Annotated in this window: 48 protein-coding genes (1 of these 48 cut by a window edge); 18 read left to right on the plus strand and 30 right to left on the minus strand. The window is 60.7% G+C overall.

What is annotated here, in order from left to right; genetic code table 11:
• Positions 1-67: 67 nt before the first annotated feature.
• From HXS65_RS13670 to HXS65_RS13680, 3 genes are all read right to left on the minus strand, one after another.
• On the minus strand, positions 68-1,588 hold the full coding sequence (locus HXS65_RS13670) for a tripartite tricarboxylate transporter permease (protein WP_255304521.1): 1,521 nt from the start codon (positions 1,586-1,588) through the stop codon (positions 68-70).
• The gene (locus HXS65_RS13675; RefSeq protein ID WP_084208377.1) at positions 1,588-2,058 is read right to left on the minus strand and encodes a tripartite tricarboxylate transporter TctB family protein; all 471 of its coding nucleotides are present in this window, start codon (positions 2,056-2,058) and stop codon (positions 1,588-1,590) included. Before HXS65_RS13675 ends, HXS65_RS13670 begins: the two co-directional genes overlap by 1 nt.
• Before the next feature lie 76 nt (positions 2,059-2,134).
• Entirely contained in the window at positions 2,135-3,100 is a 966-nt protein-coding gene (locus HXS65_RS13680; RefSeq protein ID WP_077377584.1) for a tripartite tricarboxylate transporter substrate binding protein, read from the minus strand.
• 647 nt (positions 3,101-3,747) lie between these two features.
• Here HXS65_RS13680 and HXS65_RS13685 point away from each other — a divergent pair.
• The 8 genes from HXS65_RS13685 (at position 3,748) to HXS65_RS13720 (ending at position 13,336) form a co-directional block, all read left to right on the plus strand.
• Positions 3,748-4,524, plus strand: a complete 777-nt coding sequence (locus HXS65_RS13685; RefSeq protein ID WP_054557138.1) for an SDR family NAD(P)-dependent oxidoreductase — start codon at positions 3,748-3,750, stop codon at positions 4,522-4,524.
• Positions 4,525-4,746: 222 nt separating this feature from the next.
• The gene (locus HXS65_RS13690; protein ID WP_176494165.1) at positions 4,747-6,342 is read left to right on the plus strand and encodes an aldehyde dehydrogenase (NADP(+)); all 1,596 of its coding nucleotides are present in this window, start codon (positions 4,747-4,749) and stop codon (positions 6,340-6,342) included.
• 144 nt (positions 6,343-6,486) lie between these two features.
• Positions 6,487-7,509, plus strand: coding sequence for a sugar kinase (locus HXS65_RS13695; RefSeq protein WP_176494166.1), 1,023 nt, complete (start codon positions 6,487-6,489; stop codon positions 7,507-7,509).
• A gap of 133 nt (positions 7,510-7,642) precedes the next feature.
• Positions 7,643-8,656 carry a D-glycerate dehydrogenase gene (locus tag HXS65_RS13700; RefSeq protein ID WP_176494167.1) on the plus strand — a complete coding sequence of 338 codons (1,014 nt, stop codon included), beginning with the start codon at positions 7,643-7,645 and terminating at the stop codon, positions 8,654-8,656.
• 195 nt (positions 8,657-8,851) lie between these two features.
• Complete coding sequence (locus tag HXS65_RS13705; protein WP_176494168.1) at positions 8,852-9,994, plus strand: LacI family DNA-binding transcriptional regulator; 1,143 nt, start codon at positions 8,852-8,854, stop codon at positions 9,992-9,994.
• A 200-nt stretch (positions 9,995-10,194) separates the two neighbouring features.
• The gene (locus HXS65_RS13710) at positions 10,195-11,259 is read left to right on the plus strand and encodes a TRAP transporter substrate-binding protein (protein WP_141391709.1); all 1,065 of its coding nucleotides are present in this window, start codon (positions 10,195-10,197) and stop codon (positions 11,257-11,259) included.
• Between the two features lie 155 nt (positions 11,260-11,414).
• Positions 11,415-12,032, plus strand: a complete 618-nt coding sequence (locus HXS65_RS13715; RefSeq protein ID WP_176494169.1) for a TRAP transporter small permease — start codon at positions 11,415-11,417, stop codon at positions 12,030-12,032.
• Positions 12,029-13,336, plus strand: coding sequence for a TRAP transporter large permease (locus tag HXS65_RS13720; RefSeq protein ID WP_176494170.1), 1,308 nt, complete (start codon positions 12,029-12,031; stop codon positions 13,334-13,336). Before HXS65_RS13715 ends, HXS65_RS13720 begins: the two co-directional genes overlap by 4 nt.
• Positions 13,337-13,442: 106 nt before the next feature.
• Here HXS65_RS13720 and uxuA read toward each other — a convergent pair whose 3' ends face one another.
• Complete coding sequence (gene uxuA, locus HXS65_RS13725; protein WP_176494171.1) at positions 13,443-14,618, minus strand: mannonate dehydratase; 1,176 nt, start codon at positions 14,616-14,618, stop codon at positions 13,443-13,445.
• A gap of 506 nt (positions 14,619-15,124) precedes the next feature.
• Here uxuA and HXS65_RS13730 point away from each other — a divergent pair.
• The 5 genes from HXS65_RS13730 (at position 15,125) to HXS65_RS13750 (ending at position 21,577) form a co-directional block, all read left to right on the plus strand.
• A complete protein-coding gene (locus HXS65_RS13730) occupies positions 15,125-15,871 on the plus strand; it encodes a ribonuclease activity regulator RraA (protein WP_176494172.1) in 747 nt (248 codons plus the stop codon).
• Positions 15,872-16,002: 131 nt separating this feature from the next.
• On the plus strand, positions 16,003-17,058 hold the full coding sequence (locus tag HXS65_RS13735) for a tripartite tricarboxylate transporter substrate binding protein (protein ID WP_255304522.1): 1,056 nt from the start codon (positions 16,003-16,005) through the stop codon (positions 17,056-17,058).
• Positions 17,059-17,171: 113 nt separating this feature from the next.
• Positions 17,172-17,717, plus strand: coding sequence for a tripartite tricarboxylate transporter TctB family protein (locus HXS65_RS13740; protein ID WP_176494173.1), 546 nt, complete (start codon positions 17,172-17,174; stop codon positions 17,715-17,717).
• A 3-nt stretch (positions 17,718-17,720) separates the two neighbouring features.
• Positions 17,721-19,265: a tripartite tricarboxylate transporter permease gene (locus HXS65_RS13745; RefSeq protein WP_136939210.1), complete on the plus strand. Its 1,545-nt coding sequence runs from the start codon at positions 17,721-17,723 to the stop codon at positions 19,263-19,265.
• Positions 19,266-19,621: 356 nt separating this feature from the next.
• Complete coding sequence (locus HXS65_RS13750) at positions 19,622-21,577, plus strand: TonB-dependent receptor domain-containing protein (RefSeq protein ID WP_176494174.1); 1,956 nt, start codon at positions 19,622-19,624, stop codon at positions 21,575-21,577.
• Positions 21,578-21,704: 127 nt separating this feature from the next.
• Here the strand turns inward: HXS65_RS13750 and HXS65_RS13755 are convergent, their stop codons facing one another.
• Both HXS65_RS13755 and HXS65_RS13760 read right to left on the minus strand, forming a co-directional pair.
• Entirely contained in the window at positions 21,705-22,454 is a 750-nt protein-coding gene (locus HXS65_RS13755; protein ID WP_176494175.1) for a siderophore-interacting protein, read from the minus strand.
• 1 nt (position 22,455) lies between these two features.
• On the minus strand, positions 22,456-22,932 hold the full coding sequence (locus tag HXS65_RS13760) for a MarR family winged helix-turn-helix transcriptional regulator (protein ID WP_084208366.1): 477 nt from the start codon (positions 22,930-22,932) through the stop codon (positions 22,456-22,458).
• A gap of 256 nt (positions 22,933-23,188) precedes the next feature.
• Between HXS65_RS13760 and HXS65_RS13765 the strand changes: the two genes are divergently transcribed.
• Entirely contained in the window at positions 23,189-23,866 is a 678-nt protein-coding gene (locus tag HXS65_RS13765; RefSeq protein ID WP_136939207.1) for an HAD family phosphatase, read from the plus strand.
• A gap of 531 nt (positions 23,867-24,397) precedes the next feature.
• On the opposite strand, the gene HXS65_RS13770 is transcribed toward HXS65_RS13765, so the two are convergent.
• From HXS65_RS13770 to HXS65_RS13795, 6 genes are all read right to left on the minus strand, one after another.
• The gene (locus HXS65_RS13770; RefSeq protein ID WP_176494176.1) at positions 24,398-24,733 is read right to left on the minus strand and encodes a hypothetical protein; all 336 of its coding nucleotides are present in this window, start codon (positions 24,731-24,733) and stop codon (positions 24,398-24,400) included.
• Between the two features lie 116 nt (positions 24,734-24,849).
• Positions 24,850-25,437, minus strand: a complete 588-nt coding sequence (locus HXS65_RS13775) for an ankyrin repeat domain-containing protein (RefSeq protein WP_167592990.1) — start codon at positions 25,435-25,437, stop codon at positions 24,850-24,852.
• An 89-nt stretch (positions 25,438-25,526) separates the two neighbouring features.
• Positions 25,527-27,077: a catalase gene (locus tag HXS65_RS13780; RefSeq protein WP_176494177.1), complete on the minus strand. Its 1,551-nt coding sequence runs from the start codon at positions 27,075-27,077 to the stop codon at positions 25,527-25,529.
• 533 nt (positions 27,078-27,610) lie between these two features.
• On the minus strand, positions 27,611-29,215 hold the full coding sequence (locus HXS65_RS13785; RefSeq protein WP_176494178.1) for a BCCT family transporter: 1,605 nt from the start codon (positions 29,213-29,215) through the stop codon (positions 27,611-27,613).
• 596 nt (positions 29,216-29,811) lie between these two features.
• Complete coding sequence (locus HXS65_RS13790; RefSeq protein ID WP_375782216.1) at positions 29,812-31,482, minus strand: GMC family oxidoreductase; 1,671 nt, start codon at positions 31,480-31,482, stop codon at positions 29,812-29,814.
• Positions 31,483-31,715: 233 nt separating this feature from the next.
• Complete coding sequence (locus HXS65_RS13795; RefSeq protein WP_176494180.1) at positions 31,716-33,233, minus strand: CoA-acylating methylmalonate-semialdehyde dehydrogenase; 1,518 nt, start codon at positions 33,231-33,233, stop codon at positions 31,716-31,718.
• A gap of 454 nt (positions 33,234-33,687) precedes the next feature.
• Here HXS65_RS13795 and HXS65_RS13800 point away from each other — a divergent pair, with 454 nt between their 5' ends.
• From HXS65_RS13800 to HXS65_RS13815, 4 genes are all read left to right on the plus strand, one after another.
• On the plus strand, positions 33,688-34,584 hold the full coding sequence (locus HXS65_RS13800) for a LysR family transcriptional regulator (protein WP_136939202.1): 897 nt from the start codon (positions 33,688-33,690) through the stop codon (positions 34,582-34,584).
• Positions 34,585-34,989: 405 nt separating this feature from the next.
• Complete coding sequence (locus tag HXS65_RS13805) at positions 34,990-35,853, plus strand: SDR family oxidoreductase (RefSeq protein WP_176494181.1); 864 nt, start codon at positions 34,990-34,992, stop codon at positions 35,851-35,853.
• A 346-nt stretch (positions 35,854-36,199) separates the two neighbouring features.
• Positions 36,200-36,568, plus strand: a complete 369-nt coding sequence (locus HXS65_RS13810; RefSeq protein WP_084208355.1) for a PH domain-containing protein — start codon at positions 36,200-36,202, stop codon at positions 36,566-36,568.
• A 51-nt stretch (positions 36,569-36,619) separates the two neighbouring features.
• A complete protein-coding gene (locus tag HXS65_RS13815) occupies positions 36,620-36,979 on the plus strand; it encodes a hypothetical protein (RefSeq protein WP_176494182.1) in 360 nt (119 codons plus the stop codon).
• Between the two features lie 400 nt (positions 36,980-37,379).
• Here the strand turns inward: HXS65_RS13815 and HXS65_RS13820 are convergent, their stop codons facing one another.
• The 18 genes from HXS65_RS13820 to HXS65_RS13905 form a co-directional block, all read right to left on the minus strand.
• Positions 37,380-38,048 carry a DUF938 domain-containing protein gene (locus tag HXS65_RS13820; RefSeq protein ID WP_176494183.1) on the minus strand — a complete coding sequence of 223 codons (669 nt, stop codon included), beginning with the start codon at positions 38,046-38,048 and terminating at the stop codon, positions 37,380-37,382.
• A 123-nt stretch (positions 38,049-38,171) separates the two neighbouring features.
• Entirely contained in the window at positions 38,172-39,197 is a 1,026-nt protein-coding gene (locus HXS65_RS13825) for a glycosyltransferase (protein ID WP_176494184.1), read from the minus strand.
• A gap of 198 nt (positions 39,198-39,395) precedes the next feature.
• Complete coding sequence (locus HXS65_RS13830; RefSeq protein ID WP_176494185.1) at positions 39,396-40,445, minus strand: glycosyltransferase; 1,050 nt, start codon at positions 40,443-40,445, stop codon at positions 39,396-39,398.
• Complete coding sequence (locus HXS65_RS13835; protein WP_176494186.1) at positions 40,445-41,497, minus strand: phytanoyl-CoA dioxygenase family protein; 1,053 nt, start codon at positions 41,495-41,497, stop codon at positions 40,445-40,447. The genes HXS65_RS13830 and HXS65_RS13835 overlap by 1 nt, the downstream gene beginning before the upstream one ends.
• A gap of 57 nt (positions 41,498-41,554) precedes the next feature.
• Positions 41,555-43,705 (minus strand): glycosyltransferase family 2 protein, encoded by a 2,151-nt coding sequence (locus tag HXS65_RS13840; RefSeq protein ID WP_176494187.1) that lies wholly within the window; start codon positions 43,703-43,705, stop codon positions 41,555-41,557.
• 333 nt (positions 43,706-44,038) lie between these two features.
• Positions 44,039-45,331 (minus strand): hypothetical protein, encoded by a 1,293-nt coding sequence (locus HXS65_RS13845; RefSeq protein WP_176494188.1) that lies wholly within the window; start codon positions 45,329-45,331, stop codon positions 44,039-44,041.
• 143 nt (positions 45,332-45,474) lie between these two features.
• On the minus strand, positions 45,475-46,566 hold the full coding sequence (locus HXS65_RS13850; RefSeq protein WP_176494189.1) for a glycosyltransferase family 2 protein: 1,092 nt from the start codon (positions 46,564-46,566) through the stop codon (positions 45,475-45,477).
• 51 nt (positions 46,567-46,617) lie between these two features.
• Positions 46,618-47,643, minus strand: a complete 1,026-nt coding sequence (locus HXS65_RS13855; RefSeq protein WP_176494190.1) for a DUF563 domain-containing protein — start codon at positions 47,641-47,643, stop codon at positions 46,618-46,620.
• A gap of 58 nt (positions 47,644-47,701) precedes the next feature.
• Positions 47,702-48,514, minus strand: a complete 813-nt coding sequence (locus tag HXS65_RS13860) for a polysaccharide pyruvyl transferase family protein (RefSeq protein ID WP_176494191.1) — start codon at positions 48,512-48,514, stop codon at positions 47,702-47,704.
• Between the two features lies 1 nt (position 48,515).
• Positions 48,516-49,499, minus strand: a complete 984-nt coding sequence (locus tag HXS65_RS13865) for a hypothetical protein (RefSeq protein WP_176494192.1) — start codon at positions 49,497-49,499, stop codon at positions 48,516-48,518.
• Positions 49,496-50,428: a hypothetical protein gene (locus HXS65_RS13870; RefSeq protein ID WP_176494193.1), complete on the minus strand. Its 933-nt coding sequence runs from the start codon at positions 50,426-50,428 to the stop codon at positions 49,496-49,498. The genes HXS65_RS13865 and HXS65_RS13870 overlap by 4 nt, the downstream gene beginning before the upstream one ends.
• On the minus strand, positions 50,428-52,353 hold the full coding sequence (locus HXS65_RS13875; protein WP_176494194.1) for a rhamnan synthesis F family protein: 1,926 nt from the start codon (positions 52,351-52,353) through the stop codon (positions 50,428-50,430). The genes HXS65_RS13870 and HXS65_RS13875 overlap by 1 nt, the downstream gene beginning before the upstream one ends.
• Before the next feature lie 12 nt (positions 52,354-52,365).
• Positions 52,366-53,409, minus strand: coding sequence for an HAD family hydrolase (locus tag HXS65_RS13880; protein ID WP_176494195.1), 1,044 nt, complete (start codon positions 53,407-53,409; stop codon positions 52,366-52,368).
• A gap of 63 nt (positions 53,410-53,472) precedes the next feature.
• Positions 53,473-54,021, minus strand: a complete 549-nt coding sequence (gene rfbC / locus HXS65_RS13885; RefSeq protein WP_176494196.1) for a dTDP-4-dehydrorhamnose 3,5-epimerase — start codon at positions 54,019-54,021, stop codon at positions 53,473-53,475.
• Between the two features lie 234 nt (positions 54,022-54,255).
• Complete coding sequence (gene rfbA / locus HXS65_RS13890; protein ID WP_176494197.1) at positions 54,256-55,146, minus strand: glucose-1-phosphate thymidylyltransferase RfbA; 891 nt, start codon at positions 55,144-55,146, stop codon at positions 54,256-54,258.
• 108 nt (positions 55,147-55,254) lie between these two features.
• Complete coding sequence (gene rfbD, locus HXS65_RS13895) at positions 55,255-56,148, minus strand: dTDP-4-dehydrorhamnose reductase (RefSeq protein WP_255304523.1); 894 nt, start codon at positions 56,146-56,148, stop codon at positions 55,255-55,257.
• Positions 56,149-56,150: 2 nt separating this feature from the next.
• A complete protein-coding gene (gene rfbB, locus HXS65_RS13900) occupies positions 56,151-57,230 on the minus strand; it encodes a dTDP-glucose 4,6-dehydratase (RefSeq protein ID WP_176494198.1) in 1,080 nt (359 codons plus the stop codon).
• 194 nt (positions 57,231-57,424) lie between these two features.
• On the minus strand, positions 57,425-57,671 hold the end of the coding sequence (locus HXS65_RS13905) for a mannose-1-phosphate guanylyltransferase/mannose-6-phosphate isomerase (RefSeq protein ID WP_176494199.1). Its footprint extends 1,187 nt past the window's final position; 247 of the gene's 1,434 nt are visible here — the last part of the coding sequence; its start codon lies off the right edge, out of view — the gene reads right to left on this strand; the stop codon is at positions 57,425-57,427.

Here is a 57,671-nt window from a genome sequence, read left to right on the forward strand (position 1 = left end):
GCTACGGGGCAGCCCCCTCAATGGGTGCTCCCCCGCAAGTCCCTCTCGATCCGACGCGTCATCTCACTCAGGCATCCTGAGGGAGTTCCGATGCCGGTGTCTGCGGTACTCGACGCCCTGCTTTCACCCCGTTGACGATGATCATGGTCCAGACCGCCACTGCGGCAATCGCCAGCACCATGGCGATGGGGCGATCCACGAAGGCCGTCAGATCCCCATTGGACTTGAGAATCGAGCGCATGAAGTTGCTCTCGACGATCGGCCCCAGAATCACCGCCAGAATCATCGGCCCGACCGGGAAGTCGTTCTCGGCCATGAAGAAGCCCACCAGGCCGATACCGAGCATGATCCAGATATCGAACATCGCATTGTTGGCTGCGAACGCCCCGACGATGCAGAACATCAGGATCAGCGGGAACAGGATACCGGTGGGAATCGACAGGATGTGTCGCGCCCCACGGATCGCCATGAAGCCCAGCGGCAACAGCAGCAGATTGGCCAGCACGAAGACCATGAAGATGGCATTGACCAACGGTGCCTGGTCGACGAAGACGTCAGGACCCGGCGTGATGCCCTTGGTCATCAGGACGCCGATGATGATCGCCGTGACCGTATCCCCCGGGATCCCGAAGACCAGTGCCGGAATATAGGCCCCGGACAACGAGGCATTGTTGGCGGAACTGGCCGAGACCAGGCCTTCTGGATGCCCCTTGCCGAACTTCTCCGGAGTCCTGGAGAGCTTGCGGCTCACGGCGTAGCTGATCCAGGACGCGATATCGGCACCGGCGCCCGGCAAGGCCCCGATCACGGTCCCCAGGGCACCGCCGCGAAGGACACCGCCCTTGTATTTCCAGAGCGCTGCGCCAACGCCTTCGAAGGGACGCTTGATGACGGGCGGCACCAGCGGCGCGGCATTGCGGGTTTCCGGCATGCGACGGATCAGCTCGGAAATCGCGAACAGTCCGATCAGCACCGGCAGAATGGAGATACCGGCCAGCAGGTCATAGTTGCCGAAGGTGAAACGCATCTGACCCGAGACGCTGTCCATGCCCACCATCGCGATGACCAGACCCGCCAGCATCGAGATCCCGCCCTTGAGCGGGTCACTGCCGGAGACGAGGATCGCGCAGGAAAGCCCCAGCAGCGCCAGCCAGAAATATTCGTCACTGGTGAACTGGATGGCGAACTCGGCAATGCGCGGCGCGAAGAAGGCCAGGATCAGCACCCCGATCACCCCACCGATCATCGAGCAGGTCACGTTCAGCCCCAGTGCCAGCCCGACCTTGCCCTGCTTGCCCATCGCATAGGCTTCCTCGGTATAGACCGCCGAGGCCGGTGTGCCGGGAATCCTCAATAACGCCCCGGGAATGTCGCCGGCCACGATGGCCATGGCAGTCGCGGACACGATGGCGGCGATGGCCGGCAGCGGCTCCATGAAGAAGGTGACCGGCACCAGCAGTGCCGTGGCCATGGTGGCCGTCAGGCCGGGGATGGCGCCCATGAAGAGCCCGAAGAGGGAGGCGGCCAGAATGATCAGCATCACTTCCCACGTAAACACCATCGTGGCGGCTTGCAGTAAGTCACTCATCAGTAGATCACCTTTTCCAGCAGGCCCAGCTCAAGCGGAACGTGCAGCAATTGGCCGAAGACTTCCCAGATCACTCCCGTGGCCACCAGCGCGATACCACCGGCAGGCAACCAGCGACGATGATGGAAGGCATAGAGCAGCAACGTGAGCAGCACGAAGGACACCACCGGGAAACCGATGACTGGCGTCAGGTAGATATAGGCCACGATGGAGGCGCAGATGGCCGCCAATGTCATGATGAAGGTGATCAGCGGCACAGGGTGCTGCCAGGCAAACCAGACTTCACGATTGCGCAGCCCACGGACGAGCAGGATGGCTCCGAACAGCATCAGCAGTGCGCCGATGACCGTGGGAAAGGTACCGGCCCCATATTCCTGGCGCGGCAGGTTCTTCAAGTCGAGGGAGGCATATATGACGGCAGCCCCGAAGGCTGCCGTCACCACACCCGTGACCTTGTCGTTGGTACGCATGTGCGGTTACTCATGAAGACTCAGGAAGAAACGGTCGAACACGCTGAATGGCAGACGCTCACGGCGACCCGCGCGTTCAGTTGGCCAGACCCAGCTTTTCGATGGTGGCAGCGTTCTTCTCATCCTGATCTTTCATGAAGGCACGGAAACCTTCGGCATCTTCCCAGACGGTGCCGTAACCGCGACCGGACATGAAGTCCTGGAACTGCTCGGACTTCCAGACCTTCTCGGTGGCTTCTGACAGGCGTGCGGTCACCTCTTCCGGCAGGCCCTTGGGCCCGACCAGGCCACGCCAGGAGCCCTGGATCCAGTCATCACCCGTGACTTCCTTGACGGACGGAATGTCTTCAAAGGAATCGACACGATCATTGGCCAGCACCGCCAGCGCCTTGACGCGTCCGGACTTGCGCATGGACTCGATTTCCGGAAGCGAGGAGAACACGATATCCACACCACCGGCTGCCAGCTCCTGCAGACCCGGCGCGGCGCCTTCACTGGGCACCAGTGTCACGTCATTCGGATTGATGCCCTGCTGATCCAGGAAGCCGGCGAAGGACAGATGATAGGCAGCCCCGGGCGCGGAGCCGGAGACGGTGTAATCGCTCGGATTGGCCTTCAGCGCCGACAGCGCATCATCCAGGGTCTTCCACTCGGAATCGGCGTTCACCGTGAAGGAGGCGTAATCCAGATTCAGCAGCGCGATGGGCGTGAAGTCCTCATAGGACAGCTGCGCGGTACCGATATGCTGGTAGGTGGCAATCTCTGCGGTGCCAAGCCCCAGGGTGTAACCGTCGGGGCGCGCCATCTTCATGGACATGTGACCTACCACCCCGGAACCGCCGGTCTTGTTGACCACATTGACAGGCTGACCGAGCTCTTCCTGAAGACCCGCCGCCAGCTGACGGCCGACCGCATCGCTGCCACCACCGGCAGACCATGGCACGATCAGCGTGATGGGCTTGTAGGGATAGTCGGCTGCCATCACCGCGGAAGCGGACAGGGTCAGCACGGAGGCGCAGAGGACTTGTGACAATTTACGCATGGCGAAGACTCTCTCGTTGTCTTGTTATGGAGGCGTTGCGTGGCTATGTCTGTTGCGGCATTGCAGCGTGGGACAGCGTCATGAAGGTTGGCGTTGGCTGCCCCAGGCACTGAGATCAGTGTCAGCGGGATGCACGAATTTTACAAGTTATGACAACTTGAACTTTAGACCAATCCAAAAATGAGCATCAGGGAGGGAGTGAGGGTTGGCTGTCGTGGGGGGCTGACGGGATCTACCTCTAGGATAGCCGAACCGGGCTAGCGAGACCCTTATCCAATGGCCGCAATCCACGGCGTATCCTGCGCATGGCTGACTACGATAAACCTGAATAACTTATTGATTTTACTTATTTATCTGTCAATTCACGACAAATCACCCTTTCCTTCATTCCAGGAAAGCTCGCCTGCCCTGTCCCGAAACTAGCCCGCGTCCTGCCAGGTGCCATTGGCGGGTGATCCAGAGATACCCAACGGCGAACTGCACTAAAGCACTACTCGCCAGTTGTCATTATTTGTTTGTCGATCGTGTCTGCCTGGGCTAAGGTGACTCGTGCCGAGAGGGAGCCAATGCTCGCCGCAACTTCCTCCACCTTTCATTCGCCATGCCGCCTCCAAGAGCGTACGGCTTTCCACCGTCAGGAATCCCACATGTTCACCGATCTCAAGCAGAAGAAAGTCCTCATCACCGGCTCCACCAAGGGTATTGGTCTGGCAGCCGCCGTGGCCTTCGCCCGTGAAGGGGCAGTGGTCGGCATCAACAGCCGCCAGCAGGATGACGCCGCTCGCGACGCCATCGCCCAGATGGAAGCCACCGGTGCTCGCTTTGAATATTTCGCGCGCGACCTGTCCACCAGCGAAGGCTGCGCTGCACTGGTAGAAGACTTCACCAAGGCCTTCGGCGGCATGGACGTGCTCGTCAACAACGCTGGTGGCCTGGGCGTGCGTGCCGGACTCGAGAGCCTGGATGATGCCGCCTTCGACCTGGTGATGGATCTGAACCTGCGCTCCGCGATCATGACGACCAAATATGCCATGCCGCATCTGAAGGCCTCCGCCAAGGATTCCGGCACCACCGCCAGCGTCATCAGCACCGGCTCCATCGCGGGCCGCGAGGGCGGTGGTCTCGGCGCCTCCCTGTACGGCGGCACCAAGGCCATGCTGCACAACCTGCACCGCAACTGGGTGAAGGAATTCACCAAGGACAACGTGCGCTTCAACATCGTGTCGCCGGGCACCATCGATACCGTCTTCCACGCCGACAAGAGCGAAGAGCTGCGTGCCAAGATCGCCGGCAGCATCGCCATGGGCCGCTTCGGCACCTCCGAGGAATGTGCACCGACCTTCCTGTTCCTCGCCTCCCACGCCACCAGTGGCTACATCACGGGCCAGGTGATCGACATCAATGGCGGCCAGATGTGCCCGTGAGGCATACCGCCCACGACGGCATCGCGCCCATGAGACGCGCCCCAGCAGCCTGAATGTCTCGCCCTCGGCCTCATGACATGTCGGCACGCAACAGTCCCGCCATGCACCGTCAGTCGAGACGAGCATTCCCTTGTCCCGCGTCGCGCCCCATGAGGGCGATGGAGGCGGGACATTCCGGACTGTGCCCACGAAAAGAACGCCCCACGAAAAGAGAGACGCCTTATGTCACCTTCCGATCAGACGACACTGCGCGGCCACCAGATCATCGGACAGCAGAGTCTGCTGGCCGACGGCAAGCCGGTACACGCCATCAATCCTGCCAACGGTGAGCGCCTGGCGCCGGGCTATCCGGCCGGTGGTGCCCGTGAGGTGGAGCTGGCCTGCCAGCTGGCACACGACGCCTTTGACAGCTTCCGGGAAACGGATGCTGAAACCCGCGCCGGCTTCCTCGAGACCATCGCCGAGGAAATCGAGGCCATCGGCGAGCAGATCACCGAGCGCGCCCTTCAGGAAACCGGCCTGCCGCGGGCTCGTCTGGAAGGGGAACGTGGCCGTACCTGCGGTCAGCTGCGCCTGTTCGCCGGCGTCGTGCGCGCCGGTGAGTGGCTGGATGTGCGCATCGACCCGGCCATGCCGGAACGCAGCCCGATGCCGCGCGCCGACCTGCGCCAGCGTCGCATCGGCCTCGGCCCTGTCGCCGTCTTCGGGGCCAGCAACTTCCCGCTGGCCTTCTCGGTGGCCGGTGGCGATACCGCCTCGGCACTGGCGGCTGGCTGCCCGGTCATCGTCAAGGCACACTCCGCTCACCCGGGGACGTCCGAGCTGGTCGGCGGCGCCATCCAGCGCGCCGTGACACGTTGCAACCTGCCGGAAGGCATCTTCTCGCTGCTCTACGGCAGCGGCAACACCCTGGGTCAGGCACTGGTCAATGACCCGCGCATTCAGGCCGTGGGCTTCACCGGGTCACGCAGTGGCGGTACCGCACTGCTCAAGACCGCCCAGGCACGTCCTCAGCCGATCCCGGTCTACGCCGAGATGAGCAGCATCAACCCGGTACTGCTGATGCCGGCCGCGCTGGAAGCCCGTGCCGAAGGGCTGGGACAGGCCTTCATCGCCTCGCTCAACATGGGTGCCGGCCAGTTCTGCACCAACCCGGGACTGGTGCTGGCCCTCGAAGGCGAAGCGCTGGAGCGCTTCCTCAAGACCGCCGCCGACAATGTCGCGGCCAGTGCCTGCCAGACGATGCTGACGCCGGGCATCCACGATGCCTACCGGGGTGGCGTGGAGAAGCTCTCCGCCCTGCCCCAGGTACAGGAAGTCGCGCGCGGCGCACTGGATGGCGACAACGCAAGTCCGTGTCAGACCGCGCTGTTCCGCACCACCGGCAGCGACTTCCTGAGTGAATCCGCATTGCAGGAAGAAGTCTTCGGTGCCAGCTCGCTGGTCATCGCCTGTCGCGATCTGGACGAGATGCGTGCGGTCTGCGAGCACCTGGAAGGCCAGCTGACCGCCACCCTGCACCTGGACGATGCCGACATCGACGCCGCCCGCACCCTGATGCCGGTGCTCGAGCGTCGCGCCGGTCGCATTCTCGCCAATGGCTGGCCGACGGGTGTCGAAGTCTGTCAGGCGATGGTCCACGGTGGCCCCTGGCCGGCAACCTCTGACAGCCGCACCACCTCGGTGGGCAGCGCGGCCATCGAACGCTTCCTGCGTCCGGTGTGCTATCAGGATCTGCCTGAGGCACTGCTGAGCCCGACCCTGCGTGACGGCACCCAGGGCCTGCCGCGTCTGGTGGACGGCAAGCGCCAGCTCTGAGTCATTGCCCAAGTGACGTGCAGTGAGTGACGTCTGACCGACAATGCGCAGTACGGCAATTTCCATGACGGCGCGGCTTCGCCAGCCGTGTCGTCATGCAGGACAAGCACAAGGAACGGCTCCAACTACACAGGACACGCCATGATGTCTGAGCAAGCCAACGCGTCATCGACGCCATCCTCATTCTCTTCTTCCTCGCCACTGGAAATCCTCGCCTTTGGCGAAGCCATGGCGCTGCTGGTCGCCGAAAGCGAGGGCGATCTTGCACAGGTCTCGCACTACGAGCGACGCATCGCCGGCGCCGATACCAACGTGGCCATCGGCCTCGCCCGGCTGGGATTTCATGTCGGCTGGCTGAGCCGCGTGGGCGACGACAGCCTCGGGCGCTATCTGCGCCAGACCCTGGAAGACAACGGGCTGGACTGTCGCCACCTGACCCGCGACGGCGATGCCCCTACCGGCCTGATGTTCAAGGCACGCGCCAGCCAGGGGGAAGATCCGCATGTCGAGTATTTCCGTCAGGGCAGCGCCGCCAGCCGCATGAATGCCAGTGACGCCGATGGCATCGACTTCAGCGCCCTGCGCCACCTGCATGCCACCGGCATTCCGCCGGCCATCTCCCCCAGCTGTCGTGAACTATCGTTCCATCTCTTCGAACAGGCCCGCCAGTCCGGTGCCAGCATTTCCTTTGATCCCAATCTGCGCCCTACCCTGTGGTCAAGCGAGCAGGAGATGCGCGACACCCTCAATCAGCTGGCAAGCCGCGCCGACTGGGTCTTGCCGGGGCTTGCAGAAGGCGAGCGACTGACCGGCCAGAAGACACCTGAGGCCATCGCCGGCCACTATCTCGAGCAAGGTGCCAAGGCCGTCATCATCAAGCTGGGCCCTGAGGGCAGCTATTACCGCGGGATGATCGGCGGCCAGGAAGCCGCCTTCAGCGTCCCGGGCCTGCGGGTCGACAAGGTCGTCGATACCGTGGGGGCGGGCGATGCCTTTGCGGTAGGTGTCGTCAGCGCACTGCTTGAAGGGCTCTCCCCGAAAGACGCCATGCATCGCGCCAATCTGCTCGGCAGCCGTGCCGTTCAGGTGCGGGGTGACATGGAGGGCCTGCCGGATCGCGCGACGCTCAAGACGCTCGAAGCGGGTGATGCCGTCAGCGTGTCCTGAGTTCGCGGCCAGTTTCCAATGACACCCAGTGGCGATACGCCCCTGACGGCAGCCTGCCGGCCAGTTCATCGCCCACGCTCTCAAGGAGGCAAGGATGCATGCACAGCACTACTCGGCCCGAGGTAGCAGCCATATGACAAGTGACGTAGACGAGTGCGTGACCCGCCGCAAGGTCGTGGTGCTCAAGGCGCTGGATGATGAGCAGATGGCCACCCTGCGCGAGCGGCATGACGTCGTGCTGCTGGAGGGGCATGACAGCGCCGAGGCGCTGGATGCGGCACTGCACGACGCCCTGCACGATGCCCATGGACTCATCTGCTCTGGACACAGGATCACGGAAGCGCTGCTGGATGCCGCCCCCGCACTGCGGGTGATCTGCACGGTCTCCGTGGGCTATGACAACTACCCGCTTGAGGCGATGGACGCGCGCGGCATCCTGCTGTGCAACACCCCGGACGTGCTGACCGAGACCACTGCCGATGTCGGCTTCCTGTTGATCATGGCCACGGCACGACGCGCGGTGGAGCTGGCCAACATGGTGCGCGACGGCCAATGGACACATGGCCTCACACCGCCTCACTTCGGTACGGACGTGCACGGCAAGACACTCGGCATGGTGGGCATGGGCCGTATCGGCGCGGCGATCGCGCGGCGCGGTGCACTCGGCTTCGGCATGCGGGTCCAGTACTCGAATGCTTCCCCCAAACCTGCGCTGGAGAGCGAACTGGGCGCGAGCCGTGTCGAGCTGGACACCTTGCTAAAGACCAGCGATTTCGTCTGCGTCACCGTCCCGCTCAGCGAGCAGACCGAGCGCCTGATCGGCAGGCGTGAGCTGGAACTGATGCCCGCCAGCGCCATCCTGATCAACATCGCCCGCGGGCGTGTCATCGATGAAGCGGCCTTGATCGAGTGTCTCGAGCGTGGCGGTATCCGCGGCGCCGGGCTGGATGTCTTCGAGCAGGAGCCGCTTCCGGCAAGTTCACCGCTGACGCGCCTGCCACAGGTCGTGGCACTGCCGCACATCGGCTCTGCCACCCATGAGACACGCCGCGCCATGGCGCAGCGTGCGCTGGACAACCTGCTGTTGGCACTGGCGGGGAAATCGCCGCTGAGTGCGGTCAATGAAGCCAACTGGACGCGCCGGTAGACCGGTGGCCGGCAGACCGGTGGCCGGCAGACCTGTGACGCCGCCCCTTCGACACATGGCTGCCAGACCAAAGTGCTGAGGGGAGCGCGGGCGAATTGCTCTATGCTCTGGACATGGATTTGGAACCATCCAAAAACGTCTCCACCCCGGCAATGAGTTCGGGATGACAACAAGAAAACGCCCAGGGAAGACGCCATGAAAGATCCCATCACGACACCGCCGGCCAAGGCAGATGCCACGGTGTCATCGCAGGCCCCGTCATCACAGGTCCCGTCATCGCAGGCCCCATCATCACAGAGCGCCTCGAGCAGCATCACGCTTCAAGATATCGCGGCACATGCCAAGGTCTCGCGCAGCACGGTCTCGCTGGTGCTGCGCGAAAGCCCGCTGGTGGCGAAACGCACCCGCGAGAAGGTCCAGGACTCCATCAAGACACTGGGCTACGTCTACAACCGTGGCGCCGCCGCCATGCGCGGCAGCCGCACCGCGACCTTGGGCGTGGTGGTCTATGACATCGCCAACCCCTTCTTCGGCTCCATGGTCGCGGGGATCGATGCCGCCCTGCATCAGGAAGGCTATGTGTCATTTCTCGCCAACAGCGAGGATTCCCCTGAGCGTCAGCAGCGCTTCATCGAGCGCATGCGTGAACATCGTGTCGATGGCCTGTTGCTGTGCCCCGCCGAACACTCAGACCCGAACCTGATCCATCAACTGGCCGACTGGGGCATGCCCTGCATCCAGGTGATGCGCTATCTGGACGCCCCGCCCTTCGATTACGCCGGCACCGATTTCCGGCGCGTGGCCGAGATGGCCGTCAATCACCTCGTCAGCCTGGGCCATCAGCGCATCGCCTTCATCGGCGGCGCGGACCACTCGGTCAGTCATGACCGCTGGCTGGGTTATCAGGCCGCGCTGGATCATCACGGCCTGAGCTATCGCCGCCTGGTGCGCGGCAATGGCGTGACCCGGCGCGTCGGCCATGAGCTGATCAAGACCCTGATGCAGGAAAGCCCTCGCCCGACGGCCGTGGTCTGCCACAACGACCTCGTGGCCTTCGGTGCCATGCTGGGCCTGCGCCAGATGGGGCTGGAACCCGGTCGCGACTGTGCCGTGATCGGCACCGATGATGTCGAGGAAGCCGAACTGGGCGACCCGCCCCTGACCAGTATCGCCACCCACCCCTACGCCATCGGGGAGCAGGCGGCGCGACTGGCATTGCGACGGATCGCCAATCCCGGCGGCGAGCGAGAAAGCGTCATCATGCCGCCGGAACTCAAGATACGCCGCTCCTGCGGGAGTCCTGACGACGCCATCGTCGAGACGCCTCGCCCGGACTGACGGCAACGCTTTCTCTGAACGGCGGGTCATGCCTGGAGAGCATCGACTGGCCGCGCAACCCCCGAGCATGGACCGGCCGTCTGGAGACTGCCGGTCTGGCAAGCCGCAAGACAGAAAGACTGCAAGACGGAAAGACGGAAAGACGGAAAGACGGAAAGACGCAAGGCACAACAACAAACAACGCCAAGGAAAACGCCATCATGCTGAATTGGATCAATCCAACTACGTCCACCCCTGCCATTTCCCAGCGCTCACCTGTGGGCGCCCGACTGTCCAGAGGGCTGAGCAAGGGGCTGGCCGTCGCGGCCACCACCGGCACCCTGCTGGGCGCCACGCTCGGCTTCTCGGCCAGTGCCCAGGCAATGGAGCTGCGCTTCGGCCACGCCGGCACCGAAGATACCGCCTACCAGCTCGGCGCCGAGCGCCTGCGCGACCTGCTCGCCGAGAAGACCGATGGCGACATCACCATGACCATCATGGGCAACTCGGTACTGGGCCATGAAACCGAGATGTTCGAGCAGCAGATGGCCGGCGCGCTGGACATGTCCATCGTCAGCCCCGGGCTGATCACCGACTTCTCGCCCACCGCCAACGTGTTCACCATCCCGTTCCTGTATCGCGATGTCGACCACTGGCAGAAGGTGCTGGATGGCGAGGTCGGGGAAGAAATTGCCCAGAAGATCAGTGACGAGACCGACGTGAAGGTGCTGGCCTATTTCGGTGGAGGCAAGCGCCACATCGTCAGCTCGCGCGAAGTCACCTCACTCGATGACCTTAAGGGCCTCAAGCTGCGCACCAATCCGACCAAGCCGTTGATCGTCGCCTGGCAGGCACTCGGGGTCGAACCGAGCGTGGTGGCCTGGAAGGAGATCTACACCGCCATCCAGCTGGGCGCGATCCACGGCCTGCTCAATGAGCCGGAATGGACACTGCGCATGCGCTTCCACGAAGTCGCCCCCAACATCGCGCTGTCCGAGCACGACATCACCGTGCGCCTGCTGACCATGTCCAAGATGTCCTGGGACAACCTGGATGAGCAGCAGCAGAAGACATTGATGGAATCCGCGCACGAAGCGGCGGCCTACGCCCGCAAGGTGCAGCTGGAACAGGACGCGGCAGCCCTCGCGGAGCTGGAGAAGCAGGGTGCCAAGCTGCATGAGATCGACCGTGAGCGCATGCAGGAGATCGTCGCCGAGCCGCTCAAGGAAGTGATCGCCGAGATGGGACTGCAGGACATCTACGACAAGGTACGCGCCGTCAGATAAGGCATGTCAGGCGGGGCGCCTCACCTGCAGCCAACTCTGGCCTCAGGACAGGCGCCCCGCCACCTTCCTCTGCCCCTGGCGCACGTCACCTCGCGTGTCATCACTCTCGTGTCGTCGCTCTCCTTCCCTCGCACTCTTCTTGAAAGGACAGTGCCATGCCTTCTGTGCTCGCAGGGCTCTCACGCCTGAATCGGACGCTCGAACGTCTGCTCTATCTCGTCTTGCTGGTACTGCTGGCAAGCTTCATCGTCTTCATCATCTATCAGATCGCCAGTCGCAACCTGGCCTTCCTGCCTCGCCTGTTCTGGACCGAGGAATTCAGCCGCTTCGCCTTCCAGTGGATGGTGATGCTGGGCACCGCCGTCGGGGTGCTGCATGCCGATCACTTCGTGCTCGAAGCCTTCCCTCGCGGCAGTCGCGCCGACCTCGTCACGCGCTGGATCCGTGATCTCGCCTGCCTGCTGCTGGGGGTGCTGTTCATCGTCCACGGCAAGGACTTCGCGCTGTCGGGCCTGCGCCGCAGTGCCATGGCCTCGGGGCTGTCGATGATCTACGTCTATTCGGTGTTCACCGTCAGTGGCGTCTTCATCGTGCTGTTCAGTCTGCAGCGACTCTTGCATGCCTGGCTCTTCGGCATGAAGGCCATGGAGGCGGCACTCAATACGCCCAGCGAGGCGGAAGAACTGGCGACGCCGGAGGAGACGCAGGCCGTCCTGTCCCCCGTCATCGCCGGCCATGCGCATGACGCCACTGATCGGAGAACACTGCCATGATGCCAATGGACTGGCTCTACCTGATGCCCTGGCTGCTGTTCGGCGTGCTGGGCATCCTGATCGTGATCGGCATTCCCATCGCCATGGCACTGGTGTTGACGACGACCACGCTGATCCTGCTGGACCCGCGTCTGACCTACTGGATCATGTTCCAGCGCATGTACAACGGCATGGATTCCTTCGTGCTGCTGGCCGTGCCGCTGTTCCTGCTCGCCGGCAACCTGATGAATGCCGCGAGGATCACCGACCGCCTGATCACGCTGTGCATGCGACTGGTCGGCCACTTCCGTGGTGCGCTGGCTCACGTCAATGTGCTGGTCAGCATGCTGTTCGCCGGGGTCTCCGGCTCCTCCACCGCTGACAGTGCCGGCGTGGGGACGGTACTGATACCGGCCATGAAGCGCGAAGGCTATCCGGTCAGCTTCGCCGTCGCGGTCACCGCCGCCTCCTCCGTGATGGGCACCATCATCCCGCCGTCGATCAACATGATCGTCTGGGGTGCGCTGACCAACACGTCGATCGCCGGCCTGTTTCTCGGCGGCATTCTGCCCGGCGTGATGATCGGCGTGGCTCAGCTGCTGCTCAATACCCGCTACGTGCGCCGCTACAACGTGCCGGTACGCAAGCGTGCCACCCTCAAGGAGCTGGCAAGCTCCGGCAAGGATGGTCTGCTGGCCTCGGGGATTCCGATCGTGATCATCGGCGGCATCACCCTGGGCATCGTGACGCCGACCGAAGCCGCGGTGATCGCGGTGGTCTACGCACTGGTGCTGGGCTTCGTGATCTATCGCGAGCTGGATCTCACCAAGCTGCTCAATGCCTCCACCGACACCGTCAGGCTGTGCTCGCTGTCGCTGTTCAGTCTGGTGGGCGCGGCCATCTTCGGGTATCTGATCAGCTTCTATCAGATTCCGCCGAAGCTGATGGCAGGCGTCAGCATCACGGACCCGACCGTGCTGCTCATCGTGATGACCATCGTGCTGCTGGTGATCGGCACCTTCATGGACGCCCTGCCCGCCATGGCGATCATGGCACCCATCTTCTACCCGCTGGCGATGGCGGCAGGCGTGCACCCCGTGCAGTTCGGTGTCATCGGCGTCATGGCGCTGGGCCTGGGGCTGATCACGCCGCCCTACGGCCTATGTCTGATGATTTCCGCCAAGATCGGCGGCATCCCCCTGCTCAAGGCCATGGCGACCACCATGCTGTACCTGGGCGTGATGCTGGCCGTGATCGTGTTGATGATCCTGTTCCCGGAATTCGTGCTTGCGATCCCGCGCCTGATCGCTCCCGATTTCGTCTAGCAGCCCCCTGGCCAGACAGACCTGTCTGTCTGGCCTCATGAACAAGAACGGCCACCCCGGTCTAGACACCGGGGTGGCCGTTCTTGTTTGAGTGGCGTACCCGCCGTCAGGCCAGTCTTTGGATCGCCATCTCGAGGCCACGGATTTCCGCCAGCCCTTTCATGCGCCCATACAGCGGGTACCCCGGGCGGGTCTCGCGGCGTGCATCGTCCAGGATGTGGTGGCCATGGTCCGGGCGCATCGGCAGGGGGGCTCCACCAGACGCCAGGCGGAGGCGCTCTTCTGCCACCAGCACACGGATGATCTCCACCATGTCCAGATCCCCCTCGAGATGCTGTGCTTCATGGAAGGAGCGCTTGTCCTCGCTGTCACGCCCGGTGGCTCTGAGATGAGCGAAGTGGATGTGAGAGGCAAAGCGGCGCGCCATGATGCTGAGATCAATATCCGGATTGGCACCGTAGGAGCCGGTACAGAATGTCAGGCCATTGGCCGGGCTGGGCACGACACCCAGCAGCCAGTCGGCATCCACCATGCTCGAGACCACGCGCGGCAGGCCAAACATCGGCCGCGGCGGATCATCGGGGTGAATGGCCAGGCGAATGCCGACCTCTTCCGCCACCGGCACGATAGCCTTGAGGAAGGTGGCCAGATGCTGGCGCAGGCGCGCGGCGTCAATTCCGTCATAGGCCGCCAGCGCGGCGCGGAATTCCGCCAGGCTGTAGCCCTCTTCTGCACCGGGCAGTCCTGCAATGATAGTGCGGATCAGCCTCTCGCGACTGGCATCATCCAGCGTCTCGAGATGCTGCCGCGCGGCCTGCTGCTCCTCGCTGGTGTATTCGCGCTCGGCGCCGGGGCGCTCCAGCAGATAGAGATCAAAGGCCGCGAAGGCATCCTGATCAAAGCGCAGGGCCGTTCCACCTTCCGGCAGCTGCCAAGCGAGATCGGTGCGCGTCCAGTCCAGTACCGGCATGAAGTTGTAGCACACCGTGGTGATGCCACACTCCGCCAGATGGCGCAACGACTGCTGGTAATTGGCGATATGGCGATCACTGCCGGGCGCTGCCTGCTTGATGCTCTCATGGACGGGAATGCTCTCGACCACCGACCACCTGAGACCGGCCGCCTCGATCTGCGCCTTGCGCTCGCGAATGGCGGCCAACGGCCAGACCTCGCCATTGGGTATCTCATGCAGCGCCGTGACGATACCTGTCGCGCCAGTCTGACGAATTTCCTCGAGCGTGATGGGATCCTCGGGACCGAACCAGCGCCATGTCGCTTCCATGTCATCTCCTTGACGGTCAAAAAAGGGGCGGACAACACCCACCGACAAAATATGACAACTTGTGTCAGGTGCTGCCATGCGACCTATGTCGCTGGCGATGACGAGCCGGCTCATGTTGCTTCCTGCCACCGTCACGGCTCCTCACCGGAAAGCCGTATCGTGGGACTGGGCGAGACCCCCTATCGGCCTGAGACCCACAAAATAAATCCATCAATATCAACATATTGAGTGACATGACGAGTAACGAGAGCAGAACGTGACGCTCGCGTGCCCCACGATGTCCTTCGCGTGCCATGCCGGACAGCCATGGTGATGAGTGCCATTTTCGCTTCCGACACTAGACTTATTGATCATCCAAAGTTGTCAATATTTGTTTGATCAGTCATCTCAAGCCCCCTATAGTGATCTCGGAAACCCCATCAGACGCACGTGTCGACTGATCACTCTGGCCAGGCACGTTGCCGAGAGCCGAGCCTCCTTACCCATAGACTGACGACGGACGCCATATGACTGCCATTACTTCTACCGAGCACGCCAGCTACGCCGAGCTCTCCTCCGTGACCCGCGAGCGTTTGATGCGCGCTTCCACCGCCTCTCTGCACACCCTGCTCTTCAAGCGTGGCCTGCGAAACACCTTCATCCAGAACGTGGTGCAGATGAACCGCAAGACGACCCACATGGTGGGCCAGGCCTTCACACTGCGGTATATCCCGGCACGCGAAGACATCGACACCGTCGCCGCCTTCCGCGACCCCAAGCACCCGCAGCGCCTGGCGGTGGAAACCGTCCCGTCCGGGCATGTCATGGTGTCTGACTGCCGTCAGGATGCCTCGGCCGCCAGTGCTGGCAGCATCCTGCTGACCCGCCTGGAGTATCGTCAGTGCGCCGGTTTCGTCTCCGACGCCGGCATCCGGGATTCCCGCGCCGCCGCCGAGATGAACCTGCCGATCTTCTGCGCCAAGCCCAGCGCCCCGACCAACCTGACCAAGCACCATGCGGTAGAGTTGCAGGTGCCGATCGGTTGCGGCGGCGTGCCGGTCTTCCCGGGCGACGTGCTGGTGGGCGACGCCGATGGCGTGATGGTCATCCCGCTTGAGCTGGCCGACGAGATCGCCGAAGAAGCCAGTCAGATGGAAGATTTCGAGGATTACGTGCTGGAGAAAGTCCGTAACGGCACGCCCGTGATCGGCCTGTATCCGCCGACGGACGAGGCCCGCGCAGAATTCGAACGCTACATGGCAGCCAAGCAGTAATCTGCATGTCGCCCATACCGTCTTGTCCACGGTAACCCCGGACGACAGGTCACGCCGGCCTGTCGTCCACCGCCCCTCCTGCATCAATGCGTATCGAGTGACCACAACCATAACAACACTGGAGTCGTGCCATGCTCTGTCAAGACAATCGCCAAGACACCCGTCAAGCCAACTCACGTCGTCTCACGCCGAGCGCTCGCTCAAGGACCCGCTCCTGTTCACTGTTGGCGTTGCTCGCCCCGATTGCCCTGTCCGGCATGGTCGCGGCCTCGCCCTTCGTCAGCACCGGTGTCCAGGCCGACTATCCGGTGCGTGACATCCGACTGATCGTGCCGTGGCCCGCCGGCGGCGGCGCCGATGCCATCAGCCGCAAGATCAGTAACCTGGCCGAGCAGGACCTGCCGAAATCGATCTACGTCGAGAACATCGGGGGTGCCATCACCGCCACCGGCCTGATGCAACTCAGCAAGGCCCGTCCGGATGGCCATACCGTCGGCGTGATGACCTATGACAGCATCATCACCCTGCCTCGCGGCAACCTGGTGCCCGGCTACTCGCTGGACCGCATGATTCCCTTCGCTCGCATCACCAAGGAAGCGGACGCCATCGTGGTATCCAAGCAATCCGGTTACGAGAATTATGAGCAGCTGATCGAGGCGGCACGCGCCAACCCCGGTACCGTGCGTATCGGTGTCGCCCCGCGAGGTTCCGGCCCCTACCTGGCAGTTCGCCGCCTGGAAGCCGCAGCCGGTGTCGAATTCAATGTCATCACCTATCCGGGCTCTTCCACCGCCGAAGCCGAGGCACTGCTGTCCGGCGAGATCGACGGTGCCATCTCGAGCCTGGGTGACTTCTCGGGCATTCTGGAATCCGGGGATGCCCAGGGCATCGTCGAATTCTCGTCAGAGCAGAACCCCGCCTATCCGGAAGTGCCGCCGATGAGTGAACTGGGTGGCAATCTGGAAACCGGCAGCTTCATCGTGCTGGCCGTGCCCAAGGGCACGCCGGATGAGGTAGTCAGCACGCTGGAAAATGCCTATCACACGGCCTACGAGACACCGGAATTCCAGAAGTGGATCACGGGCGTCGGCGTCACGCCCAGCTGGCTGGGCGGCGATGAGGTCAATGCCTGGATCGAGGATTACCAACAGAAGACCTTCACCGCCATGGATGAACTCGGCCTGTAGACGTGCCGGCAAGCGGCACCGCTGAGTGTCGATGCCACTCGACGTCTACCCGTCCTCCTTCACTTCCATCGTCAAGCGGCGTCCGGCAACGGGCGCCGTCAAGGAATTCTGTCATGTCCTCATCCGCTTCCCCTCCCCGACGCCACTGGTTGATCAGCGGGGCGACACCGCTGACGCTGGTCATGACGGCCGTCAGTACGCTCTATCTGATCAGCGCCTTCCAGATGGCGCCGCCATTGGACAATGGCCGTCTGACGGCCTCGTTCTTCCCTGCCCTCATCGGGTGCATCGCGCTCGTGCTCTGCGTGGCCCAGCTGGTCAGCCAGCACCGCGCCAGCCGCGGCGCTGCAGCGGATGACGGCAAGGAGTCTTCCACGACCGACGGCGACGCCAGCGCACCGCTGTTCTCACCGGCGCTGCGCCTGATGCTGGTGACCGCCCTCTATATCCTGGCGTTTTCGCACCTGGGATACCTGCTAGCGTCCGCACTCTATGTCTTCAGCGTGATGCTGCTGTTCTCGGGGCGTGAGAAATGGATCAGCAAGGCATTGATCGCCTGCGCCATCTCCGCACTGGGCTATCTGCTCTTCGAACAACTCTTCAATGTCCACCTGCCGACCTTCGAGCTGTCCGCTCTCGTCGCCACGAGTGGAGGATGACGCATGGAATTCATCGCTCAGGTATTTTCAAGCTTCGCCCTGCTGCTGGACCCGGTCATCCTGTTCTACGTGGTCGCCGGCTTCGTCATCGGCACCATCTTCTCGGCCATTCCTGGCCTGACCGCCACCCTGGCGCTCGCCCTGCTATTGCCGCTGACCTATAGCCTGGACGTGACTACCGCCCTGATGGCGTGTGCCAGCATCTACATGGCCGGCATGTGTGGCGGCAGCATCACCGCCACCACCATCAACATCCCCGGCGCGCCCTCCTCGATGATGACGGCACTGGAAGGCTATCCCATGCAACAGCGTGGCGAAGGTGCCCTGGCGCTGGGTCATGCCTCCTTCGGTTCGATGGTCGGCGGTAGTCTCGGCGCATTGCTGTTGATCGTGCTGGCACCGTTCATCGCCGAAGCCTCACTGCTGGTCAAGACCACCGGCAAGTGCGCGCTGATCGCCTTCGCGCTGATCGTGATCGTGGTCGCCCAGCGCGGCAACATCCGCAAGGCCGGCATCACCGCCTGCCTGGGGCTGATGCTGGCGACGATCGGGCTGGACGCCATGCAGCCACTGGCGCGCTTCACCTTCGGCATCAGTGAACTGACTGCCGGGATCGACCTGATGCCGGTCATCATCGGCACCTTCGCCATCAGCGAGCTGCTGATCCAGGTCGGCAATCGCAAGAAGGACGCCGCCATCCGCCAGCAGCTCAAGGCCAGCCAACAGCTCAAGCGTCGTGATTTCATTCCGCCGCTGAGCGCCATTCGCGAGATCGGCATCGGCTGCTATCTGAAGTCGACGCTGATCGGCTACATGGTCGGCACCCTGCCCGGCGCAGGCGGTTCGATGGGCGGCTTCCTCGCCTACGTGGAAACCGTGCGCACCTCGAAGAAGCCCGAGAGCTTCGGCAAGGGCAATCCTCAGGGCATCGCCGCCGCCGAAAGTGCCAACAATGCCGTCTGTGGTGGCGCTCTGGTGCCGATGCTGACCTTCGGGATTCCGGGCGATCCGGTCACGGCCATCGTGCTGGGCGTACTGGTGATCAACGGCATCCAGCCGGGGCCGCAACTGATGGCGTCACAATCCGGACTGATCGCGCCGATGCTGGCCTCGCTGCTGTTCAGCGCCCTGATCCTGATTCCCCTGACGCTCTATCTGATGGGTCCCTACTTCCTGCGCATCGTCACCATCCGCAAGGACGTGCTCTACGGTGCCATCGCATTGCTGGCCGTCGTCGGCAGTTTCGTGGCCACCTACTCCGTGTTCCAGATGATGATGACGCTGGTGCTGGGCATCGTCGCCTACCTGATGCGCAAGCATGATTATCCGGTGATCACGCTGCTGCTCGGCTTCATTCTCGGCCCGAATCTGGAAGAGTTCCTGCGCCGCGCGCTGACACTCTCCAATGGAAACCCGATGACCTTCCTCACCACTCCGGACAGCCTGTTCTTCGTCGTGCTGACAGTGGTCTTCGTCTACTTCCTCGGTATCCGCAAGCCGGTGCAGCTCAAGCAGGCGGCCCCCGAGAAGGCTGGTTCGACGAGCTGAACGCTCCTTCGCGCCTCGCACCTGCGAGGCGCTGAGTGATCCAAGCAAGAGTCGCCTGAAACGCTAGACGTCGGTGAAAGACAAGACAGCCCGCCATCCATGATGGCGGGCTTTTTATGCGTTATCCGTCATGTGATTGTCGAGAACCGCAGAAAGCCAAGCTCAGTTTCGAGAGCTGTCTTCATTGACTTTCTGCCGCTCACCTACCACAGCGCAATCCCCTCGCGCCTGACAGGCTCGTGACGACTCAGGAGAGGCGTCTGACGATAAATTGTGCAAGGATCTTGCAAATAGTTAGTGAGAACGATTAGCATTGCCAATCGTTAGATATAACTATTCAAAGCAAGGGAATCCACGTGCATCTCCGTCTCCATCCGCTTACCGCCGCCGTCCTTTCCGCCAGCGCATTGACTCTCGGCGCCACGAGCCATGCGCTCGCCGGCGACATGTCCACGCTTGTCGTCAGCGAAGACCGTCTTGAACAGAATGTCGTGATCAGCGCCGAAGAGATCGAAGAACGCCAGGCTCGTGACCTGGAAGACCTCTTCCGTGCCGAACCGGGGGTCAGTGTCGGTGGCGGCATCGCCATCGGCCAGAAGGTCTATGTTCGTGGACTGGAAGACACCAACCTGAACGTCACCATCGATGGCGCGCGTCAGGGTGGCTATCTCTTCCACCATACCGGCCGACTGACCATTGACCCTGCCCTGCTCAAGCAGGCGGAAGTCGATACCGGCCCTGCGACGGCGGATGATGGCCCGGGGGCGCTTGGCGGCAGCCTCCGCTTCGAGACCAAGGATGCGCAGGATCTGCTCAAGCCCGGTCAGGATATGGGGGCGCGCGTCTCCGTCGGTACCGAGAGCGCGGCGGACGCCACCTCCGGCACCACGGCGTTCTATGGACGTCTGGGGGAAAATCTCGGCCTGATGGGATATGTCAGTGGCCGCAACAGCGATGATTATGAGGTCGGCGGTGGCGGTGAGCAGGAACAGACCGCAGGCCAGCAGCGCGGCTACCTGCTCAAGATGTCTCTGCTTGACGTCAATGATCAGGACCTGCGCATCAGTGCCGAGCGCACGACCGATCACGGCACCTACTTCACACGCCCTCACATGCCGAGCTTCAGCAGCCAGCAGCCGACCTATCAGGAAATGGAGCGTGAGACCTTTACCGTCAATCACGCCTGGCACCCGGGCAATGACCTGATCGATACGAAGACCACCCTCTATCACACCACCCAGGAACTGGATCGTGTCGAAAGTGGCAGCACCAGCCGCTCCCGCGAATTCGGCGCGGATGTGCGCAACACCTTCCGTCTGAAGACGGGTGATGTGGCGCATGCCCTGACGACCGGCGTGGACTTCTATGATCAGGACACCCGTCGCTCCGATGACGCAGGCAGCTCTGGCCCCAACAACGAAGACACTTCACGCAACCTGGGAGTCTACGCCCAGAACCGCATGACACTGGGCCCGTGGGCTCTGTCCGTTGGCGCGCGCCTGGATGATTACGACAGCGATTACGGCGAGGCGGGTAGCGTCAGTGGCAGCGAGGTCTCCCCCAACGCGATTCTGAGTGTCGATGCCACTGACAACCTGACCCTGCATGCCGGTTACGGCGAGGCCATCCGGGGTGCCAAGGCGCGGGAAGTGATCCTGATCGGGGATGATGTCACCATCGCGGAAGGGCTTGAGCCGGAGAAGGCGCGTCAACGTGAAATCGGTCTGGATTGGCATCAGCGAGATGCCCTGATGGAGGGAGATCGTCTCGGCTTCGCGCTGACCGGCTTCCATACCGATATCGAGAACTACCAGGCCTATGATCGCGGCAGTGACCCGGCGGTGCTCTACAACCTGGATGGCGACGTCGAGAGTCGTGGCTATGAAGCCAGCCTGAACTGGGGAGTCGGTGGCTATGACACCCGCCTGGGCTACGCCAAGGTCGTCATGAAGAACAACGACGGCGACCCGCTGGGTGACGAGATGAACATCGGTGCCTCCACCGGCGACAAGTGGACCTGGGATCACCAGTACCGTCTTGCGCACCACGACATCACGCTGGGCTACACCCTCAATGCGGTGGAGCGCCTGGAGCGCGTGGCACAAGGCGATGAGGAAAAGCCGGGCTACGTGACGCACGACATCCGCGCCCAGTGGACACCGGCCGCCTGGCAGGATCTGACTCTGACCTTGGCGGTCAACAATCTGTTCGACAAGCGCTATAGCGATCACAGCAGCTACCTGCTCAGCAGTGGCGACAGCATGCTGGAGCCAGGTCGTGACATCCGGCTGGGTGCCAGCTACCGCTTCTGAGTCCGTCCGCTGTTTGCGGGTCAGTCAGCCGATGCTCGCGATGCGTTGACTGTCAGATTGCCCCACAGGCCTGCCTGTGGGGCTTTTTCGTGTCCGGACCACCTGCCTTGCACCTGACGCGCCGGTGTCAGTCCGCCTGCTCGGTCTCGGCGTCCTGTTGCTTGGCCAGCTTGTGACCATCTTCTGACTGACCGATCTTCCAGTAGCTCGAGACATAGAAGTGGGACTTGGGAATCTCGTAGGCCTGCTTGAGGTGAGCACGTAGCGCACGCATGCTGCCGAATTCACAGGCCGCCCAGACAGAGATCTGACCTTCCAGTCTCGGCAACAAGGCAACCTTCTCCAGCAGCGGCTGGCCTTCCGGGTCTGGCTGCGGGTTGATCAGCCAGTGCAGCTCGATTCCCGGCGGGTGCTCAAGCGTCTGGATGTCAGCCGCATCCGGCACTTCAATGATGGCGTGTCCTCGGGCATCCGCCGGCAGTTCGGCCAGATTGACACTGATCGCCGGCAACGCCGTCATGTCACCCGCCAGCAAGAAGCTGTCGGCCGCCATGTTGATCAACTTCCTGGGCCCCGGGCCGCCGATAGTGATGCTGTCACCCGGCCTGGCGCTGGCCGCCCAGACAGACGCCGGGCCTGCCTCTTCATGCAGCACGAAATCGACATCGATCTCGGTCGCGCGCTGATGACGAATGGTGTAGGTGCGCATCATCGGTCGCTCACCTTCCCCACGCGCGAAGACCAGCTTGATGTAGGCACTCTCCTGGCTTTCGGGAAGGGAGCCGATATTCTCGCCCCCCAGCGTCACGCGCAACATGTGTTCGGTGACACGCTGGGTACGAATCACCTCGAGGTCTCGCATCGCGGGCTTGGCCATCTCACGCACTCCTGTCGTCGTTGCCATTGGGCACATCAGCGCTGAAATCCCCGCATGCGGAGACGTTGTCCATCATGCGAGTCGCCGTGTTCAGAAAGGCCGCGATCTCCTCATCACCGAGATCACCGGCCATGCGCTGGGCCGTCTCCTGTTCCAGCACCTTGACTCGCTCCAGCATGTCACTCCCCGCTGCGGATACCTGCAGCAGCTGACTGCGCCGGTCCTGCGGGTTCTGGTGTCGTGACACCAGCCCGCGGGCCTCCAGCTCGTTCAGGACGCGAGTGACACGCCCCTTGTCCTGCCCGAGCAGCTGCCCGACCTTGTGGGCGGTGCATTCGGGAACCCGGACGATGCTCTTCAACATCCGGATGTGCAGGACAGGCAAGTCGATGCCGTGCTGCTGGATGCCATCGCGCAGCTGCTTGCGATAGACGTGCATCAGACGATGCAGCACTTCATGCAAAGCGGTCGTTGCCATGGTCTTCCATCAGTTGGTTGCTAAAGGGCAACTATATGGATAGTTGGTTGACACTGTCAACAAATATCCAAAGAAGACGTATTCTCATTGGCTCGCCCAACTCAGTCGCCCAACTCAGTCCCGCCTGGCAACTCCGCCACCCGGACGCATTTCATGCGCCATGAGAGGCGTGAATTCAACGACTTGTCCCATGGCCGCCACCCTCAGGAAACTGCTAATGTCGTGACTATCACTTCCGACACTCCACGAGGCATCAATGGCCGAACTCTGCCTGCTGTTTGACTCCGACGGGACTCTGGTAGACAGCGAAGTCCTGCTGGCAGAAGCGCTTGCCAGCACGCTACCCGGCTACGGCCTGCCCTTCACGGCCGCCCGGTATCTGGATCATTTCCGGGGCGTACGTTTTCGCAGCATCGTCGCGGAACTCGAGGCACATCATGGCGCGCTGGCCCCCGAGCGGCTGGATGAGATGGAGGCCCGCATGCGTGCCACCCTCGAGGACCTGATGACGGCTCGCCTCACGGCCATGCCCGGCATGCCTCAGGCACTGGCGGAGCTCTCCGGCTACCCATGCGGCGTGGTCACCAACGGGCCGGAACGCAAGGTACGCCTGGCGCTGGATACCACCGGGCTGGCGCGCTTCTTTGACGGCCATATCTTCAGTGCCTACACCCTGGGCGTCTGGAAACCGGACCCACGCCTCTATCGCCTCGCCGCCGAGCAGATGGGGTTCGCGCCGCAGCGCTGCGTGGTGATCGATGATGCCGCCGTCGGCGTGAAAGCCGGGCTGGATGCCGGGATGCATGTCATCCACTTCGCCCACCATGAGGACGGCCTCGGCACGCCCTCCGGGGCACTGAAGATGCGCAGTGCACGCGAGCTTCCGGCGCTGATCAGAGAGATCTCGCAGCGCGTGGCACGCCTCGACCCCTGATCGGCCAGGGCCGGATTCCTGAAGAGCTGATGCACCGCGAACCGGCGCGCAAGACAAGAAAGCCCGCACGGAGGCGGGCAAGGAATGCAAGAAAGCCCGCACGGAGGTGGGCAAGGAATGTCGGGACAGGACATTCAGGGCAGGGTCATCTTCCGGCAGGGTCAGCTTCAGACAAGGTCACCTTTGGGCAAAGACACGTCCTGCATGCTGCTGCATCAGGGGCGATAGCCCGAGTCAGTCACATGCATTTGCGCAAGGATGCCATCGCGGCGGGCAATGCTCGCACGCTTCTGACGACGCGGCCTTTCGGCCGGCGCTGAGCGCGGAGGCAGAGTTCCGCGTGTCGTCCTGGGGGCTTTCCCGGGACCTTCTGCGAGTCTCTCTCCAGGGCTTTCTTCAGAGCTTTCTTCAGGGCTTTCCAGAGATCTTTCGAGTCATCGAGCGCAAGGCAAGGACGGGCTTCGTCTTGAGTCAGCCATTGATGGTGTTGTTGCTGGTCGCCAGACGCTCAATCACTCGAAATGCGGGGCTTTACACGCTGTCGTTGAGCGCGTGCTCCACTCGAGTTGCAGAAACACTCTTGCCAGCATCATTGGCCTGATAGCGGGCTTTCATCATCCCACCGGCGGCCCCGCGCAGGCCTTGCAGCGGCTGCTCCAGCGCCTGCTGCACACGTCCTGCCGAGGTGCTCATGCCGGTAGCGGCAAAGACGGCCTGCCGCGTGGACGCCGCGTGGGCGTGACCCGCGATCAGAGGCTCGCTCAAGGCAGCACGTACCCGGGCATCGGAGACGCTATCTTCTGCGTGACTGAGAGTGCTGACCGCAGTGAGCATGGACAGGCAGACAAGGGGAACCAGACGTTTCATTCAGAGAGACTCCAAGTGGTGTCGAGTGAGCGCCCCAACGGGAGCGGCACTCGGGTAGAGGACGGCCGAGCCGTCCAATGGTGCTTCGGGCATGGCAGAGGCAACCTCTGCACGCCTTACAGGTTGAATTTCACCAGGGTGACGATGCGTGACAGGCCCTGAGCGGCGGCCAGAGATTCGGCGGTATTGCCTTGCTGATCCGCAATTCCGGGGTCGGCCCCGGCATCGAGCAGATGCCTGATGATGGTTTCCCGCCCGAACAGCGAGGCCATCATCAGCGCCGTCTGGCCACTGGCATTGCGATGATTCACATCACAGTCGGTATTGGCCAACAGCCAGTCTGCCGTCTCGACATGCCCACGGAAGGCCACGCCCATGAAGGCATTGCTGCCTCTTTCATCCACGGCACAGGCGTCCACCCCATACCCCTTGAGCAGGGCCAGAGTGCTGGTATGCCCGTAGTAGGCAGCCATGATGAACGGCGTATAGCCGTGGGATTCCGTGATCGACAGGTCTCCGCCCTGGTCGTGGTAGCGTTCGATGGCGGCGTTGTCGCCCTCACGCGCGGCATCCATGATGTCCATGCCCTCGTCCGCCTGCGCCGGGAGGGCGAGCAGACTCATGACGGCGACGCTGAGCGCGAGCATCAAGGTGACAAGGTTCGTGATGGATTGCCTGATGGGGGCTTTCACGGTCAAGGTCATGGGACTCTCTCCTCGAGGTTGGTCCAGAAATCGGTCGGGAAGATGGCAGGGAGGCATTGCCCCCCTGCCCTGTCACGCGACGCGTCAGATCACTTCTGCTGCGCGTCGATCAGCTCCTCGACATCGTCCATGTCCACGTGAGCGACCTTGGCCAGACGCTCGCCGTATTCGTGGTCGGCCTGATAGAAGTAGCTGACCATGATGTTGCGGATCTCGTCGTTCTTGACCTTGCCGAGATCGCCCGCCAGCGCTTCGATCAGGTAGGTCTGATCCTGCTCGGAGAAGGAGCGATACAGCTCACCCGCCTGCGCAAAGTTCTGCTGCTTTTCGATCGGCTGCTGCTGGGTCGTGCCATTGAGGGTGTAGCGCTTGTATTCGTAGGTCGCGTCATCCACCAGTCCACCGGCATTGCGGCTCGGCTGGTAGTTGATGGAGCCGGAGCGCGGCGTGGAGTAGCCAGCCCCATTCTGATTGTGGCTGTGCACGTCGACCTTGGGTGCGTTGACCGGAAGAAGCTGGTGATTGACCCCCAGGCGATAGCGCTGGGTATCGGCGTAGGCGAACAGACGCCCTTGCAGCATGCGGTCTTCCGACGGCTCGATACCCGGGATCATGTTGCTAGGTGCCAGCGCGGCCTGCTCGGTTTCCTGGAAGAAGTTGTCCGGGACACGATTCAACTCAAGCTCACCGACCTTGCGGGCAGGAATCAGATCCTCCGGCCAGATCTTGGTGGTATCCAGCGGATTGAAGTCGAAGTCATTGAGCTGGTCTGGCTCGATGGTCTGGACGTAGAGATCCCAGATCGGGAAATCCCCCTGATCCAGATGGGTGTAGAGGTCTTCCGTCAAGTGATTGAAGTTGGTGGACTGCACCTTGGCAGCCTCAGCGACGGACATTCCGTTGTTGCCCTGGCGGGATTTCCAGGTGAACTTCACGTACTTCCAGTCACCTTCGGCATTCACGAACTTGAAGGCATGCACGCCCGAGCCATCCATCTCACGCAGGCTGGTCGGAATCCCCAGCGGCGAGTAGACGTAGGTCAGCATGTTGGTGCTTTCCGGAATGTGACTGAAAAAGTCAAAGAAGCGGTTCGGGTCCTGCAGGTTGGTCCGCGGGTCCGGCTTCAGAGAATGCACCATGTCCGGGAACTTGATGGCATCACGAATGAAGAAGACCGGGAAGTTGTTGCCGACCAGGTCCCAATTGCCTTGATCGGAATAGAACTTGACCGCGAAGCCGCGCGGGTCACGCAGGGTTTCCGGCGAGTGCTTGCCGTGGATGACCGCGGAGAAGCGCACGAAGACCGGAGTGACCTTGCCGTCCGCCTGGAATGGCGCCGCGACGGTCAGGTCGCTCAGATCCTCAGTGGCACGAAACTCACCATAGGCACCGGTACCACGGGCATGGACCACGCGTTCCGGGATGCGCTCGCGATCAAAGTGCGCCAGCTTCTCGATCAGGTGGTGATCCTGCAGCAGTGTCGGTCCATTCGGGCCAGCGGTCAGAGAGTTCTGGTTGTTGCCGACCGGGGCACCGTTGGAGCGCGTCAGAGTCTCTTCTTCCTGCGCCATGCCATTGGCGGAGAGACCCAACGCCATGACGGCAGTCATGGTCTTGAGAGGGAAACGGAGGTTCAGCATCAGGCGACTTCCTCGTGGAATCAGGGTTTAGGCCACGAAGTATTAGCCAGCCAATTTCATAGCAATAATCAATAATTGCTACCACGCCCATAGAAAAAAGCGATCGGGTTGCTTCAAGCGCAACGAGACAGCTACAAGAAATCCCAGGAAATCGCCATATATTTCACTTTTCTTACCATATCAGCCATTGACTATATAGAAGCCAAATAACATCAACATCGAGAAACGTTCAGCTTTTCGCAACGCTGGGGAGCGACATGCCCACGCAGACTCCCCCCAATTGGACCAGAAAAGTCATCAGTCCGACCGGCAATGTCATGCCATGATCGGCCTTCGTTATGAGCCCCCTGAATCTCACTTGCTCTCTCACTTGCTCTCCCTCTTGCACTCGCACTCGCACTTTCAAAACCGTTTCAGCATGTGCATCAGTCTCGATTCAAGCAAAAAAACGGCTCCCCTTGGGAAGCCGTTCTCATGATCATCCAATGACAGCATTGCGACACTGCCAGATGCCTCATGACACGCTGATGATGTCAGCGGGTCTCGGTCTTCTTCGACTTGCGCTGGAAGGCTGGCATGTCATCGATCACCAGTACCGGATTCAGCTCTTCCTTGGGGAAGTCATTCTTGAGCCAGCGCAGCATGGAGAGCGCCAGAATCAGCATCACCGGAATCATCGGCAGCGCCACCACGATGGTCGAGGTCTGCACGGTCTGCAGGCCACCCAACTGGATCAGCGCAACGCCGACGGCCGCGATCAGGAAGGCCCAGATCAAGCGGAACGAGCGCTTGGGCTCCTGATACCCGGACAGCTTGCGTGAGGTCACCGAGGCCAGCACGTAGGCCGAGCTGTCCAGCGTGGTCGCCAGGAAGATGAAGCACAGCAGGATGAAGGCCACCGTGACCAGCTTGGCATACGGCAGGGTCTGCAGGATGCCTTCCACCGCCAGCGGGATACCGCCGCTATCCAGCAGCGCCTTGATGTCCAGCGCGCCACTGATCTGCAGGTCCAGCGCGTAACCGCCCCATACCGCGAAGAACACCCAGGTGCCCAGCGAGCCGAACACCAGCTCCGCGATGATCAGCTCACGGATGGTACGACCGCGCGAGATACGCGCCACGAACAACCCCACCATCGGCGCGTAGGCGATCCACCAGGCCCAATAGAAGACGGTCCAGTCCTTCCAGAAGGTGGAATCCCCCGCCGGGTCGGTCCACAGACTCATCGGGATGAAGTTGCCCAGGGTCTTGCCGAGGCTGTTGACGAAGCCTTCGACCATGAACTGCGAGTCACCGACGATGAAGGTGAAGGCCAGCAGGAAGATCGCCAGAATCACGTTGATGTCCGACAGAATCTTGATGCCCTTGGCCAGGCCGAACCAGACACTGGCCGAGAACATCGCCGTCCAGATGCACAGTACCGCGACTTCCAATCCGAAGTTGGCCTCAACGCCCAGGATGCCGCTGACCAGCTGCGAGACCAGCGGGACCGCCAGCCCCAGCGAGGTGCCGACGCCGCCGACGATCCCGAACACGACGATGGAATCCAGCAGCACGCCCCAGGCGCCATCCGCATGGCGGCCCAGCACGCCGCGCGAGGCGACGGACAGACGCACGCCATCACGCTTCTTGACGTACATGGAGTAGGCGATCGGCAGGCCCGGCAGGCAATAGAAGGCCCACGGCGTCAGCCCCCAGTGGAACTGACCGAAGGCCAGCGCCCACTCCGCGGCCTCACGACTCTTGGCCGCCACGTGATAGGCCGGCGAGGTGTAATAGTAGATCGGCTCGACCCACGCCCAGTTGACGATCGCGATGCCCATCCCGCAGGTGAAGATCATCGCCACCCAGCTGAAGTAGGAGAAATCGGGCGTGTCTTCTGCCCCACCCAGACGGACGTTGCCGTAGCGGCTGAAGGCCAGCCAGATGAGAAATCCGACGACGCTCAGACCGGCCACCAGATACAGCCAGCCGAACTTGCCGGTCGCGAAGGCGAAGGCGGCATTGATCAGCGCGGTGCTGGCATCCGGGAACAGGATGACGGGGCCGATGAAGGCCAGGATGACCAATACGGCGGGAATGAAGACACGGGGGTCCAGATGATCGCCATCACTGGCGGGGGGAACGGCTTCTTGCACGACTACCACCTTAGTGAGAAAGCCCGAGCAAGAGGGGCGAGACGTCGCTCTTGCTCGGGCAGTTCGCTGGGTTCAATAATTTTTCGTAATGAAAAGAGCGCGGTATTATACATTTTTTATTCCACGCGCATTATACTTTCCCGGCAACCGCGGGGAGCACGAATCGCGACACGGTATTTTCTCATGCATACATGAATTTCATTCATCAAGCTTGCGCTGCACACTCCCCCCTCCTGCCCTCTTCTCGCGCCTTCCTTGCACCCTCTTCGACAATATTTCCGCCAGACGCGAACAGGCCGCCGACACGTCAATGTCGGCGGCCTGTGGGTCTCAAACGCTCATGAACGGCGACTGTCACGCATAAGCCAGCACCTGACGCGGCAGTCTTTCCGCCCTTGCATCGCGAGGATCACGCCAGCCGATGCGCCACTCTCATGAGCAGAAACCTCGACGTTCACCTCGTGTCACAAGACGCCCAGCGCTTGAGCACTTCTCATGCACCTGGCTCGAGCTGACCCATGCAAGCTCAGAGTCAGACGAGTCGGCCTTGAGCGATCAGCAATGGCTGACGCATTGGGGACATGCAGGGTCTCGTATCAGTCTCCGCCGACAGCAGACTCCAGAATCCAGCCAGCGGCCTTCTCCGCGATCATCAGGGTCGGCGAGTTGGTATTGCCGCTGACGATGGTCGGCATGATGCCGGCATCCGCCACCCGCAACCCCTGGATACCGCGCACTCGCAGGCGGCTGTCGACCACCGCCATCGGGTCATCCGCGCGCCCCATGCGCGTGGTGCCCACCGGATGGAAGATGGTGGTGCCGATATCGCCGGCGAGCCTGGCGAGCTCGTCATCAGTCTGGTACTCGACCCCCGGCTTGATCTCCTCGGGCTGGTAGCGCGCAAAGGCCGGCTGGGAGGCGATGCGCCGCGTGACCCGCAGCGAGTCGGCCGCGACCTTGCGATCTTCCTCGGTGCTCAGGTAGTTGGGCGCGATGGCCGGGGCCTGGCGCGGGTCGGCGCTCTGCAGACGCACCGAGCCACGGCTGGTGGGGTTGAGATTGCAGACACTCGCGGTGATCGCCGGGAAGGGATGCAAGGGCTGCCCGAAGGCCTCGAGACTCAGCGGCTGGACGTGATACTGGATATTGGGATGGGCGTAGTCCTCGCTGCTGCGCGTGAAGGCCCCCAGCTGCGATGGCGCCATGCTCATCGGCCCGGAACGCTTGAACAGGTACTGCATGCCGATGCCCATCTTGCCCAGCAGCGTGCTGGCCATGGCGTTCAGGGTCTTGGCATTGGTGACCTTGTAGACCGAGCGGATCTGCAGGTGGTCCTGCAGGTTCTCGCCGACGCCGGGCAGGTCCTTCACCACCTCGACGCCATGTTGCTCCAGCAATGCCCTGGGCCCGACACCCGAGACCTGCAGCAGATGCGGCGAGCCGATGGCGCCGGCACACAGCACGACCTCACGCTTCGCCGAGAGGTTGATGAGCTTGCCGTCACGCACGACCTGCAGCCCGGTACAGCGCAGATTGGAGGCTTCCTTCACTTCCTTCGCTGCGTCCGCCGCCCCTGTGCCAGCCCGTGTTTCAGCCCCCATGCCCTGCTCGCTTCCCGCAAACAGCAGACGATTGACCTGGGTGGAGTGCCAAAGGGTCAGGTTGCCGCGCTTGAGTGCCGGACGCAGAAAGGCCTTGGCCGTATTCCAGCGCCAGCCGGAACGCTGGTTAACCTCGAAATAGGCCACACCCTCGTTGCTGCCACGATTGAAGTCCTCGGTGCGCGGGATGCCGGCCTGCTCGGCGGCACTGGCGAAATCGTCCAGCACTTCCCAGTTGAGGCGCTGCCGCTCGACTCGCCACTCGCCACCATGACCATGGAACTGGCGATGCTCGGGGCCGGCATCCCCGCCCTCGTCCAGGCGCGCGTGATCCTCATGGCGCATGAAGGCCGGCAGACATTGCTCCCAGCGCCACTCGCTGTCGCCGGTCACCTCGGCCCAGTGGTCATAATCCCGCGCCTGACCGCGCATGTAGATCATGCCGTTGATGCTGGAACATCCCCCCAGCGTCTTGCCGCGCGGATAGATCAGCGAACGTCCGTTGAGCCCCTTGTCCGGCTCGGTGCGGTACAGCCAGTCAGTGCGCGGATTGTTGATGCAGTACAGATAGCCGACCGGAATGTGGATCCAGTGGTAGTTGTCGCGCCCTCCCGCCTCGATGAGCAGCACGCGGTGGTCAGGGTTGGCGCTGAGGCGATTGGCCATCAGGCAGCCGGCGGAACCGGCCCCCACGATGATGTAATCGAATTCAGAGAGATCGTCTCCCGGTTTGGCAGGGCGAGCGTCCTGCTCGCCCCTTGGGGATCGATGCGGGTTGTTCTTGTTGTCTGACATGGCGCGTCCCTCTCCAGACAGCTGGCGTGTACTTTCCAATGGCAGGAATACAGATGGCGACGATGCTGATGACGCCGGTGCAGATGACCGAAAGCGTGAGCGACTTACTTGGCCGTCGGCATGGCGAACTCGGCACCGGCATCGATGGAATCCGACCAGCGCTGCATGATGGATTTCTGCTTGGTATAGAAACGCACCCCCTCTTCTCCGTAGGCGTGGGTATCCCCGAACAGGGAGCTCTTCCAGCCACCGAAACCGTGCCAGGCCATCGGGACCGGAATCGGCACGTTGATGCCGACCATGCCCACCTGAATGCGACGCCCGAATTCACGCGCAACACTGCCGCTCTCGGTGAAGCAGCTCACGCCGTTGCCGAATTCATGATCATTGATCAGCTGGATGGCGGTCGCGACGTCTGGCACGCGGACACAGGCCAGCACCGGGCCGAAGATTTCTTCCTTGTAGATCGTCATGTCCGGGGTGACGTGATCGAACAGCGTGCCGCCCATCCAGAAGCCTTCGCTGCTGTCGCCGCCGATGTCATTGCCGGTGAACTCACGCCCGTCGACGATCATCTCGGCGCCTTCCGCGACGCCCTTTTCGATGTAACCGCAGATACGTTCATGCGCCTGACGGGTGACGATCGGGCCCATCTCGGCGTCCAGATTCATGCCGTCCTTGATCTTGAGCTCGCGGGCACGCTCGGCCAGACGCGGCACCAGGGTGTCCGCCACATCACCCACCAGCACCGCCACGCTGATGGCCATGCAGCGCTCACCGGCGGAGCCGTAGGCCGCGCCGATCAGGGCATCCACCGCCTTGTCGAGGTTGGCATCCGGCATTACCACCATGTGATTCTTGGCCCCACCCAGCGCCTGGATGCGCTTGCCGTGACGTGCGCCACGCTCGTAGATCAGGTTTGCGATCGGGGTGGAGCCCACGAAGGACAGTGCACGTACCTTGGGATGATCGATCAGCGCCTCGACGGCACCCTTGTCGCCCTGCACCACGTTGAAGACGCCATCCGGCAGGCCCGCCTGCTTGAGGAGGTCCGCCATCATCAGCGAGGCGCTGGGGTCCAGCGGGCTCGGCTTGAGCACGAAGCTGTTGCCTGCCGCGATGGCGACCGGGAACATCCACATCGGTACCATCACCGGGAAGTTGAACGGCGTGATGCCGGCGACGACGCCCAGCGGCTGGCGCATCGTCCAGTTGTCGATGCCGGTGCTGACCTGGTCGGTGAAGTCACCCTTGAGCAGCTGCGGGATGCCGCAGGCGAATTCGACGATATCGATGCCGCGTGCCACTTCGCCCTGGGCGTCGGTGAATACCTTGCCGTGCTCGCGGGTGATCGCCTCCGCCAGCGCGTCCTTGTGCTCGTTGAGCAGCGCGAGGAACTTGAACATCACCCGGGCACGACGAATCGGCGGGGTGTCGGCCCAGGCCGGGAAGGCGGCGTCGGCGGCCGCCACGGCAGCATCGATGTCGCTGTCGCGTGCCAGCGCGACCTGGCCGGTCACCTGGCCGGTGGCGGGATTGAAGACATCCTGTGTGGCACTGGAGTCACCTTGGGTCACCTGGCCGTTGATGAAATGGGCGATGGTCTGCTGGGGCGTGGTCATGGCGTGAATCGTCTCCGCTGGCGTTGTGACTGAAGCGTGCGCGGGGAGCATCCCGGCGGCTCAGCCATAGGGGCTGGTCATAAGGCTGGACATGAGAGCTGCTTATGAGAGCTGAATGCATGAAGGCTGTACCTTGAATCTACCCCGCCGGCCGGAACGTTCAATTGAGTTATTCTTGGGTGCGATATAACGATTGCTGATATCACGAACGCCCCCGAACGCAGACAGCCGCCATCGCTCACCAGCCCAGTCATGGCGGGGGTTGCGGGCGTGTGAGAGCGAGAGGTGGGATACGGCGGAGGGAATGTTCGAACGTCATGGCAGCGCTTTCGGTGGCATCGCTAGACCAAAGGGGAATAGGTCATCGGCGGGACACTGAGACAAGAATGCAGGCGACCTGCTACATGAACCATGTCGCTGTTGATCCTTCGCCCCCTTGCCCAGAGAGCCTTCGATGCAGGATCTGTCCCGTCTTCACGCCTTCGTCACCGTGGCGCGCACCGGTAGCGTGTCACGAGCCGCCGAGGCCTTGCACCTCACCCAGCCTGCCGTCAGCCTCAAGCTCAAACAGCTTCAGGAAAGCCTGGGCCTCTCTCTGTTTGATCGTCACCCCCACGGATTGCAGCTGACCGCCGATGGTCAGGCACTGCTCTCCAGCGCCGAAAGCACGCTGGCCAGTGCCCGCCAGTTCGAGCAGGCTGCCTCTGCCCTGCACAGCACCCTGCGTGGCACCCTGCGCATCGGCACCATCATCGACCCGGAATTCATTCGTCTCGGCAGTTTCCTGCGTCATCTGCTGGCACAGGCACCCGGGGTAGAGACGTCTCTACAACATGGCATGAGTGGGTGCGTGCTCAAGGCACTCAAGCAGGATGAGCTGGAAATCGGCTTCTATCTCGCCCCACCGGGAGAAGGGCCGGGCGACAGCGCCCTCGACTACCGGGAATTGGCGCTGTTCGAGTACTACGTGCTGGCACCGGCGGGCTGGTCATCGCGGCTGACCGCGACCGACTGGGCCTCGTTGGCGGCTCTGCCGTGGATCGTCACGCCCCCCAACTCGGTACATTCCCGCCTGCTGGCACATGCCATGCGCGGCGTGGAGGCTACGCTGCATCGCGTCGCCCAGGTGGATCAGGAAGTCTGCATGCTGGACCTGGTACGCGCGGGGGTCGGGCTGTCACTGGCGCGTGATGTGCTGGCGCTGGCCGAGCGTCAGGAGCGTGGGCTCAATATCGTGCCGGACACCCGCCTGCCCTGCGCACTCAGCGTGGTATGGCGCCGTGACAAGGCCGCTGATCCCAGCGTTCAGGCGGCATTGCAGAGCCTGGCCAATGTCTGGCCGGTAGAGTGACCGGTGTCGTGCCAGGTTGTGCCCTTCGAGGGTCACGCCGGCCTCTTCTCTCTTTCTTCTTCTCTCTTCTCTCTTCTCTCTTCTTTCTTCCCTCTTTTCTCTGCGCTAAGCGCCAAGCTCTTTGCCCTTCTCTCCTCGCCTGCCCTTGCACTCTCACGGCCGCTCCATCTCCCATCCCTGACAGGATTGCCCTGAGCGGGACGCAGCGTTGCCTGTCTCGCCCGTTTTCCCCTGCGCCCACTGTCACAAGGTTACTCAAGGGTATACGTGATATCTGATGTGCCCGAGACTGCGCGGTGTGTCATGCCGGTCACGACCGCCCACGCGACTGACGCAGCTCACATGACTCACACAGCTCACACGACTTACACAGCTACGGCGTACGGCGTCGTCAAGGAGGATGAGATGGTGGCCAAGACCGAGATTCATGCCCAACAGCAGACACTGCCGGGCACGGAGCGCCTGATGGAGCCACAGGCGATCTTCATCCGTGACGACTATCGCGGCAGCGGCAAGCTCGAGAACAAGGTGGCGCTGATCACCGGTGCCGACAGCGGTATCGGTCGCTCCGCCGCCATACATTTCGCGCGCGAAGGTGCCGATGTGGCGGTGATGTATTTAAGCGAGGAAGAGGACGCTCAGGAAACGAAGCGACTCGTGGAAGCGGAGGGGCGCCATTGCCTGTTGATCGCCGGTGACCTGCGCGACGCCGAGTTCTGCCGCGACGCCGTGGCGCAGGTGGTCGAGACCTTCGGCGGGCTCAATGTGCTGGTCAACAACGCCGGCACCCAGTGGGTCAGCGAGGACCTGACCACCCTGGAGGATGTCCAGTGGGAGCAGACCTTCGCCACCAACATGCACAGCATGTTCTACCTGACCAAGGCAGCGCTCCCACACCTCGGCGAAGATGACACCATCATCAATACCACCTCGGTCAATGCCTATATCGGCCCGGAGTTTCTGGTCGATTACACCACGACCAAGGGCGCCATCGTCAGCTTCACCCGCTCACTGTCCAATCAGGTGGTCGGCCGCGGGATTCGCGTCAACGCCATCGCTCCCGGGCCGGTCTGGACACCGCTGCAGCCGGCGACACTCGGCGCGCATGACCCGCAGATGCTGGAAGACTTCGGTGCCGACACCCCGATGGGACGTGCCGCGCAACCCTGTGAACTGGGGCCCTGCTATGTCTTCCTGGCATCACTGGATTCCTCCTTCATCAGCGGCCAGACCCTGCACCCCAATGGCGGCACCGTCGTCAATGGCTGAGCGCTGAAGGCGCACCCGGCCTTTGTGTCCATGAAAGCCTGTCCGTGAAAGACTCTCCGTGAAAGCCGGTTCGTGGAAGTCTCACCCTCCGTAGAAGTGAGAAGCGCATCCTGTTTCGCCAATGGCACGCTCGTTGGCAACCACCGCAACAGGGTGCGCTGACGCCCCTTGCCAGGCGTTAGCACGACGCTATCCTCAGGCGCTGGAATCCCTTATCCTTGAGCCTATACCACGTGTCACGATGCATGATTCATGAGCGACTGACTCACTGACGGCGTCTCATCCCCCTCGATATCCTGTTCGCGAGACTCATGTCAGAGACTTGAGCAGCAGGCTGGAGTATTCCATGATCGACTTCCAGAACAAGGGCGTGTTCAAGCTCAAGCCACACGCCGAATACGCAGAAAAGGTGGAAGCGTTGTTGTGTGAAGGGGAAGAGATTGTCGCGGCCTACAAATCGATGCGTGATGGGGTCATCTTTACCACCAAGCGCGTCATAGCGGTGAATGTGCAGGGCCTTACCGGGAGCAAGAAGGACTTCACCTCGCTCCCTTACAGGAAGATTGACGCCTTCTCGATTGAAACCTCCGGTACCTTCGACCTCGACTCGGAGCTCACGATATTCTCCTCCGCCCTGGGCACCGTCAGATTTGAATTTACCGGGTCTACGCCATTGACCGACATCTCACGACTCATTGCCCGTCATGCGTGTTGAGCCATTTCGCCATCATCGTACTTCTCTACGGACGTGAATGAGACTGCTGATATGAGTGATACCACCATCCAACAATTCGAAGAAAACATGAAGCGTGAGCTGGAGCGATATGTCCGCTCCTCTACTGCCCCCGCCAGCTCAACCTCTCCCGGCACCTCGCCGCGCGTTCGCCCTGAGGCACCACGCGCCAGAAAGACGACCACTCCGCTCAAGGGACTCAGAGTGACGCTGGGCGTCAAGCAGAAACGTCTGGCACTGGAAGAACCCTTCACGGTGCAGACCGACAGCATCTCCCGGGTGGAAGCGCGCATTCAGGCCGAAAAGGCCGCCCGCAAGGCTGGCTGGAAGATCATCAGTCACGTGATCGACTGGAATGATACCGAGCGGGAACCCGACGCTCGCGGGCGCTAGTAAGCTCGCTTGTGCTCCCGGGGAATGCCCGCAAGCTCCCGGGGCAATTCTGCCTCAATCGGCACGGCCCCCCGCACTAGCTCTACGGCCTGACAGGCAAGGCAGCTGAAAGTCTTCGGGTATCTGTTACTGCCCCTCAAGTTATCGCGACTCAAGTTACTGCCCTCAAGACAATCCGAGAGCCACATTGCTGCCCTATTGCCTGTCACGGCGATGATTGGCGCTGGGGGCTCATATCAGACTCATGCACTCCTCGCCATGCGCGATGCCTCGCCCCAATATGACAATGCCCCCGTCCTGGCCGCAGGACGGGGGCATTGTCATATTGAATGGGTCAGATGAGGTCAAATCCCTACCACCTTGCTCCCTCCTGACCGCCAACTGAGCGCAACCTCAAGTTCTAACGCCGAAAGACGACACTCAGATTGTTGGCCGGCATCTCGACCACCCTGTCGAGCGTCAGGCCGTTACGCTTCGCTTCCTCGATCACGGCTTCCAGATCGCGCACGCCCCACAACGGATTGCGGCTCTTGAGCTGGATATCGAAGCCTTCGTTGCTGGGTGCCGTGTGCTGACCTTCTCGCTTGTAAGGGCCGTAGAGATACAGCACGCCGCCCACCGGGAGGAGTCGCCCTGCCCGTGCCATCAACTCGGACGTGACGCGCCACGGAGAGATGTGGATGAGGTTGATCGCCACCAGCGCATCGCAGGCCACTTCAGGCCACTCGGCCAGCACATCCAGCGTGATGGGGGCCTTGAGATTGGCCAATCCGACCTCTTCGCGCCAGTCCGCGATCGACTCCAGTGCACGTGGGCTGGCGTCACTGGGCTGCCACTCAAGGTGAGGCAGACCACGCGCGAAATGCACGGCATGCTCGCCGCTGCCACTGGCCAGCTCCAGCACCTGACCACGCTCGGCGAGGACATCACGCAAGACATCGAGAATCACGTCACGATTGCGCTCGACCGCGGGGCTTGCCAGCCGTCGGGAGTTCTCCAGTGCGACATCCTTCTGGGCCGCGTGGCGTGCTGAGTCCTTGGGGTGTTCCGGTAATGCTGACGAGGTCATGCCCTGCTCCATTGACAGACTGAGGCTGGTGATCATACCAAAGCGCCGCACCCCATGGGGTGCGGCGCTTGAAGACATGTAGCAACTCGTTCACGACATGCAGGAAGATCGCGATGGCACGCCTCAGCGTGTCGGGGCCATCGTGCTGCGGGCCCGCCAGAAATCCAGTACTCGCAGGGGGTCCCCCACCTCATGGGCCTTGTGCTGGGCGTTGTGCGCCATGGCGCGGGTGGCATCCCGGTCACTCAACAGACGCTCCAGCGCCGCCAGCCACTCTGCCGGGTCATCCCCGACCAGCAGGCCGTCGACGCCATCCTCGATCAGCTCACGATAGGGAGCGCGACGACTGTAGATCCCCACCCCGCCCATGCGCGTGATATCGAGAAAACGCCGCCACGACATGTCGTGATTGACCGAATCCGCCATCAAGGGCGCGAGACCGATAGCGATTCGCCGCCGCGAGCAATAGTCCTGGAAAGCCTCCCAGCCCAACGCCTCCATGGACTTGAGACGCGGTATGTCACTCAGCGCCAGCGGCAGATGACGCCCCATCATCAACTCCACCTCGGTATCGTCGTGGCGCGTCTGGATATCGCGCAGTACCGGTGCCAGCGCCACGATATCGTCGCGATGCGCCAGGGTGCCATGAAAGCCGATGCACCAGTCCTGACTATCGAGATGGCGAAGGTCCGGCAGCGCCCCTGTCAGCGGCGGCGTCAGCAGGCTGACCTTGGGATGCAGGCCTGCCAGAGCGGTCTGCAACTGCTCGCTGACCACCACCACCTCATCCGCCAGCGCCAGCAGGCGTTGCTGCAACTCACGTGCCTGCCTCTCGCTTTCCTCCTGAGGCTGCGCGGTGACGAGATCATGATCCAGCAGATAGCAGATGCGGCCATGCTGCTCGCGGTGAGCCTCCAGCATCTCGATCCACTCCTCTCCCAGGGTGCGGGCGATCAGCAGACAGGCACCGCCGAGGCGCGCCTGAGCCAGCCTGGGCGAGAACTTCCAGCGACGCGTCTCAAAACGCTCGACGCGAGTGCCTTCCTTGCGCAAGGCGCCCATGGCGGGCAGGAAGAAATAGATGTCTTCCAGTGCCAGAGCATCATCGCTGAGTACGATCCAGCGTGGGGTTGTCGGGAAGGCGGTCATGACAGTCTCCTTTACACGAGGCATTCATGGCACATACAGCATGTCAGGCGATCCTCTGAGTGACGAATCTGCCAGCACGGCATGGAAAAAACTCAGGCGCACCATAAGTGTAACGAATTGTAGCCAACCTACCAGTGCGGAATTGCCCTAAAGGACCCTCGACATCAACGAGTTAGCCCGGTGCCAGCCATCGGGTCATCATGACGACTCTTTACTGCGAGCCTTCCAGAACGCGACACTCTCATGAAGATCGCCGATCACACCTGCCTTGTGCCGAGCCCGCTGCGCCATGGCCTCAGTCGCCTGACGATCACCCAGCAACCGTTCGAGTGCCGCCTGCCATTCAGCGGGATCATCCCCCACCAGCAAGCCATCGACGCCATGTTCGACGATCTCGGTATAGGGCGCCCTGCGACTATAGATACCAACGCCGCCCATCGCGGCGATATCAAGAAACTTGATCCACGACTTGCCACGATTGAAGGGCGTCTCGAGCAGCGGAGCCAGGCCGATCTGGATACGCCGTGTTGTCTGGTAGTGCTGGAAAGCCTTCCACGGCAGAGCCTCTGGCGTTTCCAGGCGGGCAATGCCGGCAAGGGCGTCCGGCACATGTCGTCCCAACATGATCTCGAGACGCGCCCGAGGATGCTTCTCCATCACCGACGTGAGAGCGGGTGCCAGATGCGCGATATCCTCGCGGTGCGCGCGCGTGCCGTGATAGCCGATCGTCCAGTCAGGCTGAGTGAAGTCTGCCAGCTTCACAGATGACGCCAGCATCGGAGGCGTCAGCAATGAGACATTGGCGTGCTCATGGCCCATCTGAGCGACCAGGGAATCACAGCAGGCCACCACCTCATCCGCGAGCGCGAGCAATGCCGGTTGGCGTTCCGCCAGGCCACTCAGTCGTTTCACATACGCCTCGGGCAAGCCTGGTGTATGTTTCACGGCACCTAGATCATCGTCGATCAGATAGACGATACGCCCGAAGCGCGCTCGATGACGCTCGATCAGCTGCACCCAGCGCTCGCCCAGAGACCGTACGATCAGCAGGTTGGCTCCCGCCAGCCGTCGCAGTGCCAGCCGGGCTGGCAAGCGATATCGGCGAGTCTCGAAGCGCTCGATGACGGCTCCCTGCCCTCTCAGCGCTGGGGCAGCGGATTCGAGAAAGTAGATATCCTCGGTGGGGCGAGCACCATCGCTGAGAACGACCCACCGCACGCCTGCCAAGGATGAAGCTTCAGCCAACATCAGGATGTGTCCTGCGCACGCAAGGGCTCACGCGCCACGACGTGCCAGGAAGACTCGACACCACGCGCTGCGGCACGCTTGTCATCACGCGCACGCTCTGCCATGAGCACACGGTACTGCAGGCGATTGAGCCATTCCCCCCCCAGGCCCGGCAACGGCAGGAAGGGTGTCGTGCGACTCATTCCCCACAGCGCCAGACGCGAGCTCCCCGCCTCGGCCGGCCCGCGCCCATGCATGCCGAAGGTATCGGCGATCAACAGCGTGTTGGCAGGCACCTTGAACAAGGTGGGAGGATTGAGCCCGAAGCGCTCCAGCGCCCCCTCCTCGACTCGGAACGAACCCCGCTGGGTATAGCGATTGGCATGCTCACGCGCCGTCAGGCTCATGTGATACTCCCAATCCAGACGCCCCTGGTTCAACTGGGTGGACTGCGGCACGAACATGAAGGGACCGTTGTGCTCGCTTACATCTTCCAGATAGAGCCAGAACTTCATGGTGGGCTGGAAGGTATCCACGTGCAGGGACTTCTGCGGATCAGCCTCATCACTCTCCCGGGCACCATTGAAGACCTTTTCCAGATGCACGATGGGCAGACGGCGGTGTCCTGCACAGAATCGCAGCAGACGCCTCAGCCGCGTGTCCGAAAGCACCTGCTTAGCCACCGGCAGCTCGCTCAGGGTCTCCGGGTCCAGCAATACGCGATGAGTGCGGGTATCACCCTGGCAGCATTCCCGCACCTCACCAGGGCCGTGCTCATGCACGCGCTCAAGCTCCGCCTTGAGTTGAGAGAACACCTCCGGCGACAGGAAATCCTGTTTGCACAGATACCCCTCACGCAGGTAAGCCTCACGCTCATCCCTGGGCACACCACGGCTGAGCATTGCCATTCGCCAGCGCATGACTCGGGACGCTGCCTTCACACGCCAGACATGCAGTCCACGGCGATTCAGCCCCTCATGACCGATGACAGGATTGGCAACGAAAGATTTGGCACCGGTAAACAGGGCAAGCCCCAAAAGGGGAGCCTTCAGAAAGCGCAATGAAAGAGACATGGCATTCCTTGTGAAACGGCAAATCTTGTAACAGGCAGACGCATGCCGCAAGACACCTCAACGCAATGAAAAGTCTTCGTGGACGAGAGTCAGATTGGGGTTGTAGGCCGGATCATTGTCCAACTGTTCCGCCCAGGTAGTGCGCATGTAGTCACACTCTGACAGCCAGCGAGCACGCTTCCTTGGTGTGTCATCCGCACCGCGTGAAATCGACTCGTGATGATACAGCTCTGCATAGGGCGTCCAGAGATTGCGGTAGCCTGCCTCCCGCACCTTGAGACATAGATCCACATCATTGTACGCAACCGCCAGATGCTGCTCGTTGAGGCCATTGACCTCTTCGAAGACCGAGCGACGCAACAGCAGGCAGGCAGCAGTGACCGCAGACAGATTCTGGATCGATTTCAGCCGTCCCTGGAAGCCATCCTCCTCACGATGGAAGAAGCGATGCGCATGACCGGCGATGCTGCCAAGTCCCAGAATCACCCCGGCGTGCTGGATCGTACCATTGGGATAATAGAGCTTGGCACCGACACAGCCGATGTCCGGACGGCATACCTGCGACACCATTTCCGTCAGCCATTCGCCATTCATCGGCTCGATATCATTGTTGACCAGACCGATGATATCGCCGCGCGCCTCACGGGCGCCGAAATTGTTGATCGCAGAATAGTTGAACGGCGCATCCCAATGCAGCACGCGCACACGCTCATCGCGTCTGGCGACGTCACGCATGTACTCAAGGGTCCTCGGGCAACAGCTCTGATTGTCGAGAATCAACAACTCGAAGTACCGGTATTCAGTCTGTGCGAGGATGGCATCGACACAGGGCTTGAGTATCTCGACGCCATCCCGAGTGGGCACCAGCAAGGAGACCAGTGGCTGTGATTCCGGCAATCGCCATCGCACGCGCACATTCTCTCCAGTCCCGTCATTGGCCTCTCTCAGCACCTTGCCAGGCTCAGCCACTGCCGTGACAGCATGACGGGTGAGATAGTCGCCGATACGTGCCAGATGACGTGTCCCGGTATCCTCCGGGCAAGTCATTGCCGAAAGAAGATGCCGCTCGGGCACATGAACGAGGACCTGAGGCACTCGCCATATCAGCGACTGGTGACTCATGCGGGTCGACGCGATCATCTCCAGCGCCAACAGATGGATGAGATCAGTGGCCGTAGCCGTCAGGACATTCTCAGCCTCGAGAGAGCCCCGACAGGCTTGCCACTGTTTACGGGACCACAGCCCCAGATGCCCGAGATACGGTGTGGAAAGCAGCAGATCCGGGTTCCAGCCAGGCTTGAAGTTCGGTGAGTGACGATGTCCGTCGCCATCGATGCGGTCTTCATCGCAATACAGGAAACCGGCCTGCGGTTTTTCCTTCATCAGCCGCGCAAAGCACGTCAGCGCATCAGCAGACAGGGTGGCGCCCGTCGTCATCAACCCGATCCAGTCACCCACTGCCGCACTGCTGATAGCCGCCAGCGGATCCGTGAAGCGTCCAGTGGCCCGCTCGGGCTCTTCCAGCAACGTGATACGCTCATCACTCGCGCAGCAGGCAGCCAACCAATCGTGCTTCTTCAAGGCCCTGTCCGAGGCAGACACCACCAGCTGCCAACGTCGGTGAGTCTGCGCGATCAGGCTTGTCAGGCTATCGCCGAAGGCTTCCCGGCTGGTTTCTTCCTCGACGATCATCCCAAGGCTGAACACCATGTCGGAGGTAATCTCCGGCGCGATACGATCGGCGACCTTCGCATTCACGAGGCCTTGCCCCAGTGATTCGACCATGTCGATCCACTGTTGGTAATTGTGCTTGGAGCAAAGGCTGATGAAGGTACTGTCGTAATGGCGAAGCGCCACGACTGACCAACGCTCCCCCGTCTGCTGCACTTCCTGCTTGATGGCCTGGATGACCTGCTGCCTGGGCAGGCCGCGAAAATGTCGGTGGGCCGTGACCAGTCGCTGGATCAGGCGGTCTCTGGCAAAGGAGGGTGTCAGCCATACCAGTCTGAAATGCTTGAGCCGGAAAGTCCCTCGCCCGTTGATAGGGCACAGGGTAATACGACGGACTCCGCGTGGGACACGCAGCATGCGCCGGGTGATCTTTCCCGCGCGCAGCGGCAGCTCTACCGTGTGAATCCGCGTGTCAGTCTGGAAAGAGATGACAGCAGCGGCGCCCGTGATGGAGCGCTCCATGTCAATCTCGACCATGTTCCAGCCGGGTATCGGCTTCGGGCCTTCCCAGAGAAAGGCTGACGTGCTGGAGAGCGAGCGCCACTCCCCCTCTTCCAGAGGCTCAAGATCTCGATCAATACGCAGGTAACGAGGAACACGAATATGCAGGGGAAGCGAAAGAAAGGTCGGGGCTTTTGCAGTGGAGGATTGTAGCTGTGACCCCTCCAGAAATGATGGTATCGGCAAAGCTTTCTTCCATGACGGGTAAAAGGTGACGGCATGACTGCTGTCTGGTGATGACAAGGTAACACCTCACCCGGGGATACCGAGTGAGATATCAATCATCGCATGAAGCCTCGAGATGCGACGCTACTGAAAGGCGTTGTCTTCAGGCGCACTGCCCGAGGCATTGACCTGTTCCAGCACCGACTGCTTGTCGGCAATACGTCGCCGAAGCTTCTTGATGCTTCCGCCGCCAGGACGAGTCTCCAGTGCCTTTTCCAGCAGCAACAGGGCATCGTCCAGCAGCCCCTGCTGCTCGAAATAGGCCCCCAGCTCCCTGAGGCGGTCAGCTTCCTTCATCTTGCTGCTGCCGATGATACCGCGAGCACGCGCGCTCAGGCCTGTCTGTGCGGCGGGTTCCTCGAAGTCGAGCCCCAACAGGTCCAGAAGCTTGAGAAAGGCATACCCCTGACGACCATTGCGATATTGGGTCACTGCCTCCTGCTTGATGGCTTCCAACTCTTGCGGACACTGGGCCTCGAGATAGGCCAGCGGCCGGTAGGGATTTCTCTCCTCGGCCGAATGCGCGCTTCTGCGGGCCTGTGGAGGGAAAAGCACGTCACGCTCCAGCGTCTCGAAGCGCTGCATGACAGGCTCCATCGCCGCCAGAAACATGGCGTTGATCTCCTGGTACAGCGTCTCAGGGATATCCTGACTCCCGAGGGAGCCTTCCTCAGGGTGCAAGTCAGAATATCCCTGCAAGGCCCAATCGACCTCTCTGCCGATCTCGGGCGGCAACTTTCCCAGAACCGTATTCAGTACGCGCTTGAGTTCGAGCGCCGAACGGACATAGCTACGATTGGTGATCTTGCGCTCAGGCAACAGTCTCGCGATCTCCGGGCCCTGCAGGCCCAGTGCCTCCAGAAATACCGCTTCGATCTGTGGCTGGTCGGCCAAGGGTTTGCGGTAGGTCAGAAAACGACAATTGTCGTCACCGAAGGCGTCTGCCCATTGGATCAGTGGAACCCCCGCAAGACTGGGCTTGCCGTTGCGCATCACGGGTGCCAGATGATTTGACAGACGCCACGTTTCACCATGACGCTTGATGCCCTGATTGTGGTTGCCCATCAGATAATCGATCGGCGCACGCACGAAGGCAACGACACGAACGTCCTCCGGAGCCAGCTGGGCATGCTCATGCAACAAGGTATGGAGCGCCTGAGCCTGATTGAAAAAAGACTCCGAGGAAAGCACCAGCTTCAAGCCCTTCTTGCGTGCATGAGCCAGCCACTTGTCCAGCAACGCCTGAGCGCCCTCAAGATCACCCTCGCGCAGGGCGCCACCCAATTGCCCATGCCCACCTGATACCCCATTCTTGTCGATGCCGTGTTCCGGGTAATAGAAGCCATGTTTCTCGAGCACCTTGCGCGAACTCAACATGAAGTTCTGCAACGCGGATGACCCCGCCTTCGGTGAGCCAATATGAAGCGATACGGTAAACGCCTCTGCGCTGGCACTTGCTGCTGGCCGATTAGGCGCAATCCATTTCTTAAGCATACGATGACCCTGAAACTCTATAGCCTTCAACTGGAAAACGAACCCAAGCCAATCTTGAAGGCCTTGGCAGGCATCTCCCGATTGATGGAACTATAATATTGACTACGATTCTGATACGACTCGTGACTGGGTTCCATATTGTCGAGGTCTTCCACCAGATCCATGATGTCACCATCGGAAATCCCCGTGAGCGAACTCTTGAGAAGTGAACTATCCTGTACATATAAACTCGGAATGCTCACATACAGGTCATCATTTCGAGCCAATAACCGTTCCTGGGCAATTCGTATATCCGTTCGCAGAGTGCTGGTGAAGGAAGTGACAAATTCTTCGTATTTATTGAACGTTTCAGAATCAATCGAAAAATTGAATTCTGAGGCGTGCTGAGTCACGAAGCCTTTCTTCCGATTATGCTTGATGGACTTCTTGGACCCCGGACTACCGTTCATCAACTTGGAAAGATATTCCTTCTCGCTGCGGAACATCCGGTGTACCACGAATTCATCACGAACAGCAGAGACATCAGGTTGTACGAATTGCGGGGGCTTCACCTTGGCCTTGAATGGTGTGCCATCGGACATGATGATGCCATCTGAGGTGACAGGCACATGAATCCTGAACATGTCAATGTTGGTGCCTTTCTTGATCAGACTCTTGCCCAGTGACATCAGATAATAACGATTATCTTCGGCAAAATTCTTGAAGGCTTCCTGGACACCGAGTTCCGCATGCCATTGGTAATAGATGACATTCGGAAAATCATTGCTGATGATATTTTTCTTGACGCATGACGTAAAGTCATTGGACGCCCAATATTCATCGAGATCCAGAAACATGAAATAATCAGCATCCAACTCCAGATACGCTTTGGCATAAGAGATCTGCTGCATGCTACCGCTGAGCTTCGGATGACAGATATCAATCCAGTCCGCGAACTCATAAGTGATACCTGAATAAACCTTGGCGAGACCTTCAATGATAGAAACAGTCGCGTCCGTCGTGCGATTGACGACAAAATGAAAATTATCAAATCCGAAGTACACGTGATGAGCCACCCAATCTGCAATATAGGAGGCCTCATCCTTCACAATACTGACAACACATACTTTGGGAAGCATATAACTCTCACAGAATTGGAAAAACAGAATGGATAATCTGCGGGAACATCACTAAATCAATGAGAGACAATGCGACATGGAGCTGTCATCCAGCAACATATTCATTGAATGATAATACTCACGATCATTGGTGTAATCCATATTGGCGACGTCGATCATGCTTCCCTTGACACCGGCAATCTGGATCGGGCGGTACTCCAGGTTTCTCGAGAGAGACATCTTGTAAAATTCCGGGGAAAGATGTGCACAGTACAGCTCAAGCACCTGAGTGCCAGGGCGGGAAAAGATGATATTGGCCAGTCCCGCGCCGTGAGGAGCGATGACATGGGTCGCGTTGCGCATCACGGCAGCCGTTGTGGCGACGGAATGGTCTTCACAGTAATACGTCTTGTACCCCAGTGCCGAGATCTTCTCGATGAAGGCCGCTTCATTCAATATCCGCCGCGTATTCCCCTTGGAACGCGAGATGTACACCTTGGAGGGCATGCCCTGCGCATCCCGCTGGCTGAAGAGATCATTGACGAAATCAGCGACCCAGGTGGGGGTATACAGGCGTGTTCGGGGGGCCGTCACCGTCACCAGCTCGTCCGCGATGAAATACTTGGGATGTGTCCTGTAATCCCAGACCTTGCTCTCATCGATCCCCAGCAGACGAAAGCTTTCACGCTTGAAGGCACTGCCATAGAAATTGACGATGATTCTGTCGAAATCATTGGCGACATCATATCCCGCCTCCGTCAGGATCTTGATCTTGGGAAGGAGGTCCAGCAACCAGTGACTATAGAGATTGGACCCCGGGGTCACGAGATCCAGAACACGTCCATCAATGCGCTCAAGCTCCCCCTTCATTCTCGCGGAGAGCTTCTTCCTGCCGGGAGCAGTGGAAATGCCATCGACGAAGCTACCCTCGTCATGAAACGCCTTCTGGTTTTCCAGGCAGGCGCTGACCTGGCTCCCACGATACACATGTACGGGGGGTTCATGCTCTTCTGGCGTCAAGGAAAAGAGCGCGTGATCGTGCTTGAAAGTGTGATTGACCGGCACTCTCGTGCCAGTCCGCAAGGTTTTCTTCAACAAGATAACTAGTACTCCATGATCACGGAAGACGCCTCACCACGCAGAAGGGAGACAGGTGTCACATCACCTTATTGAAGGCGGCAATGATATCCGACTGGATATCCCGCAAGGTCAGCTGACTCAGCTCATGCACCTGAGTGTCCTGAATCATCGAGGCCTGCAGCGGCGCATTCGCCACACTCAACTTGCGGGAGAAATCACGACCGATGGAAGAGAAGTAATCGTAGAACTTGAACTCACCACCACCATGCAGCGTACCGGCATCTATCCAGACATTGGGGATGCCAAGGGAATCAGAGAAGATCAATCCATGCAGACTCTGACTGAGGATGATTTCGCACTCCAGCATCTGCGTGAAGATGGCATCGTGATCGTTTGTTCTGAAGTCGATCACACGCACATCACCCAGTTGAGAGAACTTGGCGATGAACGCCTGATCATCCACCTTGGAGTGATGGGGAATCAGCCCGAACTTGACCTTCTTGGCCGGTCTGGTCGTGACGAGCAGAGACGCCAAAAGTCCGGGATCACCGATGGTGACATCATTGCCCTTGGCCCCGAGAAGCGACTTGGTGAGATAGCCACGTACGGAGTGGATATCCAGGAAGTCATTCGCCTTGTTCTTCCTCTCGATATTGGCGACAGGCTTCATCAGGCCTGAGCCCACGACAGCCAGGCGGCGGCGACCCGGCTTCCAGTCATCACGATTGTAAACCCAGTTGAGGATGCTTCCGGTACTGATCAGATCAGCATTGAAGATGTTGGTCTTGGCATGCTCCACCTGGAAATGGTTGTCCAGCAGGATCGAGGTGATCTCATCTCCCAGATTGTTCATCCCTTCCGGGCTTCTCCACCACGTCACATTCAGCATGTCAGCAATCCTTACCCATGATTTTTGAAAACGTCAATGTCATGACATCGAGTGCTTCCGACAGGGAAGCGGAGGTCGGTGAAGACGACGTCTTCTGATAGTGGCACCAGCCATCGTTGCCGACGAAGTTCTTGGAGATGAACTGATTGTCCTTCGCGTACTCTTCGAGGATTCGCGCCCGGGACTCGGGTGAAAGGTAATCATCATCGCGAAGGTACAGGCCCGGGTGGCCCGAGGCATGAGCTTCAAGCTGATGCTTGATGCTCTCATCATGAATATCCCGGAAGATATAATTGACGCGAGACAACGCCTCGCACAGATACGGATTCAGACTCTTGTTGTCGATGGAGTCCGCAGGCTTCTGTACCTTGTCGCGGATACCGAGACGGGCAAAGAAGTCACTGACGAGATCTCCCTCGATCAGGCTCCCTCGCAATAGAGGGACAACCGTGACATTCGTCTTGCCGTAGAGGTTGCTGAAGGCACTGGCGATGACGCGATAGTTCGGGTTCCTGGTCTTCAGCGCCTGCTCGACGAATGCCTGCAGCGACAGTCCCTTCTTGTAGCCCCACTGCTGCCAGGCCGACATGATGAACTGGTCCTGGCGACGGATGTAGTAGATCACCTCATGGCTGTCAAAAGTGTCACGCAGCAGGCGATGGATATTAAGCCCCGAGGCAGCTCCGAGCTGATTGACGAGATTCTCGGCGCTGATCAGGACCGTGCTGTCGCTGTCGCCATGCTTCTGCTTGAGGCGAGCCAGCTTCGCCTTCAGAGGGCCCAGGTCCTTCTGCTCCATCGCATGACGGAAGAAGGCTCGGGGTGTCTCGCCGTTGGGATTGAATCCATCATCGCCCCGGGTCCGCATCTGCGGATCAGGGATGACATAGCCATGCGCCTCCAGCAGCTTGCGGTTCTTGATGATCGCCTTCTGGATCGTCGTGGAACCGCACTTAGAGTGACCCGGATGAAGAAGCAGCTTCATGCCAGGTCTCCCAGCGTGAAGGTAGCGGCTGGCAGCACCTTGATGGGCTCATACCCGGACTTGTTGAGGCTCTCCGCAGGCAGACCGAACCACTCGATCAGCTTCTGGTTGCCTTGCTTGAAGTGGGCATCGAAGGCTTGCTGCTCCGCGACCGTGAACAGCACATGCTTGTCCTGCTCGGCATCCAGTGCCTTCGACAGGGAGATGATCTTATCTCGGCGGCGCGCGAATTCCGCATTGCCCATCTGGCCACGGCCGAATCGCTGCACCAGCGGCAGACAACGTGTCGGGAGTGAGGGGTTGATGATGGCGGTCTCATCGGCCTGGTTGGCACCGGCACGATACTCGATGCCGAAAGATGCCAAGAAATCCTGTACCACCTTGCGGCTATAGGGAATGACGGACAGGTTCTCACCGCCGACGTGCCTTTCCCACTGACGAACGTGATTCAAGTAGTTCAACCAGCTCACATTGCGCATGGCAAGGGTGAACAGAGACGCCTCGTAGCGAATGTTGGGGTCTTTCACCAGCTGATTGAACAGCGACAGCAGCAATTCGGACTGCGGGCGCACCGTGAAGATGACCTTGACCGTCTCGAAGTGCTCAGCGACGAATTCCTTGAAGCGCGGATTGTTGAAATACATCGGCGACAGTTCGGAAGACAGCAGCACGCTGGGAGCCGGGCTGGTCTGCATCTCGACTCGCAGCTTCTCGAGGGCCTCTGCGGGTGACATGTCACTTTGATAGGCGCCACTGCCCTTGAATGACAAGGCGAACGGATGGTGGGAATGGTCCGGCCATTGCAGCGATTGCGGGTAGAGAATCCCCTTGGCCAGGAAATCCTCGTGCTGCGCCTGAATCTGCGATTGAACCGCAGAAGTCCCCGTCTTGGACCAGCCGACATGAAGGTACAGTGTGTCTTTTTTCATCATTCACCAATAAACGGGTTGCGGCCGATCTGGCTTACCAGAGCGCCCCATTTCAGAATCTGGGCTTCATCAAGTGCCTCATCGCCCCTCAGGACGTCCGGCATTCCGAGGGCGCGCCACTTGTCCATCGGATGAAGAATATGGAAGGTCGCCAGGCCCATGTCGCCAGGGCGCTGTGCATCGGCCACGACATTGTCACCGATATGCAGATGGCGCCGTCCCTCTTCACCTGCTAGGTCCTCCTTGACCATCGCCCACATGGTGCCACTGTCCTTGCGCTTGCCTTCCTCGCTGGACACCATCAGACGGTAAGCCGCCGAGATACCGGCCTTGCGCAGCATCAGGCCCACCTGGTCACGCGTGTAGTAGGTATCGGAGATGACCCACAGCACATGCCCTGCAGAGCCGAGATGATTGAACAGCTCCACCATCTCGTCCTTGGGCTTGATCATCGCGAGATCCAGCTCGAATTCCCGCTGCATCCAGCCCTGGGCGACGCCCTTGCTGACCGCGTACACCTCCGCCAGTTCGTCATAGATGGCGTCGATCCGGATGTCACCCTGGAAGTTGGCCCGCTTGCGCAGCGTGAACTCCGCCTCGTTGCGTGTCTTCACGAAATCATGGGCAGAGGTGGCGATTCCCTGCTCTACCAGCCACTTGCCCAGCTTGAGCTTGGCATAGTCCGGTACGGTGAACTCGCGACGCACCAGCGTATCGAAGACATCGAAGCTGATGATCTGATGTGCCTGGATGGCCGGCATGTGCTGCTCGATGGAGCCGTGATAACTCGCGGTGATGTAACTCTGGTCTACCGTGAACTCCCCACCGGACGGGTAATAGAAGAACTGCCGATACCCGAGACTTTCGGCCTGAGCGCCCAGAATGCGTTCAAGCGCATGCAGCTTGGAGCCATCGTTGGGCAGGGGTTCATCGGGGAAGTCTTCGTACTTCCAGCCCTTGCCGATGATGCCCTCAAGCGCCTGTGGGCGGGCCCAGAACATGCCGCCTGCGGGATAGCTCAGGAAGTCGCTGACGTGCTCGATATCCAGCGCCTGCTGCCACTCACGCATGAAGCCCTTGTTCATGGTCTGGTGATTCACCCAGCTGGGCATCATCCAGAATGTCGTCGGGTAATAGACCCCCAGGCTCTCATCTTCCGCAAAGGCATTGAGTGCCCGCTTGACCACGGACTTGTCACTCAGCAGGAATTCCGTCAGATAATCCGCCCATTGGGTCTGTTCCCGTCCTGAATACAGTGACTTCTTGGAGTGCAGGTGACAGAAGAGGTCATACTGCGCAAGCACATCGCCATACTCGACCAGCAGCGGCCCGAAGTTGCGACCACGATTGGGCACGTGACGAATCTCGACACGTCTGACACAGGCATGCTTCTCGAACGTCTTGCGTGCCAGGGATTCATTCACCCCCTTGGCAAGCGTCAACAGGACATCCACCTGGATTGGCATGTCATCCAGCGCATGGGCGAAGCGCTCCAGAAAATCCTCGTAGAAGACATGCAGACAGACCGCCATCTTCAATTGGCTGGCTGCCTCGGTGAGCGTGGCATCCAGTGGCATGCGTGTCTGAGGAACCCAGCGCGGGGTCAGGGGGACATGCTGGCGCCCCTCCTGCTTGCCATTCTTCAGATAATGGAACAGCGGGCTCTGCTGGTCATAGAACACGTCCATGTACATGCGATGGTAGCTTTCCCCATCGAATGCCGGTGAAGGGTGAATCGGCGCGAAGCGTGACTTGTGGAGATAATCCTTGAAGGCATGTGCCGGCGAGGAGAATTTCTGACCATAGCGCTGCTGATACCAGCTGGCATCGAACAGGCCCAGGGCTTCGGCTTGCTCGAATTCTCGACGCTGTGTCTTGGTAAGCGATGCAGAATTGTGATTGATAAAGATATTGAGGGGGTTCATGAAAACTCTCGATCAGATGTTGAAAAGGGCCAACGGGTTCAAGATGCCATTGCCCGAAAAGTCATCGTCGACGAAGAACAGATGCCACGCGCATTGCGGAATGGCGCCCTGTCGTGTCGCGAAGTTTTCATACATCTGCTCGACCTCCTCCGGCGTGAAGCTGACCCCCGCCGCCAACCACTCCGCCACCTGCTCGATGGCGCCATCGAAGACTTCCTGCATGTCCTGGAAGTGACGCTGTGTCGCCGCCTGGCGGCCATAGCAGAATTCGAAGCCACCATCGCTGTCCTGACGGACATCCACCACCTGTCCATGCGGCGCCGTCATCAGCGATTCGAACAGCAACGAGCGATCCAGCATCTGATAACCGTCGCCCCAGCTGACGCCCTCACGGAAGATACCGGCGAGATTGGCTGTCGCCCCGCCCTGCAAGGACTTGCCTGGCTTGGTCGCCACATAGTAGAGACCGAAGGTCTCGCGCTGGAGCATGCGCGTCAGCAGCTTCTGGATCGTGCCGGAGTAACCCAGATCCAGCATGACCGGCGCAGCCCCTTCCGTCAGGCCCAGCGCCTTCAGATAGGCCATCACGCCCTGCCGTGTCGGTGCGACCAACGCCTTCAATCGCTCAAGATGTGGTGTCAGCCATGTGACGACGTCATCTTGCTGCTCAGGAAGCTTGACGTGCATCTGCAGCAGTTCGGCTGGCAGTACGCTGGAGGCCTCATGCATCTGCAAGCCGAAACGCTTGCGCATCAGGTCCAGCATGCCGCCCTCGAAATCATTGCCAAGCGCCAGGGGCCAGAGGAAGGCTTCCCCGAGATTGGCCCGGAACAGCAGCGTACGAGAGACCTTGAGATATCGTGGTGAGTGCTCGAATGTCACCAGGTTACGTGCCTGCAGCTGCGTCAGAAGACGCTCGAAGCACCAGCCCTCACGGGCCAGACATACCGGTACTCGTCCCGCACCTTGCGCTTCCACTGCCTTTGCATACACCAGGAAGGCCGGCCCCATGAAACTGGCACCGAATTCCCTGAGTGCCTGACGAGTATTCTTCATCTTTTCACCAATCCATTAGCCTACGAGCTGGAGATTTTCCTGACTGGCATGAAGCCTTTCATGTCATTCAAAGACAGCGGCTGACTCGAAAGATTCACCAGCTTCATCCTTGCCCGACAGCAGCGGCGCCTCACCCTTCACCAGCGGCCATTCGACCCCGACGCTGGCATCATTCCATTTCAGCGAGTACTCATCCCCCGGGGCATAATAATCCGTGCACTTGTACTGGAATTCCGCGGATTCGCTGATGACATAGAAGCCATGGGCGAATCCCGGCGGTACCCACAGCATCTGCTGATTGTCTTCACTCAGATGGGCGCCGACCCACTGACCGAACGTCGGGCTGCTCTTGCGCATGTCCACGGCCACATCGAAGACTTCCCCCTGGGTGACACGCACCAGCTTGCCCTGCGGCTGATTCAGCTGGTAGTGCAGGCCACGCAGAATGCCCTGACGGGATTTGCTGTGGTTGTCCTGCACGAAGGTGTAATCACCGCAGTGCTCGACGAATTCGCTCTGGCGAAAGGTCTCCATGAAGAAGCCGCGCTCGTCACCGAATTTTTGCGGGGTCAGCAGCACGACATCCGGGATGGCGAGTTTTTCAAAATTCATGCTGGAATTGCTCCTTGTAGGGGACAGATATCACTTCAACAATCACAGGACTCGATGCTCTGCCGGCCCAGGGCACGACAAGGCTCAGTCTCGATAGCGCGCAGGCGTGGCAGGTCGCCATGAAAATTCCCGCAGCCCTCGCCTTGTTGGCGACGACTGCGGGAAAGCGGGTACATCAGCATTGACTTCACTGCATGCGTACCCGGCCACAGCACCCTGGCTCATGTGTCGAGCTCAGTAGTTGCCACGGCGCTTGTCATCCAAGCGCTTCAGCAGGTACTGGCCGTAACCGGTCTTCTTGAGTGCGGTGCCCTGCTCTTCGAGCTGCTCGTCGCTGATCCAGCCGTTGGTCCAGGCGATTTCCTCGAGACATGCCACCTTCAGGCCCTGACGATGCTCGATGGTCTGCACGTACTGCCCAGCTTCCAGCAGGCTGTCGTGGGTGCCGGTATCCAGCCAGGCGAAACCACGCCCCAGTCGCTCGACACGTAGATCACCGCGCTCCAGGTAGGCATTGTTGACGCTGGTGATTTCCAGCTCACCACGCTCGGATGGCTCGACGGCCTTGGCGATCTCGACCACATCGTTGTCGTAGAAATACAGGCCAGTCACTGCATAAGGAGACTTGGGCTTCAGCGGCTTCTCCTCGATGGACATCGCCTTGCCAGAGTCATCGAACTCCACCACGCCGAAGCGCTCCGGGTCCTGCACGAGGTAACCGAAGACGGTCGCGCCGCTCGGCTGAGTCGCGGCACGCTTCAGCTGATCCGAGAAGTGCTGACCGTGGAAGATGTTGTCACCCAGCACCAGGCAGACCGGGTCATCGCCGATGAATTCCTCACCGATGATAAAGGCCTGGGCCAGGCCATCCGGACTCGGCTGCACGGCATACTCGAAACGCACGCCGTACTGCTCACCGTTGCCCAGCAGCTTTTCATATTGCGGCAGGTCTTCCGGGGTGGAGATGATCAGGATCTCGCGGATGCCGGCCAGCATCAGGACAGAGACCGGATAGAAGATCATCGGCTTGTCATAGATCGGCAGCAGCTGCTTGGAAACACCGCGAGTGATCGGATGCAGTCGTGTACCGGAACCACCGGCGAGGATGATGCCCTTGCGCGCCATATCAAAATCCTTGTCGTATCGACGTGTAGCGTTTCATTCGAAGAAGATCAGGTGCTGCGGGATGCCACACACTGAAGATGATCTGCCAATGTGACAGAAACCGCTGACTCAGCGATCCAGATGTTCCTTGAGCGTCAGCGCCAGCTGAGACTGCCAATCAGGCAGCTCGAGGCCAAGTGCCGCCTCGAGTTTCGCCAGCGCAAGACGGGAATTCAGTGGGCGTGTCGCCGGTGTCGGGTATTCCGCTGTCGGGATGCCACCCAGCGTCTGTGGGTCTATCGCCAGCGTTTCACCCTGCGCGATGGCCAGACGGAAGATGCTTTGGGCGAACCCGTGCCAGCTGGTGGTGCCCTGCGGGGCCAGGTGATAAAGCCCTGGGTCGATCCGTTGACGCAGTGCCTCACAGGTAAGCTGAGCAATCAGGCGCGCAGGAGTCGGCGCACCGATCTGATCATTGACGATGTTCAGCGCATCGCGATCACGCCCCAGCTTGAGCATCGTCTTCATGAAGTTGTTGCCACGGGCGGCATACACCCAACTAGTGCGGAACACCAAGTGACGACAGCCACTGGCCAATACTGACTCATCGCCAGCCAGCTTGCTCTCGCCATAGACGGATAGCGGCGACGTCGGGCTGTCTTCACGCCACGGCTGATCTCCATCTCCCGGATAGACGTAATCTGACGAGTAATGCACCAGGGTGGCGTCGAGCTCAGTGGCTTTCTTGGCCAACAGGGCAGGCAACTCCGCATTGAGGCGCATAGCGCCCTCGCGCTCCTCTTCTGCCTTGTCGACTGCCGTCCAGGCGGCGGCGTTGAGAATCAGCTGTGGTTGATACGCCTCCAGGTAAGCTGACACCGCAGCGAGATCACTGACATCCAGTTCACTGCGGCGCGGTGCACTCACCTCACCGAAGGGCGCCAGGCTGCGCTGCAGTTCAAAGCCGACCTGGCCGTTGCCCCCCAGAATGAGGATACGGCTCATGCGATGGGAAGTCGTCATCATCAGCTCCCGGTCCCCAGGCGCTCACCACGGTAGCTGCCATCCTGTACGCGCTGCCACCAGCTCTCATTGGCCAGATACCACTCGACTGTCTTGCGCAGGCCGGTCTCGAAGGTTTCCTGCGGCACCCAGCCCAGTTCACGCTCGATCTTGGCGGCGTCAATCGCATAGCGCACATCGTGGCCAGGACGATCCGTCACATAGGTAATCAAGTCTTCGTACCTGGAGATCCCCGCCGGCTTCTCCGGCACCAGCTCTTCCAGCAGCGCACACAGTGTCTTGACGACTTCGATGTTCTGCTTCTCGTTGTGGCCGCCGATGTTGTAGGTCTCGGCGATCCCGCCCTCGGTGGCGACCTTGATCAACGCCCGAGCGTGGTCTTCTACGTACAACCAGTCACGCACCTGCTTGCCATCGCCATACACCGGCAACGCCTTGCCTGCTAGCGCATTGAGAATCATCAGCGGGATGAGCTTCTCGGGGAAATGGTACGGGCCGTAGTTGTTGGAGCAGTTGGTGACCAATGTCGGCAGTCCATAGGTACGCTGCCAGGCCCGCACGAGGTGATCCGAACTTGCCTTGCTGGCAGAGTACGGGGAGCTGGGGGCGTAGGCAGTCGTCTCGGTGAAGAGATCTTCCGGCCCTTCGAGATCGCCATACACCTCATCAGTGGAGATGTGATGGAAGCGGAAACCGGCGGCCTTCTCGGCATCGGTCTCCTTCAGCCCCTTCCAGTACTGACGCGCCGCTTCCAGCAACTGATAGGTGCCGACGATATTCGTCTGGATGAAATCCGCGGGGCCATCGATGGAGCGATCCACGTGGCTTTCGGCCGCCAGGTGCATCACGATATCCGGTTGGAATTCTGCGAAGACGGCTTTCATCTTTTCACCATCGCAGATGTCCGCCTGCACGAAGTGATAGCGCTCAGAGTCCGCCACCTCGGCCAATGACTCGAGATTGCCCGCATAGGTCAAAGCATCAAGATTAATAACAGTGTGCTGGGTAGAGCGAATCAGCTCGCGTACGACTGCTGAGCCGATGAAGCCGGCGCCACCGGTCACAAGAAATTTTTTACTCATAGAAGATTTTTTGCCAGTCAGTTAAAAAGCACGCTACCGCCACCCCGAAAACATACAGGGCAAAGTTAGATGCAAAGTATAAAATGGAGCCTGTGTGCACATGATTTCATTGAAAAAGGTAGACATCATACCAGTCAATCGATGACACGGCTGCCTCGTGAATATGGGACAGTCTTAGGGGCTACCAATCTTGTTTAACAACGTCCATAACTATCTTCGAATCGGACGATATCATCTTCGCCAAGGTATTCGCCGCTCTGCACTTCGATCATGACCAATGGAATGATTCCCGGATTCTCAAGACGATGTTGATTGCCTGCGGGAATGTAGGTCGATTCATTGATACGCAAGAGAATGTCATTCTCTCCATTTACCACCTTGGCGGTGCCGCTTACCACAATCCAGTGTTCGCTGCGATGATGATGCATCTGAAGGGAAAGA

The organism is Cobetia sp. 5-25-4-2 (assembly GCF_013374075.1).
In the GTDB taxonomy this organism is placed as follows: Bacteria; Pseudomonadota; Gammaproteobacteria; order Pseudomonadales; family Halomonadaceae; genus Cobetia; species Cobetia marina.

Coding starts and splice junctions, on each gene's coding strand:
- HXS65_RS13670 (WP_255304521.1), bottom strand. CDS start 1,588: ATGAGTGACTTACTGCAAGCCGCCACGATGGTGTTTACGTGGGAAGTG.
- HXS65_RS13675 (WP_084208377.1), bottom strand. CDS start 2,058: ATGCGTACCAACGACAAGGTCACGGGTGTGGTGACGGCAGCCTTCGGG.
- HXS65_RS13680 (WP_077377584.1), bottom strand. CDS start 3,100: ATGCGTAAATTGTCACAAGTCCTCTGCGCCTCCGTGCTGACCCTGTCC.
- HXS65_RS13685 (WP_054557138.1), top strand. CDS start 3,748: ATGTTCACCGATCTCAAGCAGAAGAAAGTCCTCATCACCGGCTCCACC.
- HXS65_RS13690 (WP_176494165.1), top strand. CDS start 4,747: ATGTCACCTTCCGATCAGACGACACTGCGCGGCCACCAGATCATCGGA.
- HXS65_RS13695 (WP_176494166.1), top strand. CDS start 6,487: ATGTCTGAGCAAGCCAACGCGTCATCGACGCCATCCTCATTCTCTTCT.
- HXS65_RS13700 (WP_176494167.1), top strand. CDS start 7,643: ATGACAAGTGACGTAGACGAGTGCGTGACCCGCCGCAAGGTCGTGGTG.
- HXS65_RS13705 (WP_176494168.1), top strand. CDS start 8,852: ATGAAAGATCCCATCACGACACCGCCGGCCAAGGCAGATGCCACGGTG.
- HXS65_RS13710 (WP_141391709.1), top strand. CDS start 10,195: ATGCTGAATTGGATCAATCCAACTACGTCCACCCCTGCCATTTCCCAG.
- HXS65_RS13715 (WP_176494169.1), top strand. CDS start 11,415: ATGCCTTCTGTGCTCGCAGGGCTCTCACGCCTGAATCGGACGCTCGAA.
- HXS65_RS13720 (WP_176494170.1), top strand. CDS start 12,029: ATGATGCCAATGGACTGGCTCTACCTGATGCCCTGGCTGCTGTTCGGC.
- uxuA (WP_176494171.1), bottom strand. CDS start 14,618: ATGGAAGCGACATGGCGCTGGTTCGGTCCCGAGGATCCCATCACGCTC.
- HXS65_RS13730 (WP_176494172.1), top strand. CDS start 15,125: ATGACTGCCATTACTTCTACCGAGCACGCCAGCTACGCCGAGCTCTCC.
- HXS65_RS13735 (WP_255304522.1), top strand. CDS start 16,003: ATGCTCTGTCAAGACAATCGCCAAGACACCCGTCAAGCCAACTCACGT.
- HXS65_RS13740 (WP_176494173.1), top strand. CDS start 17,172: ATGTCCTCATCCGCTTCCCCTCCCCGACGCCACTGGTTGATCAGCGGG.
- HXS65_RS13745 (WP_136939210.1), top strand. CDS start 17,721: ATGGAATTCATCGCTCAGGTATTTTCAAGCTTCGCCCTGCTGCTGGAC.
- HXS65_RS13755 (WP_176494175.1), bottom strand. CDS start 22,454: ATGGCCAAGCCCGCGATGCGAGACCTCGAGGTGATTCGTACCCAGCGT.
- HXS65_RS13760 (WP_084208366.1), bottom strand. CDS start 22,932: ATGGCAACGACCGCTTTGCATGAAGTGCTGCATCGTCTGATGCACGTC.
- HXS65_RS13765 (WP_136939207.1), top strand. CDS start 23,189: ATGGCCGAACTCTGCCTGCTGTTTGACTCCGACGGGACTCTGGTAGAC.
- HXS65_RS13770 (WP_176494176.1), bottom strand. CDS start 24,733: ATGAAACGTCTGGTTCCCCTTGTCTGCCTGTCCATGCTCACTGCGGTC.
- HXS65_RS13775 (WP_167592990.1), bottom strand. CDS start 25,437: ATGACCTTGACCGTGAAAGCCCCCATCAGGCAATCCATCACGAACCTT.
- HXS65_RS13780 (WP_176494177.1), bottom strand. CDS start 27,077: ATGCTGAACCTCCGTTTCCCTCTCAAGACCATGACTGCCGTCATGGCG.
- HXS65_RS13790 (WP_375782216.1), bottom strand. CDS start 31,482: ATGGCCAATCGCCTCAGCGCCAACCCTGACCACCGCGTGCTGCTCATC.
- HXS65_RS13795 (WP_176494180.1), bottom strand. CDS start 33,233: ATGACCACGCCCCAGCAGACCATCGCCCATTTCATCAACGGCCAGGTG.
- HXS65_RS13800 (WP_136939202.1), top strand. CDS start 33,688: ATGCAGGATCTGTCCCGTCTTCACGCCTTCGTCACCGTGGCGCGCACC.
- HXS65_RS13805 (WP_176494181.1), top strand. CDS start 34,990: ATGGTGGCCAAGACCGAGATTCATGCCCAACAGCAGACACTGCCGGGC.
- HXS65_RS13810 (WP_084208355.1), top strand. CDS start 36,200: ATGATCGACTTCCAGAACAAGGGCGTGTTCAAGCTCAAGCCACACGCC.
- HXS65_RS13815 (WP_176494182.1), top strand. CDS start 36,620: ATGAGTGATACCACCATCCAACAATTCGAAGAAAACATGAAGCGTGAG.
- HXS65_RS13820 (WP_176494183.1), bottom strand. CDS start 38,048: ATGACCTCGTCAGCATTACCGGAACACCCCAAGGACTCAGCACGCCAC.
- HXS65_RS13825 (WP_176494184.1), bottom strand. CDS start 39,197: ATGACCGCCTTCCCGACAACCCCACGCTGGATCGTACTCAGCGATGAT.
- HXS65_RS13830 (WP_176494185.1), bottom strand. CDS start 40,445: ATGTTGGCTGAAGCTTCATCCTTGGCAGGCGTGCGGTGGGTCGTTCTC.
- HXS65_RS13835 (WP_176494186.1), bottom strand. CDS start 41,497: ATGTCTCTTTCATTGCGCTTTCTGAAGGCTCCCCTTTTGGGGCTTGCC.
- HXS65_RS13840 (WP_176494187.1), bottom strand. CDS start 43,705: ATGGTCGAGATTGACATGGAGCGCTCCATCACGGGCGCCGCTGCTGTC.
- HXS65_RS13845 (WP_176494188.1), bottom strand. CDS start 45,331: ATGTTGAGTTCGCGCAAGGTGCTCGAGAAACATGGCTTCTATTACCCG.
- HXS65_RS13850 (WP_176494189.1), bottom strand. CDS start 46,566: ATGCTTCCCAAAGTATGTGTTGTCAGTATTGTGAAGGATGAGGCCTCC.
- HXS65_RS13860 (WP_176494191.1), bottom strand. CDS start 48,514: ATGCTGAATGTGACGTGGTGGAGAAGCCCGGAAGGGATGAACAATCTG.
- HXS65_RS13865 (WP_176494192.1), bottom strand. CDS start 49,499: ATGAAGCTGCTTCTTCATCCGGGTCACTCTAAGTGCGGTTCCACGACG.
- HXS65_RS13870 (WP_176494193.1), bottom strand. CDS start 50,428: ATGAAAAAAGACACACTGTACCTTCATGTCGGCTGGTCCAAGACGGGG.
- HXS65_RS13875 (WP_176494194.1), bottom strand. CDS start 52,353: ATGAACCCCCTCAATATCTTTATCAATCACAATTCTGCATCGCTTACC.
- HXS65_RS13880 (WP_176494195.1), bottom strand. CDS start 53,409: ATGAAGAATACTCGTCAGGCACTCAGGGAATTCGGTGCCAGTTTCATG.
- rfbC (WP_176494196.1), bottom strand. CDS start 54,021: ATGAATTTTGAAAAACTCGCCATCCCGGATGTCGTGCTGCTGACCCCG.
- rfbA (WP_176494197.1), bottom strand. CDS start 55,146: ATGGCGCGCAAGGGCATCATCCTCGCCGGTGGTTCCGGTACACGACTG.
- rfbD (WP_255304523.1), bottom strand. CDS start 56,148: ATGACGACTTCCCATCGCATGAGCCGTATCCTCATTCTGGGGGGCAAC.
- rfbB (WP_176494198.1), bottom strand. CDS start 57,230: ATGAGTAAAAAATTTCTTGTGACCGGTGGCGCCGGCTTCATCGGCTCA.